The organism is Curtobacterium sp. 260 (assembly GCF_030803485.1).
Taxonomy (GTDB): domain Bacteria; phylum Actinomycetota; class Actinomycetes; order Actinomycetales; family Microbacteriaceae; genus Curtobacterium.
Genome location: NZ_JAURUY010000002.1, coordinates 1 through 57,671, shown reverse-complemented (window position 1 = coordinate 57,671; position 57,671 = coordinate 1). Strand labels below are relative to the sequence as shown.

At 72.1% G+C, this 57,671-nt stretch carries 47 protein-coding genes (1 of these 47 running past the window's edge); 24 read left to right on the top strand and 23 right to left on the bottom strand.

The features are described 5' to 3' along the window. From J2X59_RS02710 to J2X59_RS02675, 8 genes are all read left to right on the top strand, one after another. Positions 1–1,218 carry the 3' portion of a sugar ABC transporter substrate-binding protein gene (locus tag J2X59_RS02710; RefSeq protein ID WP_326495619.1) on the top strand. It extends 21 nt beyond the left edge of the window, so only the last 1,218 of its 1,239 coding nucleotides appear in the window; its start codon lies beyond the left edge, outside the window; its stop codon occupies positions 1,216–1,218. Positions 1,219–1,276: 58 nt separating this feature from the next. After that, on the top strand, positions 1,277–2,227 hold the full coding sequence (locus J2X59_RS02705; protein WP_326495618.1) for a carbohydrate ABC transporter permease: 951 nt from the start codon (positions 1,277–1,279) through the stop codon (positions 2,225–2,227). Further along, on the top strand, positions 2,224–3,114 hold the full coding sequence (locus J2X59_RS02700) for a carbohydrate ABC transporter permease (RefSeq protein WP_326495617.1): 891 nt from the start codon (positions 2,224–2,226) through the stop codon (positions 3,112–3,114). Before J2X59_RS02705 ends, J2X59_RS02700 begins: the two co-directional genes overlap by 4 nt. A gap of 49 nt (positions 3,115–3,163) precedes the next feature. Then, the gene (locus J2X59_RS02695; protein ID WP_326495616.1) at positions 3,164–4,000 is read left to right on the top strand and encodes a ThuA domain-containing protein; all 837 of its coding nucleotides are present in this window, start codon (positions 3,164–3,166) and stop codon (positions 3,998–4,000) included. Beyond that, positions 3,997–5,118: a Gfo/Idh/MocA family protein gene (locus J2X59_RS02690; RefSeq protein WP_326495615.1), complete on the top strand. Its 1,122-nt coding sequence runs from the start codon at positions 3,997–3,999 to the stop codon at positions 5,116–5,118. Before J2X59_RS02695 ends, J2X59_RS02690 begins: the two co-directional genes overlap by 4 nt. Positions 5,119–5,377: 259 nt before the next feature. Continuing rightward, positions 5,378–6,742, top strand: a complete 1,365-nt coding sequence (locus tag J2X59_RS02685) for a sensor histidine kinase (RefSeq protein WP_326495614.1) — start codon at positions 5,378–5,380, stop codon at positions 6,740–6,742. After that, positions 6,739–7,359, top strand: coding sequence for a response regulator (locus J2X59_RS02680; protein ID WP_066652392.1), 621 nt, complete (start codon positions 6,739–6,741; stop codon positions 7,357–7,359). The genes J2X59_RS02685 and J2X59_RS02680 overlap by 4 nt, the downstream gene beginning before the upstream one ends. A 135-nt stretch (positions 7,360–7,494) precedes the next feature. Beyond that, the gene (locus J2X59_RS02675) at positions 7,495–8,373 is read left to right on the top strand and encodes a hypothetical protein (RefSeq protein ID WP_251160551.1); all 879 of its coding nucleotides are present in this window, start codon (positions 7,495–7,497) and stop codon (positions 8,371–8,373) included. Between the two features lie 199 nt (positions 8,374–8,572). Here J2X59_RS02675 and opgC read toward each other — a convergent pair whose 3' ends face one another. The 4 genes from opgC to J2X59_RS02655 form a co-directional block, all read right to left on the bottom strand. Then, complete coding sequence (gene opgC / locus J2X59_RS02670) at positions 8,573–11,089, bottom strand: OpgC domain-containing protein (protein WP_209683864.1); 2,517 nt, start codon at positions 11,087–11,089, stop codon at positions 8,573–8,575. Beyond that, positions 11,077–11,490 (bottom strand): ATP-binding protein, encoded by a 414-nt coding sequence (locus J2X59_RS02665; protein ID WP_326495613.1) that lies wholly within the window; start codon positions 11,488–11,490, stop codon positions 11,077–11,079. The genes opgC and J2X59_RS02665 overlap by 13 nt, the downstream gene beginning before the upstream one ends. Further along, on the bottom strand, positions 11,487–13,514 hold the full coding sequence (locus tag J2X59_RS02660) for a glycosyltransferase (protein ID WP_326495612.1): 2,028 nt from the start codon (positions 13,512–13,514) through the stop codon (positions 11,487–11,489). The genes J2X59_RS02665 and J2X59_RS02660 overlap by 4 nt, the downstream gene beginning before the upstream one ends. Before the next feature lie 115 nt (positions 13,515–13,629). Further along, a complete protein-coding gene (locus J2X59_RS02655; RefSeq protein ID WP_326495611.1) occupies positions 13,630–14,379 on the bottom strand; it encodes a TetR/AcrR family transcriptional regulator in 750 nt (249 codons plus the stop codon). A 121-nt stretch (positions 14,380–14,500) separates the two neighbouring features. Between J2X59_RS02655 and J2X59_RS02650 the strand changes: the two genes are divergently transcribed. After that, positions 14,501–15,430, top strand: coding sequence for an NAD-dependent epimerase/dehydratase family protein (locus J2X59_RS02650; protein ID WP_326495610.1), 930 nt, complete (start codon positions 14,501–14,503; stop codon positions 15,428–15,430). 183 nt (positions 15,431–15,613) lie between these two features. Here the strand turns inward: J2X59_RS02650 and J2X59_RS02645 are convergent, their stop codons facing one another. Continuing rightward, entirely contained in the window at positions 15,614–17,434 is a 1,821-nt protein-coding gene (locus J2X59_RS02645; protein WP_326495609.1) for a DEAD/DEAH box helicase, read from the bottom strand. A 182-nt stretch (positions 17,435–17,616) separates the two neighbouring features. Between J2X59_RS02645 and J2X59_RS02640 the strand changes: the two genes are divergently transcribed. From J2X59_RS02640 to J2X59_RS02625, 4 genes are all read left to right on the top strand, one after another. Beyond that, positions 17,617–19,857 carry an MDR family MFS transporter gene (locus J2X59_RS02640; protein ID WP_442781407.1) on the top strand — a complete coding sequence of 747 codons (2,241 nt, stop codon included), beginning with the start codon at positions 17,617–17,619 and terminating at the stop codon, positions 19,855–19,857. A 119-nt stretch (positions 19,858–19,976) separates the two neighbouring features. Further along, entirely contained in the window at positions 19,977–20,567 is a 591-nt protein-coding gene (locus tag J2X59_RS02635; protein WP_066652370.1) for a TetR/AcrR family transcriptional regulator, read from the top strand. A gap of 180 nt (positions 20,568–20,747) precedes the next feature. Next, the gene (locus J2X59_RS02630; RefSeq protein WP_326495608.1) at positions 20,748–21,770 is read left to right on the top strand and encodes a hypothetical protein; all 1,023 of its coding nucleotides are present in this window, start codon (positions 20,748–20,750) and stop codon (positions 21,768–21,770) included. A 134-nt stretch (positions 21,771–21,904) separates the two neighbouring features. After that, on the top strand, positions 21,905–22,327 hold the full coding sequence (locus J2X59_RS02625) for a VOC family protein (protein WP_326495607.1): 423 nt from the start codon (positions 21,905–21,907) through the stop codon (positions 22,325–22,327). A gap of 6 nt (positions 22,328–22,333) precedes the next feature. Here the strand turns inward: J2X59_RS02625 and J2X59_RS02620 are convergent, their stop codons facing one another. After that, the gene (locus J2X59_RS02620; protein WP_251155310.1) at positions 22,334–22,618 is read right to left on the bottom strand and encodes a hypothetical protein; all 285 of its coding nucleotides are present in this window, start codon (positions 22,616–22,618) and stop codon (positions 22,334–22,336) included. A 64-nt stretch (positions 22,619–22,682) separates the two neighbouring features. Here J2X59_RS02620 and J2X59_RS02615 point away from each other — a divergent pair, with 64 nt between their 5' ends. Next, positions 22,683–22,991, top strand: coding sequence for a hypothetical protein (locus J2X59_RS02615; RefSeq protein ID WP_326495606.1), 309 nt, complete (start codon positions 22,683–22,685; stop codon positions 22,989–22,991). A gap of 54 nt (positions 22,992–23,045) precedes the next feature. On the opposite strand, the gene J2X59_RS02610 is transcribed toward J2X59_RS02615, so the two are convergent. Beyond that, entirely contained in the window at positions 23,046–23,858 is an 813-nt protein-coding gene (locus tag J2X59_RS02610; RefSeq protein WP_326495605.1) for a glycoside hydrolase family 16 protein, read from the bottom strand. Between the two features lie 295 nt (positions 23,859–24,153). Here J2X59_RS02610 and J2X59_RS02605 point away from each other — a divergent pair, with 295 nt between their 5' ends. Then, positions 24,154–25,032 (top strand): DUF808 domain-containing protein, encoded by an 879-nt coding sequence (locus tag J2X59_RS02605; RefSeq protein WP_326495604.1) that lies wholly within the window; start codon positions 24,154–24,156, stop codon positions 25,030–25,032. Between the two features lie 128 nt (positions 25,033–25,160). Here the strand turns inward: J2X59_RS02605 and J2X59_RS02600 are convergent, their stop codons facing one another. The 5 genes from J2X59_RS02600 to J2X59_RS02580 all read right to left on the bottom strand — a co-directional run bounded on the left by J2X59_RS02600 (position 25,161) and on the right by J2X59_RS02580 (position 30,434). Beyond that, positions 25,161–25,376 (bottom strand): hypothetical protein, encoded by a 216-nt coding sequence (locus J2X59_RS02600; protein ID WP_326495603.1) that lies wholly within the window; start codon positions 25,374–25,376, stop codon positions 25,161–25,163. 101 nt (positions 25,377–25,477) lie between these two features. Then, complete coding sequence (locus J2X59_RS02595) at positions 25,478–27,427, bottom strand: potassium transporter Kup (protein ID WP_326495602.1); 1,950 nt, start codon at positions 27,425–27,427, stop codon at positions 25,478–25,480. A 444-nt stretch (positions 27,428–27,871) separates the two neighbouring features. Next, positions 27,872–28,576, bottom strand: coding sequence for a 5'-methylthioadenosine/S-adenosylhomocysteine nucleosidase (gene mtnN, locus J2X59_RS02590; RefSeq protein ID WP_251160560.1), 705 nt, complete (start codon positions 28,574–28,576; stop codon positions 27,872–27,874). A 47-nt stretch (positions 28,577–28,623) separates the two neighbouring features. After that, positions 28,624–29,739, bottom strand: a complete 1,116-nt coding sequence (locus J2X59_RS02585) for a sensor histidine kinase (protein WP_326495601.1) — start codon at positions 29,737–29,739, stop codon at positions 28,624–28,626. Further along, positions 29,736–30,434, bottom strand: a complete 699-nt coding sequence (locus tag J2X59_RS02580) for a response regulator transcription factor (RefSeq protein ID WP_326495600.1) — start codon at positions 30,432–30,434, stop codon at positions 29,736–29,738. Before J2X59_RS02580 ends, J2X59_RS02585 begins: the two co-directional genes overlap by 4 nt. A gap of 88 nt (positions 30,435–30,522) precedes the next feature. Here J2X59_RS02580 and J2X59_RS02575 point away from each other — a divergent pair, with 88 nt between their 5' ends. From J2X59_RS02575 to J2X59_RS02565, 3 genes are read left to right on the top strand one after another with little or no spacing between them, the layout of a single operon-like run. Beyond that, positions 30,523–31,203, top strand: a complete 681-nt coding sequence (locus J2X59_RS02575) for a M15 family metallopeptidase (protein ID WP_326495599.1) — start codon at positions 30,523–30,525, stop codon at positions 31,201–31,203. Then, positions 31,200–32,345: an alanine racemase gene (alr, locus tag J2X59_RS02570; protein WP_326495598.1), complete on the top strand. Its 1,146-nt coding sequence runs from the start codon at positions 31,200–31,202 to the stop codon at positions 32,343–32,345. The genes J2X59_RS02575 and alr overlap by 4 nt, the downstream gene beginning before the upstream one ends. Beyond that, a complete protein-coding gene (locus J2X59_RS02565; RefSeq protein WP_326495597.1) occupies positions 32,342–33,313 on the top strand; it encodes a D-alanine--D-alanine ligase family protein in 972 nt (323 codons plus the stop codon). Before alr ends, J2X59_RS02565 begins: the two co-directional genes overlap by 4 nt. 44 nt (positions 33,314–33,357) lie before the next feature. Here J2X59_RS02565 and J2X59_RS02560 read toward each other — a convergent pair whose 3' ends face one another. Further along, a complete protein-coding gene (locus J2X59_RS02560) occupies positions 33,358–38,784 on the bottom strand; it encodes a discoidin domain-containing protein (RefSeq protein WP_326495596.1) in 5,427 nt (1,808 codons plus the stop codon). A 224-nt stretch (positions 38,785–39,008) separates the two neighbouring features. On the opposite strand from J2X59_RS02560, the gene J2X59_RS02555 reads away from it, so the two are divergent. Together J2X59_RS02555 and J2X59_RS02550 are read left to right on the top strand one after the other, a co-directional pair. Further along, positions 39,009–40,772 carry a discoidin domain-containing protein gene (locus tag J2X59_RS02555; RefSeq protein ID WP_326495595.1) on the top strand — a complete coding sequence of 588 codons (1,764 nt, stop codon included), beginning with the start codon at positions 39,009–39,011 and terminating at the stop codon, positions 40,770–40,772. A gap of 55 nt (positions 40,773–40,827) precedes the next feature. After that, the gene (locus J2X59_RS02550) at positions 40,828–41,685 is read left to right on the top strand and encodes a formate/nitrite transporter family protein (protein ID WP_326495594.1); all 858 of its coding nucleotides are present in this window, start codon (positions 40,828–40,830) and stop codon (positions 41,683–41,685) included. A 70-nt stretch (positions 41,686–41,755) separates the two neighbouring features. On the opposite strand, the gene J2X59_RS02545 is transcribed toward J2X59_RS02550, so the two are convergent. The 6 genes from J2X59_RS02545 to J2X59_RS02520 all read right to left on the bottom strand — a co-directional run bounded on the left by J2X59_RS02545 (position 41,756) and on the right by J2X59_RS02520 (position 48,339). Continuing rightward, positions 41,756–43,315 carry a glycoside hydrolase family 32 protein gene (locus tag J2X59_RS02545; protein WP_326495593.1) on the bottom strand — a complete coding sequence of 520 codons (1,560 nt, stop codon included), beginning with the start codon at positions 43,313–43,315 and terminating at the stop codon, positions 41,756–41,758. Continuing rightward, the gene (locus J2X59_RS02540) at positions 43,312–44,256 is read right to left on the bottom strand and encodes a carbohydrate ABC transporter permease (RefSeq protein WP_209683910.1); all 945 of its coding nucleotides are present in this window, start codon (positions 44,254–44,256) and stop codon (positions 43,312–43,314) included. The genes J2X59_RS02545 and J2X59_RS02540 overlap by 4 nt, the downstream gene beginning before the upstream one ends. Continuing rightward, positions 44,253–45,245: a carbohydrate ABC transporter permease gene (locus J2X59_RS02535; RefSeq protein ID WP_066652333.1), complete on the bottom strand. Its 993-nt coding sequence runs from the start codon at positions 45,243–45,245 to the stop codon at positions 44,253–44,255. The genes J2X59_RS02540 and J2X59_RS02535 overlap by 4 nt, the downstream gene beginning before the upstream one ends. A 209-nt stretch (positions 45,246–45,454) precedes the next feature. Continuing rightward, entirely contained in the window at positions 45,455–46,774 is a 1,320-nt protein-coding gene (locus J2X59_RS02530) for an ABC transporter substrate-binding protein (protein ID WP_326495592.1), read from the bottom strand. Between the two features lie 89 nt (positions 46,775–46,863). Beyond that, the gene (locus tag J2X59_RS02525; RefSeq protein WP_326495591.1) at positions 46,864–47,925 is read right to left on the bottom strand and encodes a LacI family DNA-binding transcriptional regulator; all 1,062 of its coding nucleotides are present in this window, start codon (positions 47,923–47,925) and stop codon (positions 46,864–46,866) included. A gap of 111 nt (positions 47,926–48,036) precedes the next feature. Then, a complete protein-coding gene (locus J2X59_RS02520; RefSeq protein WP_326495590.1) occupies positions 48,037–48,339 on the bottom strand; it encodes a hypothetical protein in 303 nt (100 codons plus the stop codon). 103 nt (positions 48,340–48,442) lie between these two features. Between J2X59_RS02520 and J2X59_RS02515 the strand changes: the two genes are divergently transcribed. Further along, complete coding sequence (locus J2X59_RS02515; protein WP_326495589.1) at positions 48,443–48,952, top strand: BLUF domain-containing protein; 510 nt, start codon at positions 48,443–48,445, stop codon at positions 48,950–48,952. A gap of 156 nt (positions 48,953–49,108) precedes the next feature. On the opposite strand, the gene J2X59_RS02510 is transcribed toward J2X59_RS02515, so the two are convergent. After that, positions 49,109–49,789: a response regulator gene (locus J2X59_RS02510; RefSeq protein ID WP_326495588.1), complete on the bottom strand. Its 681-nt coding sequence runs from the start codon at positions 49,787–49,789 to the stop codon at positions 49,109–49,111. Continuing rightward, positions 49,786–51,486: a sensor histidine kinase gene (locus J2X59_RS02505; RefSeq protein ID WP_326495587.1), complete on the bottom strand. Its 1,701-nt coding sequence runs from the start codon at positions 51,484–51,486 to the stop codon at positions 49,786–49,788. The genes J2X59_RS02510 and J2X59_RS02505 overlap by 4 nt, the downstream gene beginning before the upstream one ends. Before the next feature lie 190 nt (positions 51,487–51,676). On the opposite strand from J2X59_RS02505, the gene J2X59_RS02500 reads away from it, so the two are divergent. The 3 genes from J2X59_RS02500 to J2X59_RS02490 are packed head-to-tail and all read left to right on the top strand — an operon-like array spanning position 51,677 to position 56,526. Continuing rightward, a complete protein-coding gene (locus J2X59_RS02500) occupies positions 51,677–53,113 on the top strand; it encodes a cation:dicarboxylate symporter family transporter (RefSeq protein WP_326495586.1) in 1,437 nt (478 codons plus the stop codon). Positions 53,114–53,137: 24 nt separating this feature from the next. Next, entirely contained in the window at positions 53,138–54,997 is a 1,860-nt protein-coding gene (locus tag J2X59_RS02495; protein ID WP_326495585.1) for a phosphoenolpyruvate carboxykinase (GTP), read from the top strand. Further along, positions 54,997–56,526 (top strand): glyceraldehyde-3-phosphate dehydrogenase, encoded by a 1,530-nt coding sequence (locus J2X59_RS02490; RefSeq protein ID WP_326495584.1) that lies wholly within the window; start codon positions 54,997–54,999, stop codon positions 56,524–56,526. The genes J2X59_RS02495 and J2X59_RS02490 overlap by 1 nt, the downstream gene beginning before the upstream one ends. 369 nt (positions 56,527–56,895) lie before the next feature. Here the strand turns inward: J2X59_RS02490 and J2X59_RS02485 are convergent, their stop codons facing one another. Together J2X59_RS02485 and J2X59_RS02480 are read right to left on the bottom strand one after the other, a co-directional pair. Continuing rightward, entirely contained in the window at positions 56,896–57,132 is a 237-nt protein-coding gene (locus J2X59_RS02485; RefSeq protein ID WP_326495583.1) for a hypothetical protein, read from the bottom strand. A gap of 107 nt (positions 57,133–57,239) precedes the next feature. Next, positions 57,240–57,671, bottom strand: a 432-nt coding sequence (locus J2X59_RS02480) for a hypothetical protein (RefSeq protein WP_326495582.1), incomplete at its 5' end; no start/stop codon positions are given.

Here is a 57,671-nt window from a genome sequence, read left to right as displayed (position 1 = left end):
ACGTCCCGCCGGGGCCGCGCCCTCGTCGGCGCCGCCGCGATCGTCGCGACGGTCCCCCTCGTCCTGGCCGGGTGCTCCGGCTCCGGCAACGCGTCGTCGTCCGGCGGCGGCGGCAAGACCCTCACGATCGAGGACTACTACGACGCCAACTACGACCCCGTGTACCAGCAGTGCGCGAAGGACGTCGGCGTCGAGGTGAAGATCAACCACGTCGCCGGCGCCGGCCTCATCTCGAAGGTCCTGCAGCAGGCGTCGTCGCGCACCCTGCCCGACGTGCTCATGCTCGACAACCCCGACGTGCAGCAGATCGCCTCGTCCGGTGCACTGTCCGACCTCGCCGACTACGGCCTCGACGCGGACGACGACGTCCCCGGCGTGAAGGGCGCGAACACGTTCGAGGGCAAGCTCTACGGGCTGCAGCCGAACACGAACTCCATCGCGCTGTACTACAACAAGAAGCTGCTCGACGAGGCAGGCGTCCAGCCGCCCAAGACGTGGGACGAACTGCAGGAAGCCGCGAAGAAGCTCACGAACGGGTCGACGTACGGCTTCGCGATGAGCAACATCAACACCTACGAGGGCACCTGGCAGTTCCTGCCGTTCTTCTGGTCGAACGGCGGCGACGAGAAGGACATCGCGACGCCCGAGGCCGCGCAGGCGCTGCAGCTCGTGCAGGACCTGCAGGACGACGGCTCGATGTCGAAGAGCTCGATCAACTGGGCGCAGGCCGACGTCAACAACCAGTTCATCGCCGGCAAGGCCGCGATGATGATCAACGGTCCGTGGCAGCTGCCGGCGCTCAAGAAGGCGAAGGACCTGGAGTTCGACAGCGTCCCGATCCCGACGCGCACCGGGTCCGAGACCGTCGCCCCGCTCGGCGGCGAGGCCTTCACCGTCCCGCAGACCGGGAACAAGGACACGATGCAGCTCGCCGGCAAGTTCGTCGGGTGCCTGAACAGCGACAAGATGCAGGCCGTCCTGGCCGGGGTCAGCGGCAACGTGCCCACCAACATCGAGGTCGGCAAGAAGTGGGCCGAGGACCACGCCGACGTGGCCTCGTTCGTCACCACCGTGCAGACCGCCCGGGCCCGGACGGCCGAGCTCGGACCGGACTGGCCCAAGGCCGCCACGAGGATCTACACCGCCGTGCAGCTCGCACTGACCGGCAAGGCCGACCCCGAGCAGGCGCTCGAGCAGGCGCAGTCGCAGAACCAGTAGCGGAGCCGGGGAGCCGGTCGCGAGACCGGCTCCCCGTTCCCTGACGGAAGGACCTGACATGAGCGCCTCCACGCAGATCCGGCCCCGGGCGACGACGCCCGCGGCCCCCGCCCGCCCCGGACAGCGCCGCGCGCGCCTCCGGTCGTCCATCACCCGCTGGCTGTTCGTCGTGCCGGCCGCGGTGTTCGTGGCCCTGTTCTTCGGCTACCCCGTGGTCAAGAACATCCTGATGTCGTTCCAGGACTACACGACGAAGACCTTCTTCACCGGCGAGGCCCCCTGGGTCGGCCTCGGCAACTACATCGCGGTCTTCTCGAGCAGCGTCTTCACGACCAGCGTCGTCAACACCGCCCTGTTCACCGCGGGCTCGATCGTCCTGCAGTTCGTCCTCGGCCTCGGCCTCGCGCTGTTCTTCCGGCGGCACTTCCCGCTGTCGGGCTTCCTGCGCGGCCTGCTGCTCCTGCCGTGGCTGCTCCCCCTCATCGCCTCGAGCGCGGTGTGGAAGTGGCTGCTCGACCAGGACAGCGGTGCGCTGAACCAGCTGCTCGGCGTCGTCGGCATCGGCCCCGTGCCGTGGCTGGTCAGCCCGAGCCTGGCCCTCATCGCCGTCATCGGCGTGAACGTCTGGCTCGGCATCCCCTTCAACACGACGATCCTGTACAGCGGGCTGCAGTCCGTCCCGCCGGAGCTCTATGAAGCGGGCGCCCTCGACGGTGCCACCGGCGTCAAGGCGTTCTGGTACATCACCTGGCCGAGCATCCGGAGCGTCGTGAGCGTGGTGATCGTGCTCGGGGTCGTCTACACGCTGAAGGTCGTCGACATCATCCTCGGCCTGACCGGCGGCGGTCCCGCGAACTCGACGCAGACGCTCGCCACGAACGCCTACCACCAGTCGTTCATCAACTTCCAGTTCGGCATCGGAGCCGCGGTGAGCAACGTGCTCATCGTCGTCTCGTTCGTCTTCGCGATGGTCTACATCGCGATCTCCCGGAAGGCGGTCGACGAATGAGCGTCGGACTCGCGAACCAGACCATCACCGTCACCCGTGCGATCACGACGAAGCGGAGCGCACGAGCGCCCCGCCCGCGCCGCACCGCGAAGGGGTTGCCGTTCACCATCCTCGGGATCGTGTTCCTCGCGATCATGGTCTTCCCCGTGTACTGGATGGTGAACACGAGCCTCCAGGCCACCTCGGGAGCCGCCACCGCGACCTGGTTCCCGTGGAACCCGACGTTCGCCGGCTACCGGGCGGCCTTCGCCCAGCAGGGGCAGAACTTCGTGTCGAGCATGATCATCGGCCTCGGCACCGTCGTGCTCACGCTGGCGATCGCGACCCCGGCGGCGTACGGCCTCGCCCGGTTCCGGATGCGCGGCACGAAGGTGTTCCTGCTCGTGCTGCTCATCACGCAGATGATCCCCGGCATCGTGATCGCCAACGCGCTGTACACGCTCTTCAACAACGTCGGGCTGCTCAACAGCTACGTCGGGCTGATCCTGGCCGACAGCGCCGTGCAGGTGCCCTTCGCGATCCTGCTCATGCGGGCGTTCATGGAGTCGATCCCGCCGAGCCTGGTCGAGGCCGCGCTCGTCGACGGGGCGAACGACCTGCGTGCCTTCGTGTCGATCGTGCTGCCGATCAGCCGCAACGCCATCGTCACCGCGGCACTCTTCACGTTCCTCGGCGCGTGGGGCGACTTCCTCATCGCGCTCACGCTCACCTCGACCGACGCGGTCCGACCGATCACGCTCGGCATCTACAACTACATCGGCTCGAACGTCACCGACTGGGGACCCGTCATGGCGACGTCGGTCCTCGCGTCCCTGCCGGCGGCCGTGCTCCTCATCGTCGCCCAGCGCTACATCTCCGCCGGTGCACTCGGCGGGGCGGTCAAGTGACGACCGCCCCCGACGTGCTCCACGCCACCCCTCCAGGAAGGCCCACACCATGACCACCACCCCGCTGCGCATCACCGTCTGGGGCGAGAACGTCCACGAGCAGGTCGAGCAGCACGTCGCCGAGCGGTACCCGGACGGCATGCACGGCGCGATCGCCGACGGCATCCGCGAGAACCTGCCGGACGCCGTCGTCCGCACCGCCACCATGCAGGAGCCCGAGCACGGGCTGACCGATGCCGTGCTCGCCGAGACCGACGTCCTGACCTGGTGGGGGCACGCCGCCCACGCCGACGTCGACGACGCCGTGGTCGACCGCGTCCACAAGCACGTGCTGTCCGGCATGGGGCTCGTGGTCCTGCACTCCGGCCACTGGTCGAAGATCTTCGGCAAGCTCATGGGCACCACCTGCACCCTGCGCTGGCGGAGCGAGCACGACCAGGAGCTCGTCTGGACCGTGAACCCGCAGCACCCGATCACCCGCGGTGTCCCGAACCCGATCGTCATCCCCGAGCAGGAGATGTACGGCGAGTACTTCGACGTGCCCACGCCCGACGAGCTGGTCTTCATCTCCGGGTTCACCGGCGGCGAGGTCTTCCGGAGCGGCATGACCTACCGCCGCGGCCTGGGGAGGATCTTCTACTTCTCCCCCGGTGACCAGGACTTCCCCGTGTACCACCACCCGGACGTCCGACGGGTGATCGCGAACGCGGCCGAGTGGGCGCGACCGGAGCGCGAGCGCGAGCTGCCGACCCTGCGCCGCTACGACCTCGGCGAGTACTTCGACGGGCAGCACTACCGCGGCCCGTTCGACGACGCACCCGAGGACGAGCTCGCCGAGCCGACCGAGCCGACCGAGCCCGCTGAGCCCGCCGAGGCCCGCGCATGACCGAGCACGCCCCGCTGCGGGTCGTGCAGGTCGGCGCCGGCGGCATGGGCCGCGCGTGGCTCGGGACGGTCGCCGCCGACCCGGACGTCCAGCTCGTCGGAGTCGTCGACCTCGACCTCGACGCCGCCCGCGCCGGGGCCGAGCTCGCCGGGTCCCCGACGATCCCGGTCGGTCGTGACCTGCCCGCGCTCCTGGCGGAGACCGGTGCCGAGGCCGTCCTCGACATCACGGTGCCCGTCGCCCACCACCCGGTGACGATGGACGCCCTGCACGCGGGACTCCCCGTCCTCGGCGAGAAGCCCGCGGCGCAGACCGTCGCCGAGGCGCTCTCCCTCGCGGCCGCCGCCGAGGCCACCGGGCAGCTGTTCATGGTGTCGCAGTCGCGCCGCTACAACGACCAGCTCGTGGCCTTCCGGCAGCACGTCCGCGCGCTCGGCGGGGTCGGCAGCCTGAACACCCGGTTCGCGAAGGCCCCGCACTTCGGCGGCTTCCGCGAGGAGATGGACGACGTCCTGCTCCTCGACATGGCGATCCACGCCTTCGACTCCGCCCGCTACGTGCTCGAGCGCGACCCGGTGTCGGTGTACTGCGAGTCGTGGAACCCGTCGTGGTCCTGGTACCGCGGTGACGCGGACGCCGCCGCGGTGTTCACCTTCGAGGACGACGTCCGGTACGTCTACGACGGCTCGTGGTGCGCGCCCGGCGACGAGACGTCGTGGAACGGTGACTGGCGCGCGTCGGGAGCGTCGGGGTCGGCGTCGTGGGACGGCGACCACGACCCGTCGAGCGTGATCGACGACGCACCCGGCACGCCGGCGGGTGCGCCGGGGGTCGGCACGGAGATCGCCGGGGCGCTCGCGTCCTTCGTGCGGGCCGTCCGGACCGGGGTCACCCCCGACGGCGAGGTGCACGGCAACGTCATGAGCCTGGTGATGGTGGACGCGGCGATCGCCTCCGCCCGCTCGGGACAGCGCGTCGTGGTCGACGACGTGCTCGAACAGGCGCACGCGACGGCGCTCGAGGTCGAGCGGGACGACGCCGTCCGGGAGCGGCTCGCCGCGTGGGGGTCGGTGCGGCAGGCGCTCGCCTCCGCGCCGGACCGGACGCCCGCGGGCTGACGCAGGCACGCACGGACGGGAGGACGGTGCCGGCCGGCACCGCGCCTCCCGTCCGTCGCTGTTCGCGCCACCCTGCCGGACGGATCCGCGCGTCGTGGGCGGATCCGCGCGTACCAGGTCGTTCCTCCTGACCAGGTACGCGCGGTTCCGCTTCCCACTCCAGGCGTGATGGGGAGGAACGGGCACACGACACACGGTCGGCTCGTCCGGCATCCGCGACCAGGACGCGAGTGCAGCTCAGGGCGATTACGGTTGCTCCGTGCGTGGACACCGGGCGTCGACCAGCGGGCAGCCGACCCCGGTCGTGCTCGTCACCGCCGACCCGCGTCGTCGTGCGGCACGGACCCCCTGGCGGCGGGTCCTCGTCGGGGTCGTCGTCGCCGCGCTGCTCGGCGGCGCCGTCGTCGCGACCGCGGGCACCCTCGTGTCGCAGCGCGTCGCCGAGTCCTTCGCCGTGCGGGACGCCACCGCCGACACGGCTGCGCTCGCCCGGGTGGTGGTGGAGCCCGCCCTCGTGGACGACGTCACCAGCGGCGGCCCGGACGCCCGAGCCGTCGCCCGCGCACGACTCGACGACGCCCTGGCCGGCGAGTCCCGCGCCGGCTCGACGGTGCGTCTGAAGCTCTGGGGTGCGGACGGCACCGTGCTCTGGTCCGACGAACCCCGGCTGGTCGGCGAGCGCTTCCCGCTCTCCGACGAGGACCTCGCGGCGCTCCGGACCGACCGGTCCGACGCCGAGGTGTCCGACCTGGACGAGCCCGAGAACCGGTACGAACGCGGGCACGGACCGCTGCTCGAGGCGTACCAGGCGGTGCACACGCCCTCGGGCGAGGCCCTGCTGTTCGAGGCGTACCGGCCGTACGACCAGGTCATCGCCCGCGCCGCCGACCTGCGTGCCGCGTTCGCCGCGCTGGCGTTCGGCACCGTCGGGGTCGTGCTCGTGCTGCTCGTGCCGCTGCTGCTCTGGCTGCTCGTGCGGATCCGCACGGGCCAGCGGCTCCGCGAGCGGTTGCTCGGGCGCGCGCTCGACGCCGAGGCGGCCGAGCGCCGACGCCTCGCGGGCGAACTGCACGACGGTCCCGTGCAGGACGTCGCCGGGCTCGCACTCTCCCTCGGTGCGGTGCCCGAGACACGTGCCGCCGCCGAGACGCTCCGGCAGGCGGTGTCCGCCCTCCGGACCTCGATGGCGACGATCCGCCCGGCCGCTCCCGGTCGCGACGGCCTGGGTGCCGCGCTCGACGACGCGTGCGCCCGTGCCCGGGCCGCGGGGGTGCTGACGGACGTCGACGTGCCGGAGCCGCTCGAGGCCTCCACGGCCGCGCGGACCGCGGTCGTGCGCTTCGTGCGTGAGGCGGTCTGGAACGCCGTGAAGCACGCCGACGCAACCCGCATCCGGGTGTCGGTGCGGGCCGACCGCGCGGACCTGGTGGTGCGCGTGTCCGACGACGGGGTGGGGTTCGACCCGCGGCTCCTCGACGGGCCGGCTCCCGCCGGGCACCTCGGCACGACGCTCCTGCGCGAGGTCGCCGAGGACACCGGCGGCGCGCTGCTGCTGCGGACCGCAGCGGGGGCGGGGACCGCCTGGGAGCTGACGCTGCCCGCCAGGACGGAGTCGCTGCGGTGAGGGTCCTGCTCGTCGACGACCACGCCCTGGTCCGACAGGGCCTCCGCGCCGTGCTCGCGACCACGACCGACTGCGACGTGGTCGGCGAGGCAGGCACGGGTGAGGAGGCCACCGAGCGTGCCGCGTCCCTGCACCCGGACGTCGTCGTGATGGACCTCTCCATGCCGGGCGCGGGCGGGGTCGAGGCGACGCGGGTGATCCGCACCACGATGCCGACGGTCCGGGTGCTCGTCCTCACCACCTTCTCCGACGACGACCGCGTGCGCGCCGCCCTGGCCGCCGGGGCGACCGGGTACCTGCTCAAGGACGCGGCCCCGGAGGAGGTCGTCGCCGCGGTCCGCTCGACGGCGCGCGACGAGGCACCCGTCGACCCACGCGTCGCCCGTGCCCTGCTGCCGGGTGCACCGGCTCCGGGGCGGGACCGCGGACCGGCCCTGCCGCCCCGCGAGCGCGACGTGCTCGACCGCATCGCACGCGGCCTGTCGAACCGCCAGATCGCGACCGAGCTCGGGATCGCCGAACGGACCGTGAAGGTGCACGTCGGATCGCTGTTCCGCCGCATCGGCGTCGCCGACCGGACGAGTGCGGCGCTCTGGGCCCGCGACCACGGCTGGTGACGGCCCGGCCGTGCACACGCCGGCGGAGCGGGTACTAGTACCAAGGTCCGATGGTGCCGCCTCCGCGTCCCGGCGACGATCGTCACGAGGGACGCGACCACCGCCGGCGCGTCGGACCAGCCCAGGAGGCACCCCATGACCACCCAGCGCACGCGACGCCGCACCACCGGCATCGCCACCGCGATCGCGCTCGGCGCCGTCGCCGCGGCGGCCCTCGTCGGGGTGTCCCCCGCGAACGCGTCCGGCAAGACGTCGACCGGCGGGGACTACGCCGTCACCGTCAACGGCGCCACGACGAACCCCGCGGTCGGCAAGGACTTCAAGCTCAAGGACGTCGCCGTCACCGGCACCATCGCGGTCCGCGGCAAGCACAACGGCTTCGACATCCGCATCGCCGACCTCGGCGTGTACGACTACACGCTGACCGGGGCACCGGACACCCAGCGGATGGTGACGAAGCCGACCGTGGTGTTCGCCTCGAAGGTCCCGTCGCTCACCGCCGCGCAGCTCGCCGGCACGAAGCTCTCCTCGCTCGAGGTCCGCGACGACACGCTCGTGGCGATCTTCGGCACCGGCGCGGGCAAGTTCAAGATCCAGGCGAAGGACGGCGCCCAGGGCGGGATCTTCCAGATGGAGACCGAGTTCGCCCAGCCCGTGACGTTCACGCACACGCTCGGGGCCGGGCTCTTCTACTTCACCAACCCCTACACGGGGAAGATCAACTTCGGCGACGGCGTCGCGGCGGTGTCCTCGGGCAGCGACGCGCACCAGATGCTGCTCGGCAAGGACAGCCCGCAGGTCGCGACGAAGACCTCGCAGACCGCGACCACCACGACCTGGACGGTCCAGCCCGGCGGACGCATGGGTGGTGTGCTCGGCGAGGACGCGGTCGAGCTGTCGCAGGGCGCGACGAACTGCACGAGCGACTGCCAGGCGCAGAACCAGGTCCGCGGCTCCCTGCCGGTCCCCCCGGACCCGGTGGACCCGCAGCCGCTGCGCGTCGCCACGCGCTGACGGGACCACGCGACGGACTGGAGGCGCGGTGCCAGCTGGCACCGCGCCTCCCGTCCGTCGTTCCGTCCCGCCCGCCCGGCCCGGCCCAGCCCGGCCCGAGACTCGGGCTCAGCGACGGTCCTCGTGCCGCCGACCGCGAGGACCGTCGGTCAGGACGAGACTCGGAGCCCGCTGCGACGGACCACGCCGCCCACGCGGGTCAGCGCGGGATGACCGAGAACATGAAGCGCTTCCGGATCATGTACCAGACCAGCAGGATCAGGGCCGTGTGGGCCGCGAAGCCGATCCAGCCGTTGAACCAGTCCACGCCCGGGATCGACGCGATGGCCAGCGCGAAGAAGACCTGCCAGACGAACACGTAGAGACTCGCCTGCCCGATCGGGATCCACAGCCACCCGATGACGGCGCTGATGGGCTTCCAGAACACGGTGAGGATCGCGTACGAGACGATCGAGAAGAAGGCGATGTCGACCAGACGCCCCCACTGCAGGTCCACCCGCTGGTACGCCGTGTTGTACAGGTCGTTGTACATCGACGCGGGGAACGGTGCCGGGGTGAACCCGAACTGGTCGCCCGCCCACACGTAGACGAGGAACGCGGCGTACCCGGTGATCCCGATGCCGATCAGGACCTTGCCGAGTCGGCCGGTCAGCGCCCCGATCACCTGGCGCCGGTAGTAGCCGAGCACCAGGCCGTGCGTGAAGACCACCTGCCAGGTGAGCAGCGGGAACACCGACTCGAACTGCGAGTTCAGCGGGCGGAACTCGGGGTTCAGCGCCTGGAACGCGTACAGCCCCCAGCTGACGAGGAGCAGCGCCCACCAGAAGCCGCGCCGGATCACCCACAGGAAGACGGGGATGAACAGGCTCAGCACCACGAACAGGCCCATGATGTTGAACGGCCACGGCCCCATCTCGAGCAGCAGGAACTGCCGGATCGCGAACCAGGGCGGCGGGTAGGCCAGCAGCTGCATCGCGTTCGGGTACAGGTCGTACACCCGGCCCTCGGCGCCGACGCCCCCGGTGCCGGTCCCCCGGTCGGTGAAGGTGGTGATCGCATCGGTGTTCAGGAACGGCACGAAGCTCAGCGCGAAGACGACCACGATCACCGCCAGGGTGACGACGTACTGCTTCCGCGCCCGCTTCCACGCCCCGACGGCCGCCACCCACTCGCCGAACTTCTTGATCGCGAACGGGTACGTCATGCCGAGCACCATGCCGGACAGGAACACGAACATCTCGGCGCCGGTGATCGCACCGGTGGCGTGCAGCGTGATGTACGAGTAGGGCCCGCCGATCTCGATGTGCGTGATCACCACCGCGAGGATGATGAACCCGCGGAAGAGGTCGAGGCGCAGGTCGCGCCCGGGCTTGCCGTCGTCGGGGTACCGCCAGCTCGGCAGCAGCCGTCCGACGAGCCCGCTCAGCAGGAACGCCGCTGCGAGGCCGAAGGCGCACCAGACGATCCACGCCATCTGGTCGCCGCCGGTCTCGTACTGCTGGCTGATCGCCGCGGCACCCTCCTGCGTCGTCACGCGCTCCGTCACCGGTCCGAGGACGAAGTCCCCGGCCTGTTCGAGGTCCGTCCGGAAGGACCCGGCGATCCCCGGGTCGGCCGTGTCCCGCCAGTCGGCGACGCGGTTGCCGGCCTCGGGCTCGCGCCGGTTCGTCTCGAGGAACGTCACGCCCCGGACCTCGGGGTGGTCCTGCACGGCGGCGATCACCTGCCGCCACCACGCCTGCTTGACCGGGAGCTCGGCCGCACCGCGCAACGAGTGGTCGTACAGCGCGCCGGTGTCGAGCAGCATCGGCCGGTCCTCGCCCTGTGCGAAGCGCTCGGTGAACGTGCCCTCGGACTGCGTCTGCTCGTAGCCCCAGGTCTCGTCGAAGCGTGCCGCGACCTCGCCGTCCTGCGGGACCTCGTTGCGGGTCAGCGGGACGTCGCGACCGGCGGCCTCGGTCGCCTTGCCCTTGCCGAAGAAGAACATCGACAGCCCGACCCAGTCGACGCTCTCGGCGCCGGGCCAGTACGGGCCGTAGGGGTCGTCGGCGGCGGTGAGTCGGCCGTCGCCGTCGGTGTCCAGCTCGGCGACGTCGCTGCCCGACAGGGTCTGCAGCCGCCCGGCGGACTCGCCGAACGGGTAGCCCGCGCCGTACGACGGCGACCACACCATGGCAGCGTCGGAGTCACCCGCGTGCACGGCCGCGGCCAGCGTCCGGAACGCCGGGACGAACGCGGTCGGCTGCTGTCCCCAGCGAACCCACGTGCCGTTCATCTGGGGAGCGAAGCGCACGAGCAACTGGGTGTCGTACTGCCGGTGGACCTCCTCGAACAGCCGGTTCGCCGCGGCGGCGTCGGCCTTCGTGAGGGACCGCAGCGACCGCGACGGCTCCAGGCTCACCGCGAGCACCGCGCCCTGGGTCGCCGCCGCGCGGGTCGCCCGCAGGAACTCGTCCCGTGCGCTGCGGTCGAAGGGGTACTCGATCTCGACCCCGTAGACCGACGGCGTCGCGCCGAGCCGACCCTCGTACCCGTCGGGGGCGTCGCTCCCCCAGTCGAGGTCCGGGCCGAACCACACGCGCCCGTCGGAGGGCGTCTCGCCGGCACGACCCGGAGCCGACACGGCCGACGCGGGGAGCGCCCCGCCGAGCAGCAGCGTCCCGACGACGACGAGGAACGCGACGGCCTTCGCCAGCGCGCCCCTCACCGGTTGCACGCCAGGGTCCAGATGTTGTGGCCGCCGGTGTGCTCGTGCTCGAGGCGGTCGAGCGCGGCGATCGCCAGCGCGAGGCCGCGACCGCTCTCCTCGTCGGGGTCGGCCATGGTCACGGCGGACAGGTCGACGTCGGCGGGGCGCCCGTTGTCGGTGAGCACCGCGACGAGCTCACGGTCCGTGGCGCAGAGCTCCACCGTGTACCCGCGGCCGGCCTCGGCATCGGTGCGTCGCGTGTGCTCGACGATGTTGGCGGCGATCTCGGCGAGGGCGGTCTCGAGCGAGAAGCGGAGACGGGCGTCGTCGACCCCCAGGGTGTCCCACCAGGCGCCGAAGCGGTCCTGCACGACGTCGAGCGACCCGGCGACGGCCGGGACGTCGAAGGTCAGGTCGTGGTCGGTCACAGTGGGCCTCCTGCCGTCGAGGACACGTGTTCGGACTGCGGCGTCCCCGCCTCCGGTCCGCGGTAGAGCACGGCGCGGACGACGATGCTGAAGATGAACAGGTCGAAGATCACCCACGCGGTGTTCACGAGCGGCGCGATGCCGTCCGCCTGGCCCGTGGCGTACCGGATCGCGATCATCACGAGGGCGGCGACGAGTGCACCCATCGCGTACAGCTGGGGCTTCACGAGGTCCCACCGCGGTCGCTGGTCGGACTCGTCCTTGACCTTCGGCGTGACCCGGAACCCCAGTGGCTTGCCGCGGAACACGTTCTCGAACGCGCTCGTCACCGACTCGATCCAGACGGGGAACAGCGCGAGCGAGTACTGCTGCCCGCGCCACGTGGGTCTGCCGGCGGCCACCACCCAGAACAGCAGCTGGTTGAGCACGAGGAACGGGATGAGCCGCACGAAGAAGTCGACGCTGTAGGCCTGCACGGGCACGACACCGAACGACAGGCAGAGCACCGGGGCCGCGATGTACACGATCGCCGCGAAGCCCGACAGGTAGCTCCACATGGTCGAGAAGTACATGAGGCGCTGCCCCCACGACAGGCCCTTCTGCACGAGGGGGTTCTCGCGGAAGAAGACCTGCATGGTGCCCTGCGCCCAGCGGAGTCGCTGCACGAGCATGGTCGGCAGGTCCTCCGGCGCGAGGCCCTTCGCCAGGATCTCGTCGTGGTACGCGGACCTCCATCCCAGGCCGTGGAGGCGCATCGCGGTCGCCATGTCCTCGGTCACGGAGATCGTGGCGAGCGGCATGATCGGCTGGGCCTCGTCGTCGCGGTTCACGTCGAGCGCCCGGGCGAGCACCGCGATGGACTCGATCGCGGCCACCGGCGAGGCATCCCGTCGTCCGAGCACGTCGAGGGCAGCGTCGTCGAGACCGGCGAAGGTGTCCGCCTCGGTCGACATCGCGGCGAGCTCCTGCAGGTCACGGCGGACCGACTCGAGGTCGGCGGCGGCGAACCGGTACGCGATCGCGTCGATGCCGCGCTGGAAGTCGTAGGTGACGTCGCCGAGCGGTTCGCCGCGGTCGATCTGGTCACGGGCACGGTCGACGACCTGCTCCGCACCGTCGAGCGCGTCGAGCACCCGCGGGTCGGTCTCGGTCTCGCGGGCTCGTGCGAGCAGCTTCCGCGACGTCTTGATGGTCCGCTCGACGGACTCCTCGACCTCGCGCACGTAGCGGGTCACGCCGAGCTGCATGAGTGCCTCGCGCCGCAGGATCGCGTTCGACCCGCAGAAGAACGCCGCGTTCCAGCCGTCCTTCGACTGCTGGATGGGCCCGTAGAACAGCGGCGCCTGGCTGCCGAGCAGGTCGGCCTCGGGCACGTTCTCGAACCACTGCGGCGTCTGGACCAGCGCCATCCGCTCGTCCTTGAAGTAGCCGAGCGTCCGGTCGAGGATCGACGGCTCCGGGACCTGGTCGGCGTCGAGGATGAGCAGGAACTCGCCCTGCGTCGCGAGCAGCGCGTTGTTGAGGTTGCCGGCCTTCGCGTGCCGCGGCCGGTCGACCCAGTCGGCACCGCGCGTGATCACGCCGATGCCGAGGGACTCGGCGGCGGCGCGCATCTCCGGGCGGTTGCCGTCGTCGAGGATCCACGTGGCGTGCGGGTGCGTGATCGCCTTCGCCGCACGGGCGGTGCGGACGACCAGCTCGACCGGCTCGTTGTACGTCGTGATGAAGACGTCGACGGTGACGTCCCCGGCGGGCTTCGTCGGCGGTTCCCCGCGCTCGCGGAGTCGCCAGGCGCCGAAGGCGAACAGCAGCGAGTCGATCACGCTGTAGGTCTCCGCGAGGATCAGCGGCACCGCGATCCACCACGAGTGCCAGTTCACCGAGCCGACCCAGCGCCAGACGATGTAGTTGACGCCGGCGATCGACGCGAGGAGCGCGACGGTGCGCACGGTCGCGAGCCGTTTGGTCGGGGTGCCGGTGGTGAGTCGGCGACGGTCCTGACGGCTGACGTCGAGCGCGGTCATCGGCGTCCTTCCTGCTGCAGCCGGCGAGCGCTGGGTGAGTGCGCCGTACCGCCCTGTCTACCGCAGGCAGGGCACCGCTGTCAGCCCGCCGCCCCGTCCACGGGGTGAGATCGGCTCATCCGGGCGCTGCGAGCCCCAGATCGTGCGCGAGGCGGACGATCACCTCGTCGAAGTACGCCGCCGGGTCGGTCACCGAGCCGACCGCGTGCCCGAACAGCTCGAACGACAGGACGCCGAACACCGTCGTCCAGGCGATCAGGGTCCGCAGGACGACCTCGGGCGAGGGGTCGTCGTGGAGGCCGCGCTCTCGTGTGTAGGCGACCGCGTCGGCGACGGCGCCCGGCGCTGCGGGCCGCGAGCCGATCGTGGGACCGGCACCGAGCCTCCAGTCCGGAGCCAGCTCGGACCCGGCGACCCCCGACCACGCGTCGGTGACGACGCGGACGAGCACGTGCGTCGTCCGCGAGGCGGGCTCGACCGTGTCCTGCGGTGCGACGTACCCGGGCACGGGTGAGCCGTACAGGAGCGCGAAGTCCCCGGGGTGCCCGATCGCCCACTGTCGGACGGCACGACACGCGGCGACCCAGCGGCCGACGTGGTCGGACCGGTCGACCGGCGCCTCTGCCGCCTCGACCGCGGCGCCGAGTTCGTCGTAGTCGAGCACGAGCAGCGCGGTGAGCAGGTCGTCGCGGCTCGGGAAGTACCGGTACACGGCGGAGGACACCAGGCCGACGTCACGAGCGACGGCGCGCAGGCTCAACTGCGCCGGTCCCTCCTCGGTGAGCCGGGCGCGCGCGGCCGCGAGGATGCTCGCGTGCACGGCCTCCCGTGCCAGGGACCGGGCGGTCCTCGCCTTCTCCACCATGCCGTCAAGCGTGTCACGGGAGAGCACCGCACACAAACGAGAGCACTGCTCTTGCAATGGAGCGCGTCCGGCTGCATGATGGCTTCCGAGAGCACTGCTCTCCCGAATCCCAGGAGGAACCATGCCCCGTCACCACGTCGTCGTCGGCGCCGGCCCCGTCGGTCGCCACACCGCGGCACTGCTGTCCGAGCGTGGCGACGAGGTCGTCGTCGTCACGCGCTCCGGACGCGACACCGGTCTGCCCGGGGTCCGCCACGTCGGCCTCGACGCCGCCGACGCGGACGCCCTGACGGCCGTCGCGGACGGCGCGGCAGCACTCCACAACTGCGCGAACCCCGGTGACTACACGCAGTGGGAGCGGGTGTGGCCGCCGCTGGCGTCCTCCCTCCTCACCACCGCCGAGCGGACGGGTGCCGTGTACGCGATCACCGGCAACCTGTACCCGTACGGCCCGGTCGACGGACCGATGCGCGCGGACCTGCCCGACGCCGCGACCGACCACAAGGGCGTCCTGCGGGCCCGGATGTGGGCGGACGCGCTGGCGGCACACGAGGCCGGACGCATCCGCGCGGTCGAGGTCCGCGGCTCGGACTACGTCGGCCCGGGCACCGGCGTCAACGGGCACGTCACGCGGGTGCTCCCGACCGCGCTGCGGGGGAAGCCCGTCACCGTGATCGGGCGCGCGGACCAACCGCACTCGTACACCGACGTCGGCGACGTCGCGCGGCTCCTCGTCGCCGCGGCGGACGACGAGCGGTCGCACGGCCGGACCTGGATCGTCCCGACCAACGCACCGCGGACCCAGGAGCAGGTCCTCACCGAGATGCTCCGGACGGCCGGTCGGCCCGCCGTCCGCGTGCGGTCACTGCCGATCGGCCTGCTCCGCGGGATCGGCGCGGTGTCCCCGTTCATGCGGGAGGTCGCGCAGCTCGGCTACCAGTGGTCGGCCCCCTACGTGGTCGACGACACCGCGACCCGGGCGCACTTCGGGTTCGGCCCGACGCCCTGGGACGAGGTCTGCCGCCGCACGGTGGACGGGCTGACCGCCTGAGCGGACCGGACGGGAGGCACGACCCGCGACGGGCGGGCAGCTCGCGTCCGTCCCGGGATCGGCCCGGCAGGGAGCAGGGGGCAGTGGGCAGGGCCGATGGGGTCGGGCGACGCGACTGCGCGACCCCGTAGGACGGGGTCGCGCAGCGGATCAGTGGCCGGTCAGGGACCGACCGATGGCTGGTCAGTGCCGGGGCTTGCGTGCCGGACGGTCGTCGTCGCGGCGGTCGTCACGGCGGGGACGGTCATCCCGACGGGGCGCACGCGGTCCGCGGTCGTCGCGGTCGTACCGACGGGCACCGCCGCGGCGATCCGGCGCGATCTCGATGAGCTTCCCACTGATCCGGGTGTCGGCGAGCCGGTCGAGCACGCCCGGGTCCATGCTCTCGGGCAGCTCGACGATCGAGAAGTCGGGTCGGATCTGGATCGCGCCGAAGTCGTCGCGCCGCAGGCCGCCCTCGTTCGCCAGGGCGCCGACGATCTGGCGCGGCTCGACGCGGTGGCGACGCCCGACCTCGATCCGGTAGGCGGTCATCGGCTGCGAGCGGCGCGGCCCACGGTCCTCGCGGCCACCACGGTCGTCGTCACGGTCGCGGCGCTCACCACGGCGGCCGTCGCGGTCCACCTGGTTGCGGAGCTGGTCGTCGGCCGGGTCGAGCAGCAGCGGCGAGTCACCCTGCGCCACGACCGCGAGCGCGGCCGAGACGTCCTCGGCGGGCACGTCGTGGTTGCGGACGTAGTGCGCGATGACGTCGCGGAACTTCTCGATGCGGTCCTGCTGCTCGAGCGCCGCGGTGATCGCGTCGTCGAACCGGCTCAGGCGCGTCTCGTTGACGTCCTCGACCGTGGGCAGCTGCATCTGCGTGAGGGGCTGCTTCGTGTGGCGCTCGATGGCCGACAGGAGGCGACGCTCGCGCGGGGTGACGAAGCTGATCGAGTCGCCCTTGCGGCCCGCGCGACCGGTGCGGCCGATGCGGTGCACGTAGGACTCGATGTCGACGGGGATGTCGAAGTTCACGACGTGGGTGATGCGGTCGACGTCGAGGCCACGGGCGGCGACGTCCGTGGCGACCAGGATGTCGAGCTTGCCGGACTTCAGCTGGTTGACCGTGCGCTCGCGCTGCGCCTGGGCGACGTCACCGCTGATCGCCGCCGCGGCGTACCCGCGGGCGCGGAGCTTCTCGGCCAGGGTCTCGGTCTCGCTCTTCGTGCGGACGAAGATGATCATGCCCTCGAAGTCCTCGACCTCGAGGATGCGGGTGAGCGCGTCGACCTTCTGCGGGTACGACACCATCAGGTAGCGCTGCGTGATGTTCGCGGCGGTCTTCGTCTTGGTCTTGACGGTGATCTCGGACGGGTCGTTCAGGTACTGCTGCGAGATGCGACGGATCTGCGCGGGCATCGTCGCCGAGAACAGCGCGACCTGCTTGTCGTCCGGCGTCTCGGCCAGGATCGTCTCGACGTCCTCGGCGAAGCCCATCTTGAGCATCTCGTCGGCCTCGTCGAGCACGAGGTACTTCAGCTGGGACAGGTCGAGCGTGCCCTTCGCGATGTGGTCCATGATGCGACCGGGCGTACCGACGACGACGTCGACGCCACGGCGCAGCGCGGACAGCTGCACGCCGTACGCCTGGCCGCCGTAGACGGGCAGGACGTGCACGTGCTTCATGTGCGACGCGAACTGCTCGAACGCCTCGCACACCTGCAGCGCGAGCTCACGGGTCGGCGACAGCACGAGGGCCTGGGGCACCTTGCTGCCCGACTCCATGCGGGACAGGATCGGCAGCGCGAACGCCGCGGTCTTGCCGGTGCCGGTCTGCGCGAGGCCGACGACGTCGCGCCCCTCGAGCAGCGTCGGGATCGTCGCTTCCTGGATGGCGGAGGGGGTCTCGTAGCCGATGTCCTTGACGGCCTTGAGCACCTGATCGCTCAGGCCGAGGTCGGCGAAGGTCACCACGGGCCCCTCGTCGGCGGTCTCGGTGGCGGTGGCGGTGTCCGTGCTCATGGGGAAACGGTACCTCGGACGGCGGACGCCCGCTGACGCGACCGGGCGAGCGGTGGCCGGACGGGAGGCGCGTGGCGGCGCCGCGACGCGCCTCCCGTCCGTCGCCGTTTAGTTGCATTCCGGAACCACCGGATGTATCGTTGCGCGGTCTGCAAAGTTACACAGTACGAAAAAGGAGTTCGATGACCGCCACCGCACCCGTCTCGGTGCAGCAGGGCCGCGACACCGCCGGCCCCGACGCGGCGACCGGCGCGCACGCGCCCGGCACCTCCGGCCAGCAGCCGCTCATGACGCACCGCCAGATCCTCCTGGTGATCTACGGCCTGATGGCGGGCATGTTCCTGTCGTCCCTCGGCCAGACGGTGTTCGGCACGGCGATCCGCACCATCGGCGACGACCTGCACGGTCTCGACCAGCAGGCATGGGTGACCACGGCCTACCTGATCACGTCGACGATCGCGACGCCGATCTACGGCAAGCTCTCCGACATCTTCGGCCGACGGCCGCTCTACATCTTCGGCATCGTCGTCTTCATCCTCGGCGCCGTGCTGTCCTCGATGTCCACCTCGATGCTCATGCTCGCGGCCTTCCGTGCCGTGCAGGGCATCGGCGCCGGCGCGCTCATGTCGCTGCCGCTCGCGATCATGGGTGACATCCTCGCGCCGCGTGAGCGTGCGAAGTACCAGGGGTACTTCCTCGCCGTGTTCGGCATCTCGTCCGTCATCGGACCGCTCATCGGCGGCCTGCTCGCCGGCTCCTCCGAGATCCTCTGGATCACCGGGTGGCGCTGGGTGCTCCTCATCAACGTGCCGATCGGCGTCGCCGCGCTCATCATGGTGATCGTCTTCCTGCACCTGCCGAAGGTGCACGGCAAGGGCGACAGGCCGAAGGTCGACTGGTGGGGCGCGACGGCCGTCATCGTCACGCTCGTGCCGCTGCTGCTCGTCGCCGAGCAGGGCCGCACCTGGGGCTGGGGCTCGCCCGCCGCGATCGCCAGCTACGTGATCGGTGCGCTCGGACTCGTCGCACTGCTGCTCGTCGAGTCGAAGATGGGCGACGCGGCGATCATCCCGCTGAAGCTCTTCCGCTCCGGCACGTTCTCGATGGCGACCGTCATCGGGTTCCTGGTCGGCTTCGCGATGTTCGGCGCCATGCTGACCATCCCGCTCTACCTGCAGATCGTCGTGGGCCTGACCCCGACCGAGTCGGGCTTCGCCACACTGCCGCTCGTCGGTGGTCTGATGATCGCATCGATCACCTCGGGCCAGATCGTCGCCCGTGTCGGCCGCTACCGGATCTTCCCGGTCATCGGCACGTTCCTGGTGTCGGCCGGCTACGTCGTCCTGACCTTCATGACGATCGACAAGCCGCTCTGGTTCCTGATGATCGGCATGTTCCTGATCGGCCTCGGGCTCGGCTCGGTCATGCAGTCGCTGACCCTGGCGTCGCAGGGCTCGGTCGAGGCCCGGGACATGGGCGTCGCGACCAGCTCGGCGACGTTCTTCCGGCAGATCGGCGGAACGCTCGGCACCGCGGTGCTGCTCTCGATCCTGTTCTCGGTCATGCCGAGCAACATCCTGACGGCGACCGCGAACCAGGCCGACCTGAAGCCGGCGCTGTCGGCCGCACTCGACCCCGCGGTGGCGAGCAAGCCGGCCAACCAGGGCGCGATCGACACGATCTGGGCCCCGATCACCACCCCGCTGCAGCAGACCGTCCAGGGGAAGCTCGACGACGCCTCGGCGCAGGCGAAGCAGGCGGCCGACCAGGCCGTCACGCAGCAGGTCACCGCGGCCGTGCAGCAGCAGGTCGCCGCCGGTGCCGTGCCCGCTGCCGCGGCGCAGGGCGTGATCGACCAGCAGGTCGCAGCGGCCACCCCGGCCGCAGAGTCCGCAGCCCTCGAGGCCGTGGCGGACGAGGCGCACGCCAGCGTCCAGGACGGCACGGTGTCGGTCGACTGGTCGAACGCCTCGCAGCGGTCGTACTGGGTGGACGAGCTCACGCCGGCCCTGGCGAAGCAGATCGACGACGGTGCCAGTTCGGACTCCGCGGCGACGAGCACGAACGACACCTCGTTCCTCACCGGCGCCGACAGCCGCCTCACGCGGCCGTTCATGGCGGGCTTCAACGCCTCGTCCGTGACGATCTACTGGGTCGGACTCGGCGTGATCCTGCTCGCCTTCGTGCTCACCTGGTTCTTCCGGGTGCCGCCGCTGCGCCAGCGCTCGGCGCTGCAGGAACAGCACGACGCCGCGAACGGATCCTCGTCAGACGGCTCCTCGTCCGACGGCTCCTCGTCCGATGTCGACCGCTCGGCGCCGTCGGCCGAGGCCGAGCTCGAGGCCCGCGCCGGGCTCGCAGCAGCCGAGGCCGGATCGTTCACCGGGCCGATGACCGGCTCCACGCCGACCCAGCGTCGGTGACCCCCGGCCGCCCGCACCCCGCCCGGGGTGCGGGCGGCCTCCCCGTGCCGGACCCGTCCGGCGCAGACGACCCGGCCCACCGCAGCACACGGTGGCCGCCCAGCACCACAGGAGTGCACGTGAGCACCACAGCAGCACCGGAGCCGGTCACCGCACCGTGCACGTTGCGCGAGCGGAAGAAGCAGCAGACCCGGCAGGCGCTCCACGACGCCGCCCTGACGCTCGTCTCCGAGCACGGTCTCGACGGCGTCACCGTCGAGCAGATCTGCAGCGACGCCGACGTCTCCCCGCGGACCTTCTTCAACTACTTCACGTCGAAGGCGCACGCAGCGCTCGGTCTCGACACCGTCGAGGTTCCGGAGTGGGCGGCCACGCGCTTCGCCGAGGCGGACGGCCGACTCGTCGACGACCTGTGCGTCCTGATCGCCGCGACCGTCCCGCTCTCCCAGGACCGCCGCCGGATGAAGGAGCTCCTCGTGCTCCGACCCGAGATGGCACCGATGGTCATGCAGTGGATGGCCGAGTCGCGGCAGTCGCTCCTCGCCACGGTCTCGTCGCGCACCGACGAGCAGACCGCTCGCACGGCCGTCGGACTCGTGCTGTCCGCGCTGTCCGAGGTCGCGCACCGCGACACCGTCGGTGACAGCGACGAGCTCGCGGTGAAGCTCCGCACCGTCGTCGCCGAGATGGGCGCGATCGCCGCGTCCTGATCCGCGCCCGCAGTGCGGCTCACGGGCGCACAGCGCTGCGGGGTTCCACAGGGTCCCTTCGGGAAGCCGCAACCGATCGTCCGCGAGGGTTCCTCGCCGCCTACGCTCGCGGCACCGGACGTACCCGACGACCGGTCCCGGCGCGGTCTCCTGACGCTCCGGGGATCCGCGAGGAGCACCATGCAGCACGTCCCGAGCGCTCGGTCCGCAGCGCGCACCACCGCAGCGGCCGCCGCCGTGCTGGTCGCCGCCGCACTCGGCGTCCTGCCGGCCGCCACGGCCCGGGCCGCCACCCAGCCCGTGTCGGCGTCGACAGCGTCGTCGTCGCCGACACCGGTCACCCCGCCGACGACGGCGGACGTGCCGTCCTGGGCAGGGGCCACCAGCGAGTCCTCCCCCCAGGTGCTCCCGACCGTCCGGGCCGGCGAACCGTCCTCCGCCGACCTGCGCGCACGGGACGCCGACGGAGCCACGTACTCGCTCACCACCGCGGACGGCGCCACGGCCCACCCGGACGACGGGCTGACCTTCGCCCACGGTGTGCTCTCCGGCACCCCGACCCACGCGGGCACCGCCACCGTGCGGGTCACCGCGACGACCGCGGTCGGCTCCGCGGAGCACTGGGTGCGCTGGACCGTCCTGCCCGCTGCCGCCACCGGCGTCGGCGTGGTCGTCCGCACCGTCCCCGCCGCGTCGGACGGTACGTACACCTGGGTCGGTGCCGACGGCAGGGTCTACCCGGATCCGCTGGGCGTGGCGCCCGGCGGCTCCCTCACGCTCGAACCGTGGACGACCGACCGGTTCGGCAACACGGTGGCGGTCGCCGAGGACGCCGAGGTCCGTGCGAGCGACGACGCCGACCGGGTCGACCGCGCCGACGGGCCCGTCACGGTGACCTTCGCCGGCGCGGCGTCGCAGACCGTCCGGGTGTCGGTCGACGGCACCGCGACCACGTTCCCGGTGCGGGTGACCGGTGGACGGGCGGCGACCGCTCCCGAGGGAGACGCCACCACCGCAGCTCGGGTCGGGCAGGACCCGGACGGCGGTCCGTCGAACGCCCGCTCGGTCGCGGACACCGCCGGCGAGCTCGCCTGGACCGGGGCCGATGCCGCCGTGCCGATCGGCTGGGCCGTGGCGCTCCTCGCGCTCGGCACGGCCGTGGTCGGACTGCGCCGGGCCCGTCGGACGCGGCACCGCGCCTGAGCCGGGCGGCCGGTCCGAGACGCCGGCGTCTCGCCACGATGCCGGCGTCCCGGCACGACGACGGCGTCTCACGTCGACCACGGACGGGGAGGCCGAAGGGGGCCCGCCGGCGAGCACCGGAGTACGGTCAGCCCATGGACGGCACAGCCCCGACCCCGTACCTCCTGCTCCCCGGTACCGCCCGCACGGCGCTCGCCCGCTGGCAGCAGGTCTTCGGCGGCGACGTCCGCATCACCTCGTACGAGGAGGCCTCTCGCGAGGACGGGCCGCCCGGCGCCGTGGCGCACGGCGACCTCGTCGGCCCGGTCCGGCTCTTCGCCGCCGACACCGGCCCCGACGACACCGCGCTCGCGGTCTCCGGTCTGCTGTTCGCCCTGCTCGGGAGCGCCCGGCCCGAGGTGCTCCGGCGGTGGTTCGTGGACCTGGCCTCCGACGGCACGGTGGTCGACGACCTCCAGGAGCGGCCGTGGGGCGACTGGGACGGAACGGTGCGCGACGCGTTCGGGGTGACCTGGTTGATCGGGTTCGAACGGTCAGCGCTCGACGACCAGGACTGACCAGCCTCAGTCCGTCGGGTGTTCGTCAGACCCGAGCGGGAGCAGGGGCGCCCAGAACGCGTCCGGGCCGTCCGTGACGACGGCGTCGGCCTCGAAGCGGAACCCGTACCCGCGCACGAAGTCGAGGGCTGCGACCCGCTCGTCCTCGGCGTCGTCGGACGCAGCGTCGGGGAGGTGCACGCCGTGCCCCATCCGGACGCCGGAGTCGCTGATGAGTGTGAGGTCCCACCGGCCCTCCTCCGCGCGCTCGATCCGGACGACGGCGGCCTGTGCAGCGGTGAAGTCAGCCATGCAGCGGATCCTACGGACGGCCGCCCGGGCGCGTTCAGGGTGCCGACGCCCGTACCCTGACCGCATGGACACCCCACAGCCGTCCGGCACGACGAAGCGCCGGATCACCCTCGACCTCGGTCGCCCCATGCTGACCTGGGGAGCCCGACCGACGGTGACGATCGACGGTGTCGGTCACCCGGCCCAGTGGGGCACCGGCACGTGGGCGGTCGCCGACGACGGGTCGACCCGGATCGGCGTCTCCTGCTTCAACCGCCTGTGGCACTTCGGCACCGCCAGCGGCACGGTCGGCGATGCCGACGGCTTCGCCCACCGCAGCGGCGCACTGCCACTGGGCCGCGGTCGGCTGACCGCCCGTCGCACCGCGGGCTGAGCCCGGAGGCGCGGTGCCGGTGGGTGGTCCCGCTCACCGGCACCGCGCCTCCCGTCAGTCGTAGATCGCGATCCAGTCGACGCTCACGTGCCCCGAGGCGCCCGCCGGCACGCGCCCACCGGTGTCGGTCTCGGCCTGCAGCGTGACCCGCATCGGCTTCGTCGGCACGGCCTTCGTCGTCGACGCGACCAGCTTGCCGTCCCAGAAGAAGCGGACCACCTTGCTGTCCCACTCGGTGGTGGCGACGTGGTAGCTGCTCGTGTCGGTGGCCGCGAAGGTCTCACGCTCCGGCTGGAAGGTCATGGCGCCGTTCCGCAGGCTGCCCGGGACGGCCGACGCGGGTCGGGGCTTCGCGCCGAGGGCCGCTTCGGGCCAGTCGATCTCGCCCTCGTTCCACCGGTCGCTCGACGGCCACAGGATCACGACGAACTTGTACCCGGGGGTCTTCGTGGTCTTGTAGCGGATCGAGACGCGGCCGGTGCGGTGCGGCGCGTACCCGTCGGGCATGACGGCCGCGGCGAGCGGCTGACCGCGGTCGGACCGCAGCCAGAAGTCGAGCGCACCGTTCTGCACGCTCAACACCTTCGACGGCGTGTAGCGCCCCTGACCGCTCGTGTCGGAGAACCCGTCGTACAGGCCCATCCCCGGGTACTTCGCGGCGACCCTGCCCGCCGGAGCGGCCGAGGCGAAGTCCTGCCGGTAGGTCTGCTTCCAGGTCCGACCGTTCGACACGACGTTGCCCTTCGGGGCGGAGGTCGTCGCGGTCGCCGTCGGTGCGGCGGATGCGGAGGGGGGCGCCGAGACATCGGCGACCGCGCCGACTGCGAGCACGGCGACGGTGAGGGCTGCGACGATCGAGGACTGCAAGGGGCGCTCCTGCCTGTGGGCGCCGACGTAGGTGGCGTCGGCGGACCGTGGTGGTGGTGCTCGGTGTGCCCTGCTGTGTCGGCTCGGGAAGGGCTGCCGTCAGTGAAACGACGGGTGGCTGCCAGGCAACCCCCAGCGGCGTACCCCGTTCGCGCGAGCAGAACGGTCTGAATGCGCGCCGCTTCGGGGATGTCGGCGCGGACCTGCCGTCACACGTACCCCGATCTGGGGGAAGCGCCGGCCGGTGGGAGGGCGCGGGACGGACGCCGGTGACCGCTCCAGTAGGGTGAGCGACATGTCAGTCGGGTTGCTCGCCGTGGTGGACGACATCCTCTCCGCGGCCCTCAAGGCCAGCGCGAAGACCGCGGGGGTCGTGATCGACGACGCGGCGGTCACACCGCAGTACGTCCAGGGACTGCAACCGGCTCGCGAACTCCCCGTCGTCGGGCGCATCGCGCTCGGCAGCCTCTTCAACAAGTTCGTCATCATCATCCCGTTGGCGCTGCTGCTGTCGGCGTTCGCCCCGTGGGTGCTGCCCTGGCTGCTCGTCATCGGCGGCACGTACCTGTGCTTCGAGGGTGCCGAGAAGGTCACCGAGTGGTTCGGTGTGCACCACGAGGCCGCCGGCGACGCGCAGCCGACAACGGAGCCCAAGCTCGTCTTCGGTGCCGTGCGCACCGACCTCATCCTCAGCACCGAGATCATGCTCATCGCCCTGTCGAGCCTGGACACCGGGCTCGACTTCTGGCCGAAGGTCGGTGCCCTCGCGCTGATCGGGCTCGGGATGACGGCCCTGGTCTACGGCGCCGTGGCGCTCCTGGTGAAGGTCGACGACATCGGCCTGCAGATGATGAAGAACGACTCCCGGCGGACCCGCCGTGCCGGTGCGCGGATCGTGCGCGCGATGCCGACGGTGTTCCGGGTCATCAGCGTCGTCGGCACGGTCGCCATGCTCTGGGTCGGTGGGCACCTGGTGATCGCGAACCTGGCGGAGACGTTCTGGGCGGGCCCGGAGGAACTGCTGCACGTGGTCGAGCACGCGGTCGAGGCCGCCGGCCCGGTCGTCACGTGGATCGTCGACACCGCGGTGTCGGCCGTGTTCGGGCTCGTGCTCGGCATGGTCGTGGTCGGCATCGTGCTCGGTGTCGGTCGCCTGCGGGGCCGCGCGCACTGACCCGACCGGGCTCCCCCGACGGCACGGTCCGCGCGGTCCTACTGACGCGCTGTGGACGTGGCCGGCAGGTCGTCACCGCGACCGGGCGGAGTGCTGCGGCGGCCCGGTCCGGCCGAGGGACGGCGGCCTCAGGCGTCGCCGACCGCGGTCTCCCACTGGTACCAGGCCTCGAGCTGCGCCTGCGCACTGCCGAGGGCGCTGTGCGACCCGCGCACCGATCCGTCCTCGGACTCGAGCTCGTACTGCCGCTGGAGCGTGATGTGGGCCAGCACGCGGCCGTCGGCCCACGCCGACCAGGTGGCGTCGCTGTCCTGACGCCAGGTGAGGTCGTTCCGGTGTGCCATGGTGCGGCTTCCGTTCGGTGCCGCAGGAGCCCGGGTGGCGGAACGACCCGTCGGACGCTACGCCGTCCGCCTGGACGGTGCTCAGCCGCCCGGGACGGCGCTCAGAGCTCGACGTCGCTGCCCATCGTCACCGTGCGCTGTGCCGGCAGCCCGAAGCGCGCTGCCGGATCAGCCGCGTTGTGCGCCAACCCGACGAAGAGCTTCTTCCGCCAGCGCGCCATGCCGCGGTTGCCGGCCTGCGGTCGGAGCGCACCGCGCGAGATGAAGTACGACGCCCCGGCGATCGCCTCCGGATCGACGTCGAGCACCTCGGCCAGGCACGCGGCGTGCAGGGCCCGCGGCAGGTCCTGGTCGTCGGAGAACCCGAACTTCACCGTGATGTGGTCGATGCCGTCGTCCTCGTACCCGAGGTCGTCGCGGAAGAACGCCTTGGCGTGCGGCACGTGCGGCACGTTCGCGGTGAGCACCGAGACGATGATCACGGTCCGGTGCACGACGTGGTTGTGCTCGACGTTCGCGCGGAGCGCCAGCGGGGTCGTCTCCTTGTTGGGGTGCGGGAAGATCGCGATGCCCTCGACCCGTGGGACGTGCTTCGTGTTGATGCGCTCGATGAACTCGGCGAGCGACCCCTCGCGTTCCTTGCGTTCCTCCTGCACGAGCTGCCGTCCCCGGCGCCAGGTCGTCATCAGTGTGATCACCGCGAGGGCGATGAGCAGCGGGACCCAGCCGCCGTGCACGATCTTCGACAGGTTACCGGCCAGGAAGGTCAGCTCGAGCCCGCCGAAGACCACCGCGGCCAGCACGAGCTTCCACGTCGCCCAGTGCCAGAGCGGCTTGACGACCAGGAGCAGCAGCAGCGTGTCCACGACCAGCGCGCCGGTCACCGACACCCCGTACGCGGTGGCGAGGCTCGCCGACGACCGGAAGGCGAGCATGATCGCGAGGACACCGATGAAGAGCAGCAGGTTGACCGCCGGCAGGTAGATCTGGCCGCCTTCCTCCCGCGAGGTCTGCCGGATCGTCAGGGGCGGCAGCAGCCCGAGCTGGACGGCCTGGCGCGTGAGCGAGAAGGCGCCGGAGATGACCGCCTGGCTCGCGATCACCGTGGCCATCGTCGCGAGCACGACGACCGGGATCTGCAGGGCGTCCGGGAAGAGCAGGAAGAACGGGTCCTTCGCCGCCGAGGGGTCCTGCAGCACCAGCGACGCCTGGCCGAGGTAGTTGAGCACGAGCGCCGGGAACACCACGAAGAACCAGGCGCGGAGGATCGCCGGACGGCCGAAGTGGCCCATGTCCGCGTACAGCGCCTCGGCCCCGGTGATCACGAGCACGACCGCGCCCATCGCCACGAACGTGATGTACGGGTGGGCGACGAGGAATGAGATCGCCCAGGTCGGCGAGAGCCCCTGCAGCACGCCGGGGTGCGCGACGATGTGCGGGACGCCGGCCGCGGCGATGACCACGAACCAGAGCAGCATCACCGGGCCGAACAGGTTGCCGACCTTGCCGGTGCCGAACCGCTGCACGAGGAACAGCAGCACGAGGATGACGGCCGCGATCGGCACGATGAGGTGCTCGAGCGACGGCGCCGCGGTCGAGAGCCCCTCGACCGCGGAGAGCACGGACACGGCCGGGGTGATGACCGAGTCGCCGTAGAAGAGCGAGACACCGATGATGCCGATCACCAGGAAGACCGTCGCGCCCCCGCGCCGCTTCGCGTAGAGCCGGCGCGCCAGTGCGGCGAGCGCCATGACCCCGCCCTCGCCGTCGTTGTCGGCGCGCATGAGCACGAGCACGTACTTGATCGACACGACGATCGTGACGCTCCAGAACATGATCGAGATGACGCCGTAGACGTCCTCCTGGTTCGCCTTCACGATGCCGCCGTCGATGGTGAACACCGTGCGGAGGGCGTACAGCGGGCTGGTGCCGATGTCGCCGAACACGACGCCGAGGGCGGTGAGGGCGAGGGCTGCGATGCCCTTCGCCGGGCCGTGCGAGGGGACGTCGACGGTGTCGCTCGTCGGCGCCGGGGAGCGGGTCTCGGTCACGCTCGTCACTTCCGTCCGGGCCGTCCGGGCGACGGCCGCGGATCATCATCGCACCGGCGGAGCGTCGAGGCACTCGGCTGGCGCCCAACCGTGCACGAGTGTGCGGAGACCGGCTGTCGTGCAGGAGTCGTACCCCGCCCCCTCGACGCGTACAGGAACCGCGTCCTACCGTTCGGGTCGATGCGAGCGCGGACGTCCCGCGCACGGAAGGAGTGCACCATGGACCTCGACGGGTTCCAACCGGCCCAGCTGATCGTCTTCGTGATCGCGGTCGTCCTGGTGTTCGGCGGCCTGATCGCCAGCCGCCGGCGTCGCTGACCCGGCGCTCACCCGGTCTGCCGCCACGCGTGTCCGACACGGGCGCCCGACGGACGGGAGGCGCGGGACCGACGGGTGCCCTGCCTCCCGTCCGGTGGGCGGTGGCGGTCGCTGGTGGTCGCCTCCTCAGGCCGCCAGATCGAGCAGGACGTCGTGCGCCACGCGCGCTGCGCGTGCCGACGCGTCGTCGAGGTGCTCCCGGAACTCGTCGCCGTCCGGTGCGCACAGGTCGCTGATCCCACGGATCGACAGGAACGGCATGTCGTGCACGTGCGCGAACTGCGCGATGGCCGCGGACTCCATGTCCACCGCTGCGACCGCGGGGAAGACCTCGCGCAGCGCACGGGCGCGACCCTCGGTGACGAAGACCTCGCTCGAGCCGATGGTCGCGGATCGGATGCGGTACGGCGTCCGAGCAGCGGCGGCGCGTGCGAGCATGCGGGAGTCGGGCGCGTACTGCGGCGGCATCCCGGGGACCTGCCCGAGCGCGTAGCCGAACGCCGTCGCGTCCGCGTTGATGTTCACGTAGTGCTCGCCGACGACGACGTCACCGATCTCGATGCCGCGCATGAGCCCGCCGGCGGTCCCGACGCTGAGCACCGGGACGGTGCCGAAGTCGTGGAAGCAGTGCGCGACGGCGGCCGTCGCGTTCGTGAACCCGATGCCGCTGCGGCGGAGGGCGACCACCGATCCACCGACGTCGAGCAGGTGGTGCTCGTCGTGTCCGCCCACCGGCCCGTCGTCGATGACGACACCACCCAGCAGGGTGGCGACGGCGGAGAGTTCCTCGGTCATCGCGGCGATGACGACGGCGACGGGCGTTGCTTGCACCGACCGATCCTCGCACGGAGCGGCTCGGCTCCCGTGCACGACGGCGCTCACGCGGCGGAGGACGGCCCGGCCGGGGACGCCGCGGCGGGCAGTGCCACCTCGACGACGAGACCGCCCTCCGGACGTGCGGCGACGTCGAGCGTGCCACCGTGCGAGGTCAGGATCGCCGCGACGATCGCCAGACCGAGACCGGCGCCGGCGTCGTCCTCGCGCCGCCGCGAGGCCACCCGTTGGAACGGCTCGGTGAGGGTCGGGACGACCGCGGCCGGCACGACGGCACCGGGGTTCTCGACCACGACGACCGACGCGCCCTGCCGGGTGCCCGTCGTGACGCGGACCCAGCCGTCCCGCCCCGGGCCGACGTTGTGGACGACGGCGTTCTGCAGGAGGTTCGTCACGAGCTGGAGCAGCAGGGACGTCGAGCCGGTCGTCCACGCCGTCGCCGTGACGGGCTCGACGTCGATGCCCCGCGCCTCGGCGAGGGGCAGGACGGTCTCGACGGCCTCGTCCGCCAGGAGCGACAGGTCCACCCGCTCGCGGTCCGGGAGCTCCCGGCCGGCTCGTGCGAGCACCAGCAGGGCCTCGGTCAGGTCGACTGCCCGCTCGTTCACGTTCCGCAAGCGTTCGAGGACCCCGGCCGGGTCGCGGTCCGGCTCGCGGGCGGCGACCTCGAGCAGCGCGCGCGTCGTGGCCAGCGGCGTCCGCAGCTCGTGCGAGGCGTTCGCCGCGAAGCGCTGCTGCTCCGCCACGTACGCCTCGAGCCGCCCGACCATCCCGTCGAACGCGTCGGCGAGGTCGCGGAACTCGTCGCGTCGCCCGGGGAGCGCGACGCGGTGCGCGAGCGACCCGGCCGCGACCTGTCGCGTGGCCTCGGTGATCCGGTGGAGCGGCGCCAGCACCCTCCCGGCGAGGAACCACCCGCCGACCAGCCCGACGACCACGAGTCCCACGGACACCGCGGCCGCTGCGGGGACGAACGCACGGACGAGGTCGGAACGGTCCGGGACGTAGCCGTCGGTCGTGGCCAGGTTCCCGACGGGCACGTACCGCAGGAGGAAGACCCAGACCACGGCGAGGATCAGTGCTCCGGTGAGCACCACCACCCCCGCGTAGCTGAGGGCGAGTCGCACCCGCACGCTGGCGCCGCGGCGACGGACGGTCACGAGCCGCCGTCCGTCACACCGTCGGCACGCGGTCCGTCGGTGTCGATGCGGTAGCCGACGCCCGGCACGGTGACGATCACCCACGGCTCCCCCAGACGCTTGCGGAGCGCCGACACCGTGATCCGGACGGCGTTCGTGAAGGGGTCCGCGTTCTCGTCCCAGGCGCGTTCGAGCAGCTGCTCGGCGCTCACCACCCCGCCACCGGCGCGGACGAGGACCTCGAGCACGGCGAACTGCTTGCGGGTGAGGGCGACGTGGTGGCCGTCGCGGAAGACCTCGCGGCGGAACGGGTCGACCCGCAGCCCCGCCGCTTCGAGGACCGGTGGGCGGTGCTCGCCGCTCCGCCGTGCCAGCGCGCGGACGCGGAGCACGAGCTCCCGCAGTGCGAACGGCTTCGTCAGGTAGTCGTCAGCACCGACGGCGAAGCCGGAGACCTTGTCGTCGAGTCGGTCCGCCGCGGTCAGCATGAGCACCGGGACGCCGGCGTCGGTCGCGACCAGGTGGGCGGCGACCTCGTCGCCGGTCGGCCCGGGGACGTCCCGGTCGAGCACCGCGACGTCGTAGCGGTTCAGTGCGAGGAGCTCGAGCGCGGCGTCCCCGTCCCGCGCGACGTCGGCCGCGATGGCCTCGAGGCGGAAGCCGTCGCGGACGGCCTCGGCGAGCAGGGGTTCGTCCTCGAGGATCAGCACACGCACGGCACCGATGCTAGGCGGCGGCACGTGTCGGGAGCGTATGCGGAAACGCGTACGCTCCGACGACACGGTCCACGCTGCACTGGTCGACATGCAGCACCGTCCCGCTCCTCCCTCCGTCCCCGTCACCGCACGCCCGCGACGAACCGGGGCCGTCCTGGTCGTCGTCCTCCTCGCCCTCGTCGCGGCGGTCGCCGTCGTCCTCGTCGTGCTGTCCGCCGTCTCCGGCCGCCCCGGAGCGACCGGCGGCGCACCGGGGCACGGCCTCACCGGCGCCTCCGCCGGCACACACGACGACGATGCGACCGGCGCCGCCACCGGAACCGCCGCCGGCGAGGTGCCGTCCGGCGCGTCGGTCTTCGACGACGACCTGCCCGCGGTCGCACGACTGCAGCCGGACCTGCTCGACGCGGTGCGTCGCGCTGCCCGCGAGGCCGAGGGCGAGGGTGTGCGCTTCGTCGTGAACAGCGGCTGGCGCTCCCCCGCGCTCCAGGAACGACTCCTCGACGACGCGGTCGCCGAGTACGGCTCGCGGCAGGAGGCGGCGCGCTGGGTCTCGACGCCCGAGACGTCGCTGCACGTCCGCGGCGAGGCGATCGACATCGGGGACTGGGATGCGGCCACCTGGCTGCAGGACAACGGCGCTCGGTACGGGCTCTGCCAGGTCTACGACAACGAGGCGTGGCACTTCGAGCTCCGGCCGGACGCCCCCTCCGACGGGTGCCCCCGCAAGTACTGGGACCCGACCGGCGACCCGCGGATGCAGCAGTGACCGCGTCCGCGTCGCTCCTGACGGTCCACGACGACGCCATCCGCGCCAACACGGCCTTCTTCGCCGCCCTGACGGGCGGACGGCTGATGGCGGTGCTCAAGGCCGACGGGTTCGGGCACGGGGCGGTCGCACGGTCCGTCCTGGAGGCCGGGGCCGGCTCCGTCGGTGTCACGAGCGTCGACGAGGCGCTCGCGGTCCGCGCCGAGGGCGTGACCGCACCGGTGCTGAGCTGGCTGAACCCACCGGACGCGGACTTCGCTGCGGCGGTCGGCGCCGACGTCGCGCTCGCCGTCGCCGACCCCGCCGTCCTGGTCGCCGTCGTGGTCGCGGCACGCGCCGTCGGTCGCGCGGCACGGGTGCACCTGCACGTCGACGTCGGCATGGCCCGCGAAGGGTGTGCGCCCGCCGCCTGGGCAGCGCTGTGCTCGCTGGCGCGCGAGGCCGAGGGCACCGGCGCGGTCCGGGTCGTCGGCGTGATGGGGCACATGTCCTCGGCGGACCGCCCCGAGGACGACCAGAACGTCCGCGAACGCCTGCTCTTCGGCAACGCCGTCCGGACCGCCCGTCGCCGCGGGCTGACCCCGTCCACGGTGCACCTCGCGGCCACCGCTGCCACGCTGACCGGCGTCGGCGCCGGGTTCGACCTGCACCGGATCGGCGCCGGACTCTTCGGCATCGACCCCTCGGGCACGACCGACCGGCTGCGGCCGGCGCTGTCGCTGACGACCGCGGTCGTGTCCTCGCGCTCGGCGCGGGCGGGCACCCGCATCGGGTACGGCGGGACGAGCACGACCGCGTCCGCGACGAACCTGGCGCTGCTGCCGCTCGGGTACGGCGACGGTCTCCCCCGCGCTGCCTCGGGCCGGGCCGAGGTCCTGGTCCGTGGTCGCCGGCGTCCGGTCGTCGGGCGGTTCTCGATGGACAGCGTCGTCGTCGACACCGGCACCGAACGCACGTCCCCGGGCGAACCGGTCACCGTGTTCGGCCCCGGGGTCGGCGGCGAACCGACCGTCGCCGAGTGGGCGGCGTGGGCGGGGACGATCCCGCACGAGCTCGTCACGCGGATCGGCAGCCGGGTCGCCCGCGTACACCGCACCAGCACCAGCACCAGCACCAGCACCAGCACCGAGGAGCACCCGTGACCGACCGACCACACCACCGCGTCGCCGTGATCGGCGGCGGCGCGAACGACGAGCACGACGTGTCCCTGGCCTCCGCGGCGGCCGTCGTCGTCGCACTCCGCACCGGCGGCCACACCGCGGTCCCGCTGACCGTCGGCCGTGACGGCACGTGGCACGACGAGGACGGGTCGCTCCTGCCCCCGGCCGACGCCGTCGCCCGGTTGACGTCCTGCGACGCGGCCTTCCCGCTGCTCCACGGCGAGCACGGCGAGGACGGCGCCGTCGCCGGGCTGCTCGACCTCGTGGGTGTGCCCGTCGTCGGCTCACCGGTCCGAGCCGGCGCCCTCGCGGCGGACAAGTGGGTGACGAAGACGGTGGCCGGCGCGGTCGGCATCGCCTCCGCGCCCGCCGTGCGCGTCGCGGCAGCGGTGTCGGCGGACGAGGCAGCGGCGGCCGTCCCGTCCGCACCCCCGCTCGTGGTGAAGCCGACGTCGGCCGGGTCGAGCAACGGCGTGACCCTGGTCCGGCGGCACGACGACCTGGCGGCGGCGATCGCGCACGCGCGCTCCGCCGGCGGCACCGTGCTCGTCGAGTCGTTCGTCGCCGGGCGGGAGGTCGACGTGGCGCTGTTCCGCGACCGGTCCGGCGTCCTGCGGTGCGGCGCGACACTGGAGATCGCCACCGACGAGCGCGGTGTCTTCGACCGGGAACAGAAGTACGACGGCAGCGCCCCGTTCCGGGTCCCGGCCGGCCTGTCCGTCGCCGAGCACGCAGCGGTCACCGGTGCAGCCGCCCTGCTCTACGAGGTCCTGGGCTGCGCCGGGGTCGCCCGCTTCGACTTCTTCGTGACCGGTGACGGGGTGGTGCTCAACGAGGTGAACACCGCGCCGGGCTTCACCGAGCAGTCGCAGGTCCCGCGGATGTACGCGGCGGTGGGCCTCGGCTACGTGGAGCTCGTCGACGAGCTGCTCGCCGCAGCACTCGGCTGACCGGGCGGGCGGCGGGCGACGTCGTCCGCCGCCGCCCGCCCGCGCTACCGGACCTCGAAGGCGTACGTCGAGTAGCCGTACGGCGTCGCCCGGTCGACACCCTGCAACCGGATCTGCCGCCACGTACCGGACAGCGGGACCCGGTCGGTGCCACCGTCGCCGTCGGTGACTGTGGCGATGGTCGTCCACGCTCCGGTCGTCGCGTCGCGACCCTCGATGCGGTAGGCGCGGCCGTACGCGTCCTCCCACCGGATCGTCGCCTCGTGCACCTCGTGGCGCGCGCCGAGGTCGACGTCGAGCCGGGCATCGTCCCGGTGCTCGCTCGCCCACCGCGTGCCCGGGTCCCCGTCCACCGCCTGGCGCGCCGGTGTCCCTGCCGACTCGTCGCCGGACGACGAGACCGCGGCGCGCCGGGCGAGGTCCGGCGTCGGCGTGCCCTCGGTGGAGAACACCCGGAACGACCACACCGAGACGCCGTACCGGGTCGTGCGCGAGTCGGCCACCAGGCGCACGAAGCGGGCCCGGACGCCGTCGAGGTCGTGCGTCTCCGTCCCGCCCCGTCCCTCGGCCGTCGTCGAGACCGTGCGCCACGGGTCGGATGCGCGGTCGCGGACCTCGACGTGGTCGGACGCGGCCGCCGCAGCCTCCCAGACCACCTCGACGCGGTCGAGCGGCACCACCGCGCCGAGGTCGACGGCGAGCCACTCGCCGTCGCGCGCGGCGCTCGACCACCGGGTCGTGTCGTCGTCGTCGACGGCGGCGTCGCCGGACAGGTCACCGCGCTCGTCGGACGAGGTCGTCACCTGCTTGCCGACGGCGACGTCGCGGGCGACCGTCGGCTCCCCGCCCTGGTCGAGGGTCGTGAGGACGGCCTGCCCGGTCGCCCCACCGCGGTCGGCGCGGACCGTCGTCGTCACGCCGCCGCGCTCCGGCACGGTCGCGGTGCCCGAGCCGCTCACCGTCGTGCCGTCGTCAGCGGTCCAGGTCGGTTGCGCCGGGCCGGTCAGCAGTCCGCCGTACCCGTCGGCGTCGAACCCGTACGCGGCGAGCCGGACGGCGGCGCCGGGCAGCACGGTGGCACTGCGGGGGGCGACCAGCAGGTCGCGGACGACCACGTCGGCGGCCGTCGGCGTCCCCGTCACGTGCACGTCCCACACCGAGTAGCCGTACTGGGTGAGGCGCTCGGTCATGTGCAGCCGGACGAAGCGGCCGGTCGCACCGACCGGCACCGTGTCGACCGTCGCGTCGGTGTTCGACACCGATCTGACGTCCCGCCACGGGCCGTCGTCCGTGTCGGACACCTGCACGACGTACCGTGCCGCTGCGGCGTTCTCCCACGTGACCCGGACGGAGTCGACGTCCCGCGCGGATCCGAGGTCGAGCGTCAGGTCCACCGTGTCGACGCCGTGCACGCTCTCCCAACGGGTGGCGGGGTCCCCGTCGACGGCCTTCGCCGCGGTGTTGCCCCCGTCGGTCGAGCTCGCCACGGCGGCGGCGACGCCCACCTCGGGGACGGACGCGATCGACGAGACGACCGCACTGCCCTCGACACCGCCAGCCGTCGCCACGACGTAGCCTGCGCCGGGCGCGGTGGTGGTGAGGGTCCCGTCACCGGTGACCGTGCCGGGTGCGGTGGTGCTCCAGGCGACGTCGGCGGGCAGCGGAGCCGGGTCGCCGTACTGGTCGTGGCCCTCGGCGGAGAACGTCACCGGGTCGCCGACCACGGCACGGGCGGTGCCGGGCGTCACGGCGATGCCGGTGAGCACCGGTGCCGGTGCGACCCGGAAGTCGTACGAGTCGGACACCCCACCGACGGTCGCGGTGACGGACGCCTCGTCCGCCGCGGCTGCCGCGTGCAGGGTGCCGTCCTGGTCGATCGTCCCCGCGCTGGTCGACCACCGCACGTCGTCGAGCGGCATGGTCGCGCCGTACTGGTCGTAGCCGGTCGCGGTGAACGCGGTCGTGCTGCCCGGGGCGAGCGTGCGCGGGTCGCCCTCCGTCCCGACGACGACCTTCGCCAGTCGGGCATCGAGGTGGGACGTGATCTGCGTCCGGGCGGGCACCGCGATCTGCCCGACGACCCGCTGCCCCGCGTACACGTCGTAGGTGTGCTGGACGTCGTCGACGTTGTCGATCACGTAGGAGTACGTGCCGTCGGCGGCGCGGAACACCTGGCTCAGCGGGTTCGACGTGTGGCGGTCGGTGACCTCGTGCCCGACGGTGCGGTTCGACATCGCCTGGTGGTAGACCATCCCGGCCATCGACTGCCCGGTCACGGTCGGGTCCTGCGCCTCCCAGAGCGCCGCGTGGACGTCGGCGTAGGTGTCCGGGTCGTACTGGGCGAGGAACCCGAGGACGACGTTGCCGAGCGCATCGCCCATCTCGCTGAAGACGGCGGCCGCGCGGGCGGTGTCGGCGCCCGGGCGGTGGTGGGTCAGGTCGACGCCGTACAGCCGGCCGATGGTGTCGGGGTCCGCCCGGTAGTCGGTGACGAGGAACGGCAGGAGCGGTGACGGCTCCGGCCACTCCCCCGGCTGCCGGTCCGCCGTCGGACCGTCGAGCTTCGCGGGCACGAGTGCCGCCGGCAGGGTCTCCGGTGTCCACCACCGGGACGGGAACACCACGGAGCCGTCGTCGTCGACCGAGACGTACAGTGTGTCCGTCGACCGGTCGTACAGGGGGTTCGTCGCGGTCTTCGCGGTCGCGTAGCCCGGGTGGTTCCGTTCCACGGCCCGGATCGCGTCCTGCAGCTCGCCGATCGCCGCCGGCCGGTCCCGCGTGATCGCGACGTCCCCGTACGTGCCGACGCCCCACCACTTCTTGGTGAGCATCTGCACGCGACCGGCGTTGCCGTCCACGACGCCGTCCTGACCGACGACCTCGCCCCGGGCGGCCATCATCTGCCGCATGATCGCCTTCGAGAAGTCCGGGTCCCACCCGAAGTACGTGAACCACGGCGCGGTCGGCATCCACTGGATCCCGTAGATCCACGCCGGGTCGCCGGAGAAGTACGTGGCCTCGGCCTGCCCGGAGTCGAAGAGGATGCCCGCCTGCGCCGCGTCGTACGCCTCGGGGAACGCGCCGTCGCCGTCGTACACCGCCGACGCCGGGTTGCCGTGGGCGTTCTGGTAGTAGTCGCGGACGGCGGCACGCTCGGTGACGTACTGCACCGCACCGGCTGCCTGCATGTCCTCGTCACCGAGCACCGACCCGAGCAGGAACAGCCCGGCCTCGGACTGGATCGCCTCGGACGACGACTCCTGGTTGTTGCCGCCCGGCGAGGACACACCGCCGGCGTTCGAGTGACCGGTCCACACGCCGAAGGTGCGGAAGTGCGGGAAGCGCTCGTCGTCCCGGTCCCAGTTCGCGTACTGCTTCGCGACCAGGCTCGCCATCTCGCCGTACCGCTGTGCCCACTCGGGGTCGGCCCGCCCGAGCAGCGCGGTCGCGAGTGTGAAGTAGCCGTAGTGGAAGTGGTTGTCGTTGAACTGGGCGGACCCGTACGAGTCGCCGAACCCGATGAGGGCCTTCCACGTCGGGTACATCGCGAAGAAGTGCTCCCGCTCGCCCTCGCTGTACGTGTACCAGTCCGTGAGTGCGCGCTCGAGGGTCGCCCGCATCCGGTCGGCGTCCTCGGTGTCGCCGATCTGGTCCGCGACGCTCATGTACGCGCCGAGCTGCTGCAGGTCCTTGCCGCCCCAGTAGGTGTCGCCGCCGTAGGTCTCCTTCGCGGCGTAGTCCGACAGGTACTGCCGCATGACCTCCTCGCGGTACGGTTCGTCGCCCGTGCTCGTCGGCTCGGCGCCGATCGGGGTCAGCCCGCTGAAGGCGTACCGCAGCGTCCAGCCGTCGTGCCCGACGGTCGTCCTCATCGTGCCGCGCGGCGTCGCGTACGTGGCTCCGGTGAACGACAGGTCGTGCGTCGCCTCGGCGTACTGGTGCTGCAGCCAGCCCTGGACGGTGTCGTGGTCCGAGCCCTGCAGCACGTCGGTCTGCAGCGACCACCGCTGCTCGACCTGACCCGCCGCGGGGTCGTACGAGTAGTCCATCCGGGTGTCCCGCGGGACGGCGAAGGCCGTGCGGTGCAGGTCGTCGAGCGTCAGCCCCTGCTCGGGCACCGCGCTGAGCACGAGGAAGGGGGTGCCCGCGGACGCCTCGAGCACGTTCCCGGAGCGGGTGAAGGTGGTGCCGGTGGGTGCGTGCACCCCGAACACGTGCCCGTCCTGCCGGATCTCGAAGCGGTCGGTCGTGATCGTCCCGGTGAGTCCGCGGCCGTCGGCGTCGGTGAGCGCGGCGCCGTCCTGCAGGGTGATGCGCGGGGTCATGCCGTGGAACTCGAACCACTCGTACGGCGACCCCTGCACGCTCGTCACGTCCATGTACTGACCGCCCGGTCCGGCCTGTGGCATCCGCCAGCTCACGTTCCAGTCGCCCCAGCGCAGGGCGTCGGCCCGATCGACCGAGAACGCCGTCGTGAAGCGCTCCGCGATGCCGTCCGGGGCGTCGGTGAGCAGCACCTGGTCGACCAGGACGTGCGCCCACCCGGCACGGAGCGAGTCGACGACCCGGACCTGCGCCGTCCGTCCGCGGTACGCGCTGACGTCCCACGTCGTCCAGCGCAGCTCCTCGCTGTCCGCGCCGGTCGCCTCCTCGACCACCTCGCCGTCGACGAGCAGCTGCACCGCCTCGGCCCCGGGGTGTCGGCCCCCGCCGACCAGGAAGGCGAGGGTCGACCGGTCGACCGTGAACCCCGGCGAGGTGAGCGTGCCGGTCGCGCCGTCGCCGTCGCGGTCGGTGAACGAGTCGACGAACCCACCACCGAGCCAGCCGGACACGGCGCTCTGCCCCGACGCGGTCCCGGACGAGGTCCCGGCGAAGGCATCACCGGTCGTGGTCCACCCGTCGGGCAGACCGTCCTCGAAGTCGGCGAGCACCCGGTCGGAGGCGTCCGGGGTCGGGTCCACCGTGCCGCCCACGGTGACCGGCGCGTCGAGTCGCATCGCGGTGCCGTCCGCGTTCCAGGACGTCGGGTACGTGAGCTTCGTCCCCTGCGCACTGTTCGACGACACGAACGGGTACGCCCACATGTCGCCCGAGTACCTGCTGACGAGCAGGTCGGTCCACCACTGGTTCGTGGGGACGGGCTTCCCCGCCTGCGACGGGTCGACGTACAGGTGCTGGTCGACGGTCTTCCGCACGTCGGCGACGGACGCGATCTCCGCCGGCGGCGTCGGCGCGTACGAGCCGGCCCCGACGCGCACGCCGTCGACCTGCGGGCCGGCAGCACCGGGAGCGGATGCGGCGGCCCGGTCGACCGGCGGGTCTGCCAGGTCGGCGGAACCGGTCCCTGCGGCAGGGTCCGGCAGGACCGTCGGGAGGGTGCTCGCCGACGCGAGGTCCGCGGCGGCGACGGGCGCGAGCGAGAGCCCGCCGAGCAGGAGCGTGACGACGACGGTTCGGACCAGGTGCACGGAGGGGTCCCTTCCGGGGGCGGAGGTTCGGCGGCGGTGCGTGCGTCGGGTCGCAAGGATCTCTGTCGGCAGCCTCGCCACCGACGTCAGCAGAAGTGAGGATCCGTCCTGGAGGCACGGTGACGGCCCGCCTCGCTCGTCCCCTCGGACTGGGGTGACGCCCGCCCGTTGACCCACTCCGACGGCTTCCGTACGGTTGCCGGGTCTCGATCGGAAGGGGCCCGATGCGCGTCACCACCACCCACGGCCGGACCGCCACGACGGCCGTCCGACTCATCGCTTCCATCGTCGCCGTCGTCCTGCTCGCGGTGGTGCTGGTGACGGTCCGGGCACCGGCGGCCAGCGCCGCACCCGCTCAGCTCTCGAAGGGCCGCCCGGCCGTCGCCTCGTCGAGCGACGCCGCGTCCCGTGGTCCGCAGATGGCGGTCGACGGACGCGCGGGCACCCGTTGGGCGAGCGCGCGGTCGGACGCGCAGTGGCTGCGTGTCGACCTCGGTGCGGCGGCGCGACTCGAGCGGATCGACCTGCGGTGGGAGACGGCGTACGCGAAGGCGTACCGGCTCCAGGTGTCGTCGGACGCGAAGACCTGGAGCACCCTCGCAAGTACCTCGTCCGGCAGGGGCGGTGTCGAGCGCAAGGCGGTGTCCGGCACGGGCCGGTACGTCCGGATGCTCGGTGTGCAGCGTGCGACCGGTCACGGCTACTCGCTGTGGGAGTTCCGGGTCTACGGGACACCGGTGACGACCACACCGAGCGCGACGCCGACACCGACCCCGCCGCTGATGCCGACCCCGACGCTGATGCCGGCGGCGGGGGTGCGCGTCACCGGCACGCAGGGGAACTGGCAACTCACCGTCGACGGGAAGCCCTGGCTCGTCCGGGGCGTCACGTACGGCCCGTCGAACGCCGAGGCGCCGACGTACCTCGACGACGTCGGCGCCATGGGCGTCAACACCGTCCGCACCTGGGGCACCGATGCGTCCTCGGCGCAGCTGTTCGACGCCGCGCGGGCGCGGGGCATGCGGGTCGTCGCCGGGCTCTGGCTCGACCAGGGCGTCGACTACGTGCACGACTCCGCGTACAAGGACGCGACGCTCGCGAGCATCACGAGGACCGTGACGACGTACCGCGATCACGGCGGGGTCCTCGTGTGGGACGTCGGCAACGAGGTCATGCTCGGCCAGGGCGAGGCGCAGCGCGTCGCGTACGCGCAGTACGTCGAGCGGGTCGTGCAGGCGATCCACCGCGTCGACCCGTCCCACCCGGTGACCTCCACGGACGCCTGGACCGGTGCCTGGAGCTACTACCACCGGTACACGCCGAGCCTCGACCTCTACGCGGTCAACTCGTACGGCGGCATCGGCTGGGTGCAGCAGGCGTGGCGCGACGGCGGCTACACGAAGCCCTACCTGGTGACGGAGACCGGCCCCGCGGGTTCGTGGGAGGTCCCGACCGACGCGAACGGCGTCCCGCGTCAGCCGACGGACACCGCCGCGGCCCAGGCGTACACCGACGCGTGGCGTGCGGTGACGGCAGCGCCGGGGGTCGCCCTCGGCGCGACGATGTTCCACTACGGCGTCGAGGACGACGAGCCCGGCGTGTGGCTGAACCTGCGCACCGGCGGACTCAAGCGGGCGTCCTGGTACGCGGTGCAGCAGGCGTACCGCGGGACGGTCGCGGGCAACCGACCGCCCGACGTGGGGAGCACCACCGTGACCCCGTCCTCCGGTGTCGCGCCCGGTGCGACCCTGTCGATCACCGCCCCGACGACCGACCCCGACGGGGACGCCGTCACGTGGCGCGCTGCCACGTCGAGCCGGTACCTCGACGGCAACGGCGCACAGCGCCCGACGCCCGTCGTCCGCGCCGCCGACGGAACCCTGCGGATCAGCGCCCCGACCGCCCCGGGTGCCTGGAAGATCACCGTCTACGCCCTCGACGGGCACGGCAACGTCGGCATCGGCACGACGTCGGTGCGCGTCCGCTGAGCCCGGAACCGCACCGTCGTCGGCTCCCAGCGGGTCCGGGGCTACCGTCGGACCGGTGACGGACGAACGACGCCGCGAGGTCGGCGACAACGACGCCCCGGTCGAGGACGAGATCGAGGAGTCCTTCGACGCGGTGGTCGACGAGGGGGCCGAACGCCTGCAGCGGACCCTGCGGGTGGTGCTCGCGACCGGGTTCGCCGGCGGCCTGGAGATCGGGCTCGGCGTGATGGGGTACCTGGCCGTCCTGCACGAGACCGACAGCCACCTGCTCGCGGGCCTCGCCTTCAGCATCGGGCTCGTCGCGCTGTACCTGGCGCACAGCGAGCTCTTCACCGAGAACTTCCTCGTGCCGATCGTGGCGCTCGTCGCCCGGGAGGGAACGGTGTGGCAGCTCGTCCGGCTCTGGGCGGGGACGCTGGTCAGCAACCTCGCCGGCGGTTGGGTCGTGATGTGGCTCGTCGTCCAGGCGTTCCCGCAGTGGCACACGGTGCTCGAGGAGTCCGCGCGGCACTACGTCGACGCCCCCTTCGGACTGCAGACCGCGGTGCTCGCCGTGCTCGGTGGGAGCACGATCACCCTCGTGACCCGCATGCAGCAGGGCACCGACTCGGACCCGGCGAAGCTCGTCGCAGCGGTCGCCGGTGGCTTCCTGCTGGCCGGTCTGCAGCTCTTCCACTCGATCCTCGACTCGCTGCTGGTCTTCGGCGCCGTCCAGGCGGGGGCGTCGATCACGTACGGCCAGTGGGCCGCCTGGTTCGGCTACGTGCTCGTGTTCAACGTGCTCGGCGGTGTCGTGCTGGTGACGTCGCTGCGCCTCATCCGGTCGGCGGACCTGCTGCGCGGTCGACGGCACGACGCGCCGGACGCACCGGACCGCGCGACGGGCGAGCAGGAGCGGGGCACCACGCACTGACCGGACCGGGTGCCGGACGGGAGGCCCGTGGCGGCGTCGCCACGGGCCTCCCGTCCGGGACGGCATCGGGTCAGCCGACCGGGGTCGCCTCGTCCGCGTCGGCGGATGCCGTCACGGTGACCGCGTGCGGCCCGGGGTCCACCAGCAGGCGACGGCGTGCGTCGGTCGCCGACCCGGCGAGCAGCGCCGTCATCGAGCCGGTGCCGGCGCCCGACGAGACCTCGACCGACGACTCGTCGAACCACAGGGTGAGCGCGACGCGGTCACCCTCCGGTCGCACCGTCGACGCCACGTGCCGTCCGAACGACGCCGGGAGCCCCGGCACGGCGGGACGGTCGAGCCGGAGCGACGCATCGGCGGCGTCGTAGCGCAGGCCGAGCCGACGTCGGCCGTCGGCGTCGTCGAGTTCCAACCGGACCACACCGTCGGGTCCGCGCAGCGTGATCACGACCTCGACGCGGACGAGTCCCGGGACCTCGTGGGTGCTCGCCGCGTCGTCGTCACGACGGAGCACCGTGTCCACGGCACCGGTCGGGCCGACGATCCGCTGCACCAGCTCGAGGCGTCCGTCCCGCTCGGTCAGACCGAGGGCCCGAGCAGCGGTCATCGCGCCGCGCCACGGCGTGGTCGGCAGGTCCTTCGCGTAGTCCCAGTTGTCCATCCACGCGACGAGCGTCCGGTCTCGGAGGCCGGTGCCGGAGAAGGTCACGCCGGCGTACGAGTCGGGACCGTGGTCGAGCCAGCGGTACGTCGCGAGCTCCTCGGTGGACTGCTGCCGCCAGGACCCGTCCGGCGACCGGGTCTCGGCGGGGAGCGGCTCGTCCGGGACGAACCGCTCCCCGTCGAACTGCCCGAGCACGACGTGCGTGCCGGATCCGCCCGCGACCCCGCCGGGGTTGAGGCTGACCAGCAGCACCCAGACCACGCGGTCGGGGTCGCCGTCGACGGTGAGGGGGAAGAGGTCCGGGCACTCCCAGACGCCGCCGACCGGACCGGCGGGACCGTAGGTCGACACGAGGGTCCAGGTGCGCAGGTCGGTCGACCGGTGCACGAGCACCTGGCGATCCTGGGCCTCGACGGCGACCATGATCCAGCAGGGTCCGTCCGTGCCCTCGTACCGGAACACCTTCGGGTCGCGGAAGTCGGCGGAGCCGCGGCGCAGCACCGGGTTCCCCGGGTACTTCCGCCACCGGTACCCGCCGTCGGTGCTGGAGGCGAGGGCCTGCGACTGCTCGGTCTCGGCCGCCTGCGTCCAGATCGCGACCAGCGGCGGCTGCTCGGCCGATCCGAGCCCGCTCGTGTTCTCCGCGTCGAACACCACGGAGCCCGAGAAGACCTGCCCGTCCGCGTCGGCCTCGAGCGCCACCTCGTGCTCGGTCCACGTGAGCAGGTCGGTGCTCGACGCGTGCCCCCAGCCGACCGTGCCGTGGTCGATCCCGTCCGGGTTGTGCTGGAAGTAGAGGTGGTACCGGCCGTCGTGGACGACCAGGCCGTTCGGGTCGTTCATCCAGTTGCGGGCGGGCGTGAAGTGCCGCCGCGGGCGCCGGATCGTGGCGCCGTCGGCCGCTGGCTCGGTCCGGGTGCGCTCCGTCGCCGGCACATCGGACTGCGTCGCCGTCTCCGTGCTCACTTGACCGACCCCGCGGTGAGGCCACGGACGAAGAAGCGCTGGAGCGACAGGAACACCACGAGGGGTACGATCAGCACGATGAACGAGCCGGCCGCGACCAGGTTCCAGCCCGACCCGTACTGTCCGAGCAGCCCGAGCAGGCCCTGCTGCAGCACGGGGTTCGTGTTGCCGATGAAGATGTACGCGACGAGGTAGTCGTTCCAGACCCAGAGGAACTGGAAGATCGCGAACGACGCCAGCGCCGGCACCGACATCGGGACCGCGAGCCGCCAGAAGATCTGGAAGTGCGACGCGCCGTCGACGCGGGCGGCCTCGATGAGCGCGACCGGGAGCGTCGACATGTAGTTCCGCAGGATGTAGATGCAGAGCGGGAGCGCGAACGCCGAGTGCACGATCCACGCCGCCGGGAAGGTGCCGGTGATCTGCAGCCCGGTCGCCTGCGTGATCGTCTTGTACAGCTGCAGGACCGGGATCAGCGAGATCTGCACGGGCACCACGAGCAGCCCGACGATGACCGCGAAGTAGAACTCCTTGAAGCGGAACTGCAGGAACGTGAACGCGTAGGCCGCGAACGCGGAGATCATGAGCGGCAGGATCGTGGCCGGGACCGCGACGGCGACGCTGTTCAGGAACTCGGCCGCCAGGCTCTGCCCGGTCCCCGAGGTCGCCCCCGTCAGCGCGTTCGAGTAGTTGTCGAGGGTCCACTCCGTGCCGAACAGGTTCCCGAAGACGGTCCACCACCCGGTGCTCTGGGCGGCGGTCGTCGTGCGGAAGCTCGTGACGAGCAGGCCGATCGCCGGCACCATCCAGAGCACGGCGATGACGCCCATGACGATGCTCAGCAGGACGCGGGGACGCTGCTCGGCGCTGGTCTTCGTGACCCGTTCGCGCTTCGTCGCGACGATCTCCGGGGCACCGGCCACCGGGACGATCTCGGTCATCGGAGGGCCTCCTGTTCGCGGTAGGTCCGCACCTGGTACACGATGACGGGCACCACGGCGAGGATGAGGATGACGACCACGGCGGACGCCTTCCCGGGGTTGTTGAACGCGAAGAACTGCGAGTAGAACTCGACGCCGAGCACGTTCGTGTCGAACTGCCCGTTGGTCATCGCGAAGACGATGTCGAAGATCTTCATCACCGTGATGAGGACCGTGATGCCGACGGCGATGATGGTCGTGCGGATCTGGGGAGCGATGACGCGGAAGAACGCCTGCCGCTCGCTGGCACCGTCGATGCGTGCCGCCTCGATCGTCTCCTCGGGCACGGCCTTGATCGCCGCGGAGAGCAGGACCATCGCGTAGCCGGCGTTCAGCCAGATCACGACCGCCATGAGCAGGAAGCTGTTCATGCGCAGGAAGTCGTTCTGCAGCCACGGGATCGGGTTCTGGTGCGTGATCGCGGTCCAGATGCCGTTGAGCAGTCCGACCTGGGGCTGTCCCGGTGCGTTGTACGCGTACACGAACGACCACATCGACGCGGCCGCGATGAAGCTCACCGACATCGGCAGGAAGATCAGGGACTTGAACGTCTTCTCGCGCTTCGGCCCGAGGCGGTCCGCCAGGGTCGCCACGAGCAGGCCGATCACGACCACCACCGCCGGGACGACGATGATCCAGAGCAGGTTGTTGAACAGGGTCGACAGGAACGACGGCGTCGAGAAGAGCGAGACGTAGTTGTCGAGGCCGCCGAAGGACGTCAGCCCGTACTGGTCCGTCTTCTGCAGGCTCTGGATGACCGTCTGCACCGTCGGGACGACCAGGAAGACGAGCAGGAGGAGCAGGACCGGCCCGATGAAGACGTAGGGCAGCAGTCGACCGTGCCACTTGCCGTGCGTCTTCGAGACCAGGAAGTTCAGCCCGAGGTAGATCAGGAACGAGACGGCCAGTCCGCCGATGACGGAGACGAGGACGCTGAGGACTTGCTGCACGAGGGGTCACCTCACTTCGTTGTCGGGGTGTGTCGTCGCGGCGTGCAGGCGCCGACGGCCGTGGGGGGGGCGGGGGGGCCCCCCCCCCCCCCCGGGGGGGGGGGGGGGGGGGCGGCCGCGGGGCGGGGGGGGGGGTGTGCGGGTGGGGGGCCCCCCGGGGGGGGGGGGGGGGGGGCGGGGCCCCCCCCCCACGGCGCAGGTGGAGGGTGTTACTGCGACGGCCAGGAGTCGTCGATGGCCTTGAGCGTCTGGTCGAGTGACTGCTGCCCCGCGGTCCAGGCCGTCAGGTTCGTCCACTCGGTACCGGCACCGACGGCTCCGGGCATCTGGTCGGAGGCGTCGAAGCCGAACACCTTCGAGTCCTTCACGGCCTGCTGCGCGACCTTCTGGAACGGGCTGGTGTACTCGGACGCCGGGAAGTCGTTGTGCGGCGAGAGCGCGGCCGACCAGTTCTTGGCGTAGCCGTTCGTGCCGAACTCCTTGCCGACCAGGTAGTCGACGACCTTCTTCGTGTCGTCGTCCGTCTTGAACGCGGCGACCAGGTCACCACCGCCGAGCGTGCCGGAGGTCGCGGCACCCTCGGGCGTCGGGAGCGGGAAGGCGTTCACGTTCGTCGTGTCGCCCTTCGCGATCTGCTCCTGGATCGCGGCCGGGAAGTTGCCGGTGATGAAGGTGCCCTGGCGCATCATGTAGCACTGCCCCGCCGACTTGCCGCCGTCGACGAACAGGTTGTTGCCCGCCGCGCCGAAGTCGGTGGACGCCATGGCCTTGCCGCCGCCGTTGACCGCGCCGTCGGCGAAGATCATCGACTCGACCTTGCCCGCGGCCTTCTTGACCAGGGGCGAGTCGAACTTCACCTCGTGGGTGATCCAGTCGTCGTACTTCTCGAGGCCGCCGTAGCGGAGCACGTACTCCTCGAGCCAGTCCGTCATCGGCCAGCCGTTCGAGCCCTGCGACGCGATGCCGACGCACCACGGGTAGCCGGAGCCGTCCTTGATGATCTTCTCCTGCAGCGCGGTGAGCTCGGCGTCGGTCTTCGGGACCTCGTACCCCTCGGCCTCGAACGCGGACGGGTCGTACCAGACGAGCGACTTCACGTTGATGTTGTAGGGCAGGCCGTACGTCTTGCCGTTGACCTTCGCGATGTCGGCGAGGCCGTTCGCCTCGTCCGCGGTGACGCTCTTGACGTCCACGAGGTCGTCGAGCGGCTGGATGCCCTGGCTGATGAGCGACTTGAGCACGCCGGGCTGGGGGAAGATCGCGACGTCGGGGGCCTGGCCGCCCTTCACCTGCGTGACGATCGACGTCTGGAAGCTGTCGCTGCCCGAGTACTTGACCGTGATGCCCTGGCCCTCGGCCCACGTGTCCAGGTCCTTCTGGAACGCCGTGGCCTGCGCACCGGTGAAGCCACCGGAGATCGTGACCGTGCCGTCGGACGATGCGGATCCTCCGGCGCTGCAGCCGGTCAGCGTCAAGCCGGTCCCGACCGCGAGCGCGGCGGCGACGGCGATGCCCTTACGAAGCCTCATTACTTCGACCTTTCACTCGCACAAACCCAAATCGTTTTGTGTTGAGGAAGAGCATCACACAGGGGCCGTCCGCTCGCCACGGGCGCGGGTCACGAACGAGTAACGGTTACCGGTCCGATCGAGTCGCGGACGACGAGCTCTCCGCGGAGCCGCTCGACCCCGGCACGCGGCGTCGGCGGTGCGGTCAGCGCTCCCGTCTGCTCGAGCGCACGGCGGACCGCCGCACGACCCATCTGCTCGTGCGGGAGCGCGACGGTCGTCAGGCCCGGACGCAGGGCGGCGGCCACGAGCTGCAGATCGTCGATGCCGACGACCGACAGGTCACGGCCGATCCGCATGCCCCGCTCCTCCGCGACCTGGTAGACCCCCATCGCCATCTGGTCGTTGAAGGCGAACACCGCGGTCGGGCGCTCGGCGGCGCGGTCGCCGGCTGCCTCCGGTACCGGTCCGAACAGCTCCGTCGCCGCCCGGAAGCCCGCTGCGGCATCCGCGACCTCGCCGACCGCGCGGACCACCACGGGGGTGCCGCCGGCCTCCACCAGGGTCCGCTCGTACCCCTCGACCCGGCCGGTCACGGCGGGACCCGCGCCCTCGACCGTCAGGTGCGCGATGCGCCGGTGCCCCGCCTCGAGCAACGCGCGGACCGCCGTCGCGGCGATGTCCTGCTCGTCGGGCACCACCGACGGCACCGGAGCAGCGGGGTCGAACGCGTCGAGCAGCACCGTCCGGGCAGGGTCGAGCGACCGCGGCAGCCGGATCACCCGGTTCGACGCCGAGGCGAACACCACCGCGTCGACCTGCCGCTGGATCAGGGCGTCGATGCGCGGGTCGTCGAACTCCCCGGCTGCGATGTCGACGATCATCAGGACGTGGTCGTGCGCGGCCGCCTCGGCCTGCGCCCCGACGATGATCTTGCCCGCGTACGGGGTCGACGCGATCTCCTCGGACACGAACCCCAGGACCGCCCGTCGGTCGGTCCGCATGGCACGGGCGATCGGGTTCGGCGCGTACCCGAGCCGTTCGACCGCTTCCTCGACCCGGAGGCGCGTCCGGGCACTCACTGTGCCCTTGCCGCTCAGCGCGTGGGACACCGTCGTGATCGACACCCCGGCATCGGCCGCCACGTCGCGGATGCTCGTCGCTCGCGCCACGTGGTCTCCTGCTCTCTGCCCGTCCGGCCCGACGGCCCTTCCGGGAACCACCCGCGGACCGCACGTGCTGAGCCTAGTCACGCACTCGGCGGACGCGGGCGCGGCGAGGGACTAGCCCGGAGCGGGCGCGCCCACGGCGAGCGCCGACGCCAGGGTCGCGATCAGCCCGAGCCGGGCGAAGTACGGTCGGGCGCCCACGGGGAGCACCGCGATCAGGGCGAACGCGTTCGCTGCGGTGTCCGCGAGCCGGTCCTGCTCGGACGCCGACAGCGGCACCCCGGCCACGACGAGGGTCGCCCACCCGACGATCTCCGCGCTCGGCAGCTCCGGGTCGCAGGCACTGGCACGGTCCACGCCGTCGGGCAGTGGCGTGACGCGGTGTGCCTGCAGGACCGCCTCGAGCTCTTCTCGCATCGCTCCACCGTAGAGAGCGGCACGACGTCGGTCACAGGGAACCGGGGGACGTCACCGCCCGGTCACCGGGTCGGCTCTCGGCTCGCGCGGGTTGAGTGGATCCGTGCAGCCCTCATCGGAACCGACGCAGACCCCGGGTGACGGCGCGCTGCTGTCGCTCGTCTACGCCAGCCGCGCGGTCGTCGGCTTCGGACTCGACGACCTCGACGACCTGCTGGCGCACGCCCGCAGCGCGAACGCCCGCGCCGGCGTGACCGGCCTGCTGCTGTTCCGCGACCACCGGTTCCTGCAGCTGCTCGAGGGGCCCGTCACGGCGGTCCGCGAGAAGATGGCGTACATCGCCGAGGACCCGCGCCACGACCAGGTCACCGTGCTGCTCGAGGAACAGGTGCCCGCACGGCAGTTCCCGGACTGGTCGATGGGCTACGCGGCCGAGACCACCCTGCAGCGCGCCGCGGTGCCCGGTCACCGCACCACCTTCGACGACCTCGACTTCCTGCCCGACGACCACGGCGGGGCACCGGACCTCGCCGCGGTGCGGGAGCTCCTGCAGTGGTTCCGGCAGGACCGCACCGGAGCAGGTGCGGACGCGGGCACGGCCCGCGCACGCTGACCCCGTTGCCGGGGCGACCGGACCACGGACGGGAGGCGCGGTGCCGGCCCGCACCGTGCCTCCCGTCCGGCACCGCGCACGGCCGCAGCCTGCCGCGCCGGCACGCGTCGTGCCTCCCGTCCGGTACGCCGCACGCCGCACGCCGCAGCGTGCCGGTCAGCGCAACCAGCGGTACTCGTACTCCGGCCGTCCCTGCCCGCGGTGGCGAACGTCCTTGGCGACCTGCCCGGCGGCGGCCAGGTGCTCGAGGTACCGCCGGACGGTGACCCGCGACAGCCCGGTCGCCTCGGCGACCTCGGATGCCGAACCACCGTCGGACCGCTGCAGCAGTGCGTCGCGCACCACCTCGAGCGTCTCCGGGGCGATGCCCTTCTCGTGGTCGGCGGGCGCGACCGGACGGAGCGTCCCGAGCCGCTGGTCGATGTCGGCCTGCGTGAGGGCACGACGGTCCTCGAACCCGCGCCGGAACTCGCGGTACGACGTCATCCGGTCGGCGAACGACCGGAAGCTGAAGGGCTTGACGAGGTACTGCACGACCCCGAGGGCGATCGCGTTCCGCACCGCCTGGACGTCGTGTGCCGCGGTGACCGCGACGACGTCGACGGCGGAACCGGCGGCTCGCAGCGTGCGGACGAGCTGCAGGCCGTGGGCGTCCGGCAGGTTCAGGTCGAGCAGCACGAGGTCCGGTCGCTCCGCAGCGACCGCGGCGAGCATCGCCCGACCGGTCCCCACGGTGCCGACCACGGCGAAGCCCTCGAGGCGCGACACGTAGGCCGTGTGCGCCTCGGCGGTCAGCGGCTCGTCCTCGACGATGAGGACCCGGATGGGCGCGGTCACGAGGGCACCCGCCCGGTGGTGATCTCGACGGTGAACGTGCTGCCGTCCGGTCCCGTGGTCACGGCGACCTCACCGCCGATGCGGGCGAGGGTGGCGCGCACGAGGTCGAGGCCGATGCCGCGTCCCTCGGGACCGGACTGCTTCGTCGACCACCCGCGCTCGTAGACGGCGTCGACGTCGGCGATGCCCGGTCCGTCGTCGCGGACGACGAGCCGGACGGTCCCGCCGGCTGCGGCGACGACGACCTCGACGCGGCCGCGGTCCGGGCCCTGCGGGGAACCGGCGACGGCGTCGACGGCGTTGTCCACGAGGTTGCCGAGCACGGTGACCACGTCGGCGGGTGCGGCCGGGACGGGGTCGAGCAGCCCGCTCGTGTCGGCGACCAGGTCGACACCGCGCTCGCCGGCCTGTGCCCGCTTGGCGGCGAGGAGGGCGTCGAGCACCTCGGGCTCGGTGTGCGCCGGGTCGGCGCACGGGTCGCTCTCGCCGGACGCGTCGGTCCCGCTGCGCCGGTCGGTCTCGCCGTGCCGCCGGTCGGTCTCGCCGTGCCGCTCGGTCTCGCCGTGCCGCTCGACCTCGCTGTGCCGGTCGATCTCGTGTGCGGCGAACCGGATCGCCTCGTCGACCCGACCGAGCTCCAGCAGCGCGACGACGGTGTGCAGGCGGTTGGCGAACTCGTGCGTCTGCGACCGCAGCGCATCGGTGAGCGTCCTGGTGGCGGCGAGCTCGCCGGACAGGTGCAGCAGGTCGGTCTGGTCGCGGATGGTCGCGACGGTGCCGACCGGCCGGGTCGCCCCCCGCGGGAACGCCATCTCCTGGTTCACCACGAGCACCCGGTCGCTCGTGGCGTACGTCTCGTCCACGGCACGGTCGCCCGATGCGAGCAGGGTCCGGAGGGCGTCCGGCACGTCGAGCGCCGCCAGCGGCACCGGATCCTGGCGTTCGGCCGGCGCCGGCAGGTGCAGCAGCTCCGCCGCACGGTCGTTGTGCAGGACGACCGCGCCCGACCGGTCGACGACCACGAGCCCCTCGTGCACCGAGTGGAGCACGCCCTCGTAGGACGCGAAGACCCGCGCGAGCTCCTCCGGGCCCCGTCCCGCGGTGACCCGACCGAGGTACCGGCTGAGCAACCACGAGAACAACGCGGACACCGCGACCACCGCCAGGCCGAGCAGGACGACCGACGTGAGTCGCGGCACGAGGGCACTCGAGATGTTCGCCACGGTGACCCCGGCGGCGACCAGCCCGACGATCCGGCCGTCGTCGTCGGTGATCGGCGTGACGGCCCGCACCGAGGGGCCGAGCGTCCCGGTGGACGTCTCGGTGAAGGTCCGGCCGTCGAGCGCCGGCTGGACCGTACCGCGGAACGGCCGGCCGAGCTCCGACCGGTCGGGGTGCGTCCACCGGGTCCGGTCGGGCGCCATGATCGTGATGAAGTCCGTGTGGGTGCGGCGCATCAGGTCGAGCGCGTACGGCTCGAGGCGCTCGGACGGGTCCGCGGTGGTCGCCTGCTGGACCACGAACGGGTTCCGGGCGATCGACACCGCGACGGCGGTGGACTTCTCGGCCGCGTCCGCCTCGAGGTCGGCTCGCGCCGAGGTCCAGCTCCAGACGCCACCGACCGCCACCCCGACCACGACGAACAGCAGCTGCAGCGCGAAGAGTCGCGCGGCGATGCTCCACCGACGGGGTACCACTGAGCTGCCTCCTCGCTCCGTTGCGGGACGACCCATCCTCGCGCACGGGGGCCCGTCCGCGCAGCCTCCCCGTGAACGTTGTGAACACAAGTCGCCGCCGCGGGTCGCTCCGCGCGAGGGTGTGTCCGTTCCCCCGAGGACGAACCGACCGGAGCGACGCCGCTCCCGGTCCTGACGACAAGGAAGTCGCATGGCATCGACGCACTCGACCACCGCCCGCCCACGGCGACGCGGTCTGGATCGCTCGCACTGGCTCTACATCGCGGTCATCGTGGCCGTGCTCGCCGGCATCGTGGTCGGCCTGACGGCCCCCGACCTCGCCGTCGGACTCAAGCCGATCGGCGACGGCTTCATCGCGCTGATCAAGATGATGATCGCGCCGGTCATCTTCTGCACGATCGTGCTCGGCGTCGGCTCCATCGCGAAGGCGGCGACGGTCGGCAAGGTCGGCGGGTTGGCGCTCGGCTACTTCGTCGCGATGTCGACGTTCGCCCTGGCGATCGGCCTCGTCGTCGGCAACCTCATCCACCCCGGCGACCAGCTCGACATGTCGGAGGCGACGTACGAGCTGCCCGCCGGCACCGAGGAGAGCGCGTCCTCGACGTCCGGGTTCCTGCTCGGGATCATCCCCGCGACGCTCGTGTCGTCCCTGACGAGCGGCAGCATCCTCCAGACCCTGTTCGTCGCGCTGCTCGTCGGCTTCGCGCTGCAGGCGATGGGCGAGAAGGGTGCGCCGATCCTCACCGGCATCCGACACCTGCAGGCCCTGGTGTTCCGCATCCTCGCGATGGTCATGTGGGCCGCCCCGATCGGCGCGTTCGGGGCCATCGCAGCGGTGGTCGGTGCCACCGGCGTCGCGGCGCTCGTCGCGCTCGGGACCCTCATGGTCGCGTTCTACATCACCTGCATCGTGTTCGTCGTCGGCGTCCTCGGTGTCCTGCTCCGCGTCGTGACCGGCGTCAACATCTTCCGGCTCATGAAGTACCTCGGCCGCGAGTACCTGCTCATCGTGTCGACGTCCTCCAGCGAGGTCAGCCTCCCGCGGCTCATCGCGAAGATGGAGCACCTCGGCGTCTCGAAGCCCGTCGTCGGCGTCACGGTGCCGACCGGGTACTCGTTCAACCTCGACGGCACCGCGATCTACCTGACGATGTCCTCGCTGTTCATCGCGAACGCCCTCGGCACGCCGCTGAACATCCCCGAGCAGATCTCGCTCCTGGTCTTCATGATCATCGCGTCGAAGGGTGCTGCCGGGGTGACCGGTGCCGGACTCGCCACCCTCGCCGGCGGCCTGCAGGCGCACCGCCCGGACCTGGTCAACGGCGTCGGCCTGATCGTCGGCATCGACCGGTTCATGTCCGAGGCCCGCGCGCTGACGAACTTCACCGGGAACGCCGTGGCCACGGTGCTGGTCGGGACGTGGACGAAGCAGATCGACAAGCAGCAGGTCGAGCGGGTGCTGTCCGGCGCGGCGCCGTTCGACGAGCGGACGATGTCCGCCGACGACCACGGCGCGTCGGCTCGCGCAGACGGTCCCGGCTCCGCTCCCGCCGCCGACGAGCGGATCTCGACCGAGGCCGTCCGCACCATCGTCGAGCCCGAGGGCTCGACCGCCACCCGCCGGTAGTCCCCCGTCACGAGGAGATCGACGATGATCACGAACCCCAACCACACGAGTCCCGCACCGCACACCGTGCCCGGCTCGCCCCGCGTCGCCCTGGAGGCGTGGGTCGCCCGGATCGCGTCCCTCACCTGCCCGGACCAGGTCGTCTGGTGCGACGGGTCAGCCGACGAGACCGCCCGCCTGACGCGGCAGCTCGTCGACGAGGGCAAGCTGATCGCCCTCGACCCGGGACGCCGACCGAACAGCTACCTCGCCCGGTCGGACCCGGACGACGTCGCCCGGGTCGAGGGGCGCACGTTCACCTGCTCCCGCACGCCCGAGGACGCCGGTCCGACGAACCACTGGCGGGAACCGACCGCGATGCGCGCCGAGCTCGAGGAGCGGTTCGCCGGGAGCATGCGCGGCCGCACGATGTACGTCGTGCCGTTCTCGATGGGACCGGTGGGTGGGCCGATCTCGCAGCTCGGCGTCGAGGTCACCGACTCGGCCTACGTCGTCCTCAGCATGGGCAGGACGACCCGGCTCGGGGCGGACGTGCTCCGCGCGATCGACGCCGGCGTGCCGTGGGTCGCGACCGTGCACAGCGTCGGGCACCCGCTCCGCGACGACCAGGGCGTCCCGCGGCCGGACGTGTCCTGGCCCTGCAACGCGACGAAGTACATCGTGCAGTTCCCGGAGACCCGCGAGGTCTGGTCGTACGGCTCCGGGTACGGCGGCAACGCCCTGCTCGCCAAGAAGTGCTTCGCGCTCCGGATCGCCTCGGTGATGGGTCGTGACGAGGGGTGGCTCGCCGAGCACATGCTGCTCGTCCGGCTCACCTCGCCCGAGGGCCGGGCCGTCCACGTCGCCGCCGCGTTCCCCTCGGCCTGCGGCAAGACGAACCTCGCGATGCTGCAGCCGGCCCTGCCCGGGTGGTCCGTCGAGACCATCGGCGACGACATCGCCTGGCTCCGCCCCGGAGCGGACGGGCGGTTGCACGCGATCAACCCCGAGGCCGGACTGTTCGGCGTCGCGCCCGGGACCGGCCCCGACACGAACCCCGTCGCGGTCGAGACGATCGCCGCGGACACGATCTTCACGAACGTCGCGCTCACGGACGACGGCGACGTCTGGTGGGAGGGCCTCACCCCCGAACCGCCCGCGCACCTGGTCGACTGGACCGGCGCCGACTGGACACCGGCGAGCGGCACTCCGGCCGCGCACCCGAACGCCCGGTTCACGGTGGCGCTCGACCGGGTCCCGACGCTCGCCGACGGGTGGGAGCGCAGCGTCCCCGTCGACGCCGTCGTGTTCGGCGGTCGTCGGTCGACGAACGTCCCGCTCGTGGCGCAGGCGTCGACCTGGGCAGAGGGCGTGTTCATGGGTGCGACGGTGTCGTCCGAGCGGACCGCCGCAGCCGAGGGCACCGTCGGCGAGCTCCGCCGCGACCCCTTCGCGATGCTGCCGTTCTGCGGCTACGACATGGCCGACCACTGGGCGCACTGGCTCCGGATCGGCGAGCGCCTCGGCGCCGGAGCACCGGCGGTGTTCCAGGTCAACTGGTTCCGGCGTGGCGAGGACGGCGCCTTCCTGTGGCCGGGCTTCCGCGAGAACGCCCGCGTGCTCGAGTGGATCGCGCGCCGCGTCGAGGGCACCGTACCGGCGGCCGAGAGCCCGGTCGGCCTGCTCCCCGACCTGGACGACCTGGACGTGCACGGGCTCGACGTCACCGCCGCACAGCTCGACGCCCTCTTCGCCGTCGACCCCGGGCCGTGGCTCGAGGAGTGCGACCTGACCGAGGAGTTCCTCGCCGGGTTCGGCGACCGCACGCCCCCGGTGTTCACCGCGATCCTCGACGAGCGTCGCGCCGCCCTGCACGCCACGGCCGACGTCCGGCAGGTCGCCTGATGCCGTCCGGCGCCCCGACCACGACCGGGGTGTCCACCGCCGCCGAGCGTGCGCACCTGCAGCAGGTGTGGGACGAGAAGCTCGCTGCCGCCGAGGCGATGGTGCCGCTCATCGGACGGCTGTACCGGCGGGACGACGTCGTGCCGTCCGTCCACGGCCGTCCCCTGGTGGGGCAGTCCCCGATCGGGATCGTCAAGGCGCACCGGTCGAGCCGCCGGGTCGACGAGACCGAACTGCCGGTCGCGACGAGCCTGGCGATCCTGACCGAGCTCGACACGATGGCACTGTCGTCGGTGTCGGTGGACCTCGGCGACCTCGCGTCCCGCCACCGACGTGACCGCCTCGGCAGCACCCTGCGCGAGTTCCTCACCGACGAGTTCTTCCTGCACCGCGGCACGGCGGACGGACCGCACCGCGACGCCCCACGCGACGTCGTGCTGTACGGGTTCGGGCGGATCGGTCGGATGCTCGCCCGGATCCTGCTCGAACGCGCCGGGGAGCACGCCCCGCTCGCCCTGCGCGCCGTCGTCGTCCGCCGTCGCGGGCCCGGCGACCTGGTCAAGCGGGCGAGCCTGCTCCGCCGGGACTCGATCCACGGCCCCTTCGCCGGCACGGTGACCGTCGACACCGAGCACGACACCATCACCGCGAACGGCACCCTCGTGCAGTTCATCTCGGCCGACTCCCCCGACGCCGTCGACTACCGCGCGCACGGCATCGAGGACGCGATCGTCGTCGACACCACCGGTCGCTGGCGCGACGTCGAGGGCCTGACGCAGCACCTGCTGGCTCCCGGAGCGGCCCGCGTGCTGCTCACCGCGCCGGGGAACGGTGACGTGCCGAACGTGGTGCACGGCATCAACCACGACGGCATCGGCGACGACCCGGTCGTGAGTGCCGCCTCGTGCACGACGAACGCGATCGTCCCGGTGCTCAAGGTCGTGTCCGACGCCTGGGGCATCGTCCACGGGCACGTGGAGACCGTGCACTCCGCCACGAACGACCAGAACCTGGTCGACAACTACCACCCCGCCGACCGGCGAGGGCGGGCGGCGGGCCTGAACATGGTGATCACCGCGACCGGTGCCGCGAAGGCCGCCGAGAAGGCACTGCCCGAACTCCGCGGGCGGCTCACCGGCAGCGCCGTCCGCGTCCCCACGCCGAACGTCTCGCTCGCGGTCATCCACCTGACGCTCGGTCACCCGGTCGGACGCGACGAGCTGAACGGGGTGCTCCGGGACGCCTCGCTCACCTCGCCGCTCCGGCGGCAGATCGACTACGTCGAGTCGCCGGAGGTCGTCTCGACGGACCTGCTCGGCAGTCGGCGGGCGGGCATCGTGGACGGGCTCGCCACGATCGCGGACGGGTCCGAGCACGCGGTGCTGTACGTCTGGTACGACAACGAGTCCGGCTACAGCCGACAGGTGCACCGGGTCCTGCAGGAGATGGCCGGCGGTCGGCGGGCGGCGTCGCCGCCCGCCGGTCACGCACTCCGTCCGGTCCGTGCGGCAGCGCACCTGTCGTCCTGACGGGACGGACGGGAGTCCGCCGGTCGCTGGCAGCCATCGCCGCCGTCCTCGGCCGCGACCGCGACCGCCGGGCGACCGGACACCACTGCCGAGGACCGCTTGCGCCGACGTCCACCTACGGAAACCAGCAATCCCGTCATCCCGGCGGGCTACGACGTCGTGTGGACCGTCGTGATGGTTGCACACCCAGCGTTGATCATCGTGGCCTTGGTGTCACTGAGCCGGACCGCGCCGCGGCTGTCCTCCTGGCTTGCCCTGGCTTGGGCTGAGCCAGACGGCGCCGACTGTCAGCAGCAAGCCCAGGAGCACCAGCATCACTGAGATTGCCGCCCAACGCATGTTCCGGAGTGCACGAGAAGTGCGTGCCCGTCAACTGAGCGGGGGTGCTTCCGGCGGTTGCAGGAGCGTGTACTGGTAGCCGTTGCGCGCCATCGGTCGGTGCAGTCGATGATGCGTGGCCGCCCAGATCCGACCGTTGTACTGCAACCTCTCCGGCGCGGTTCCCCGGAGGGTCAGGGTGATGTCAGGACCGGCGGGCTCCTGGAGGACGAGGGTCCGCAGCACTCCTGCCGGGTCGAGCGTGATGTGGGTTACTGAATCCGACATGGTGTTTCTCGCGATCTCTGCGGTCAGCCGGTAGGTGCCAGCGCACGGGGGCGAAGGCAGGTCGACCGATCGGCGTGCCGTGCTGTGTCGGCGGCGAGCATGGCTGCTCACAGCGCCTCAGACCTGCGTTCTGCAACGCTGTCCGGTGCGCCGCCCGCCGCATCGTCGGAGGTGTCCGGGGTGAAGTGGACGCGCTCGGCGGCGCGGGTGATGTCTTGGGCGCGAGCTACCTGGGCATCTTGCGCGGTCTGCGCGTCAGCACGTGACTGGCGCATGGCAGTCAGGGCGTCGGTGCTGATCTCCTGGATCAGGTTCGCGATGGCAGTGGCGAGACCGCGTTCGAGCTGGCCGAGATTGGTGTTGCCGATGATCAAGCGCCGATCGTGGACGGCCAGGGTCACATCCCGGTAGCCGGCACGCTCCAGCGAGTGGTGACTCCCTGACCCTTCCAGTGCCGCAATCTCCTGCGGGTTGGGTTGCCGATTGAAGACGGCGGGAACGTCGTAGAACCGTTCGGCTGCGTCGGTGCCGAGAGTCGT

Bases quoted from the DNA above. Each gene is read 5' to 3' on its own strand.
- J2X59_RS02700 (WP_326495617.1), top strand. From the start codon at position 2,224: ATGAGCGTCGGACTCGCGAACCAGACCATCACCGTCACCCGTGCGATC.
- J2X59_RS02615 (WP_326495606.1), top strand. From the start codon at position 22,683: ATGGACACCCCACAGCCGTCCGGCACGACGAAGCGCCGGATCACCCTC.
- J2X59_RS02630 (WP_326495608.1), top strand. From the start codon at position 20,748: ATGCAGCACGTCCCGAGCGCTCGGTCCGCAGCGCGCACCACCGCAGCG.
- J2X59_RS02490 (WP_326495584.1), top strand. From the start codon at position 54,997: ATGCCGTCCGGCGCCCCGACCACGACCGGGGTGTCCACCGCCGCCGAG.
- J2X59_RS02540 (WP_209683910.1), bottom strand. From the start codon at position 44,256: ATGACCGAGATCGTCCCGGTGGCCGGTGCCCCGGAGATCGTCGCGACG.
- J2X59_RS02655 (WP_326495611.1), bottom strand. From the start codon at position 14,379: ATGGTGGAGAAGGCGAGGACCGCCCGGTCCCTGGCACGGGAGGCCGTG.
- J2X59_RS02530 (WP_326495592.1), bottom strand. From the start codon at position 46,774: ATGAGGCTTCGTAAGGGCATCGCCGTCGCCGCCGCGCTCGCGGTCGGG.
- J2X59_RS02520 (WP_326495590.1), bottom strand. From the start codon at position 48,339: ATGCGAGAAGAGCTCGAGGCGGTCCTGCAGGCACACCGCGTCACGCCA.
- J2X59_RS02555 (WP_326495595.1), top strand. From the start codon at position 39,009: ATGCGCGTCACCACCACCCACGGCCGGACCGCCACGACGGCCGTCCGA.
- J2X59_RS02575 (WP_326495599.1), top strand. From the start codon at position 30,523: ATGCAGCACCGTCCCGCTCCTCCCTCCGTCCCCGTCACCGCACGCCCG.
- J2X59_RS02625 (WP_326495607.1), top strand. From the start codon at position 21,905: ATGGACGGCACAGCCCCGACCCCGTACCTCCTGCTCCCCGGTACCGCC.
- J2X59_RS02660 (WP_326495612.1), bottom strand. From the start codon at position 13,514: ATGACCGCGCTCGACGTCAGCCGTCAGGACCGTCGCCGACTCACCACC.
- J2X59_RS02485 (WP_326495583.1), bottom strand. From the start codon at position 57,132: ATGTCGGATTCAGTAACCCACATCACGCTCGACCCGGCAGGAGTGCTG.
- J2X59_RS02645 (WP_326495609.1), bottom strand. From the start codon at position 17,434: ATGAGCACGGACACCGCCACCGCCACCGAGACCGCCGACGAGGGGCCC.
- J2X59_RS02650 (WP_326495610.1), top strand. From the start codon at position 14,501: ATGCCCCGTCACCACGTCGTCGTCGGCGCCGGCCCCGTCGGTCGCCAC.
- J2X59_RS02495 (WP_326495585.1), top strand. From the start codon at position 53,138: ATGATCACGAACCCCAACCACACGAGTCCCGCACCGCACACCGTGCCC.
- J2X59_RS02500 (WP_326495586.1), top strand. From the start codon at position 51,677: ATGGCATCGACGCACTCGACCACCGCCCGCCCACGGCGACGCGGTCTG.
- J2X59_RS02695 (WP_326495616.1), top strand. From the start codon at position 3,164: ATGACCACCACCCCGCTGCGCATCACCGTCTGGGGCGAGAACGTCCAC.
- J2X59_RS02690 (WP_326495615.1), top strand. From the start codon at position 3,997: ATGACCGAGCACGCCCCGCTGCGGGTCGTGCAGGTCGGCGCCGGCGGC.
- J2X59_RS02605 (WP_326495604.1), top strand. From the start codon at position 24,154: ATGTCAGTCGGGTTGCTCGCCGTGGTGGACGACATCCTCTCCGCGGCC.
- J2X59_RS02600 (WP_326495603.1), bottom strand. From the start codon at position 25,376: ATGGCACACCGGAACGACCTCACCTGGCGTCAGGACAGCGACGCCACC.
- J2X59_RS02620 (WP_251155310.1), bottom strand. From the start codon at position 22,618: ATGGCTGACTTCACCGCTGCACAGGCCGCCGTCGTCCGGATCGAGCGC.
- J2X59_RS02675 (WP_251160551.1), top strand. From the start codon at position 7,495: ATGACCACCCAGCGCACGCGACGCCGCACCACCGGCATCGCCACCGCG.
- J2X59_RS02705 (WP_326495618.1), top strand. From the start codon at position 1,277: ATGAGCGCCTCCACGCAGATCCGGCCCCGGGCGACGACGCCCGCGGCC.
- J2X59_RS02640 (WP_442781407.1), top strand. From the start codon at position 17,617: ATGACCGCCACCGCACCCGTCTCGGTGCAGCAGGGCCGCGACACCGCC.